The organism is Pseudomonas sp. FG43 (genome assembly GCF_057809175.1).
On sequence record NZ_JBMDJL010000006.1, the window covers coordinates 228,104 to 285,774 of the forward strand.

At 58.0% G+C, this 57,671-nt stretch carries 48 protein-coding genes and 2 pseudogenes (2 of these 50 running past the window's edge); 18 read left to right on the forward strand and 32 right to left on the reverse strand.

The features are described 5' to 3' along the window. Positions 1–1,853, reverse strand: the 5' portion of a protein-coding gene (locus tag ACODS3_RS09930; RefSeq protein WP_489034064.1) for a type VI secretion system Vgr family protein. 1,132 nt of this gene lie to the left of the window's left edge; the window shows 1,853 of its 2,985 coding nt (coding positions 1–1,853); it begins with the start codon at positions 1,851–1,853; the stop codon falls past the left edge of the window. 812 nt (positions 1,854–2,665) lie between these two features. Between ACODS3_RS09930 and gltP the strand changes: the two genes are divergently transcribed. Continuing rightward, the gene (gene gltP, locus ACODS3_RS09935) at positions 2,666–3,994 is read left to right on the forward strand and encodes a glutamate/aspartate:proton symporter GltP (RefSeq protein WP_201000962.1); all 1,329 of its coding nucleotides are present in this window, start codon (positions 2,666–2,668) and stop codon (positions 3,992–3,994) included. Positions 3,995–4,115: 121 nt separating this feature from the next. Then, complete coding sequence (locus ACODS3_RS09940; protein ID WP_201019507.1) at positions 4,116–5,357, forward strand: nucleoside recognition domain-containing protein; 1,242 nt, start codon at positions 4,116–4,118, stop codon at positions 5,355–5,357. 3 nt (positions 5,358–5,360) lie between these two features. On the opposite strand, the gene ACODS3_RS09945 is transcribed toward ACODS3_RS09940, so the two are convergent. From ACODS3_RS09945 to exbB, 10 genes are all read right to left on the reverse strand, one after another. Beyond that, on the reverse strand, positions 5,361–6,554 hold the full coding sequence (locus ACODS3_RS09945) for a DUF5924 family protein (RefSeq protein WP_489034065.1): 1,194 nt from the start codon (positions 6,552–6,554) through the stop codon (positions 5,361–5,363). A 134-nt stretch (positions 6,555–6,688) separates the two neighbouring features. Beyond that, complete coding sequence (locus tag ACODS3_RS09950; protein ID WP_489034066.1) at positions 6,689–8,068, reverse strand: M16 family metallopeptidase; 1,380 nt, start codon at positions 8,066–8,068, stop codon at positions 6,689–6,691. A 57-nt stretch (positions 8,069–8,125) separates the two neighbouring features. Then, positions 8,126–9,778, reverse strand: coding sequence for a Na/Pi cotransporter family protein (locus ACODS3_RS09955; RefSeq protein ID WP_201019504.1), 1,653 nt, complete (start codon positions 9,776–9,778; stop codon positions 8,126–8,128). A 267-nt stretch (positions 9,779–10,045) separates the two neighbouring features. Continuing rightward, positions 10,046–11,353 carry a CitMHS family transporter gene (locus tag ACODS3_RS09960; protein WP_201000972.1) on the reverse strand — a complete coding sequence of 436 codons (1,308 nt, stop codon included), beginning with the start codon at positions 11,351–11,353 and terminating at the stop codon, positions 10,046–10,048. 315 nt (positions 11,354–11,668) lie between these two features. Further along, positions 11,669–13,066, reverse strand: coding sequence for an aminoacyl-tRNA deacylase and HDOD domain-containing protein (locus ACODS3_RS09965; RefSeq protein ID WP_201019503.1), 1,398 nt, complete (start codon positions 13,064–13,066; stop codon positions 11,669–11,671). Positions 13,067–13,152: 86 nt separating this feature from the next. Beyond that, a complete protein-coding gene (gene recG / locus ACODS3_RS09970; protein ID WP_201000976.1) occupies positions 13,153–15,228 on the reverse strand; it encodes an ATP-dependent DNA helicase RecG in 2,076 nt (691 codons plus the stop codon). Between the two features lie 10 nt (positions 15,229–15,238). Continuing rightward, positions 15,239–16,162 (reverse strand): hydrogen peroxide-inducible genes activator, encoded by a 924-nt coding sequence (locus ACODS3_RS09975; protein WP_122314833.1) that lies wholly within the window; start codon positions 16,160–16,162, stop codon positions 15,239–15,241. Positions 16,163–16,254: 92 nt separating this feature from the next. Further along, complete coding sequence (locus ACODS3_RS09980; protein ID WP_489034067.1) at positions 16,255–17,001, reverse strand: energy transducer TonB; 747 nt, start codon at positions 16,999–17,001, stop codon at positions 16,255–16,257. After that, on the reverse strand, positions 16,998–17,423 hold the full coding sequence (gene exbD, locus ACODS3_RS09985; RefSeq protein WP_003377967.1) for a TonB system transport protein ExbD: 426 nt from the start codon (positions 17,421–17,423) through the stop codon (positions 16,998–17,000). The genes ACODS3_RS09980 and exbD overlap by 4 nt, the downstream gene beginning before the upstream one ends. A gap of 3 nt (positions 17,424–17,426) precedes the next feature. Then, entirely contained in the window at positions 17,427–18,386 is a 960-nt protein-coding gene (exbB, locus tag ACODS3_RS09990) for a tonB-system energizer ExbB (protein ID WP_201019502.1), read from the reverse strand. A 207-nt stretch (positions 18,387–18,593) separates the two neighbouring features. Between exbB and ACODS3_RS09995 the strand changes: the two genes are divergently transcribed. After that, complete coding sequence (locus ACODS3_RS09995) at positions 18,594–19,442, forward strand: SDR family oxidoreductase (protein ID WP_201019501.1); 849 nt, start codon at positions 18,594–18,596, stop codon at positions 19,440–19,442. Between the two features lie 48 nt (positions 19,443–19,490). On the opposite strand, the gene ACODS3_RS10000 is transcribed toward ACODS3_RS09995, so the two are convergent. The 6 genes from ACODS3_RS10000 to ACODS3_RS10025 all read right to left on the reverse strand — a co-directional run bounded on the left by ACODS3_RS10000 (position 19,491) and on the right by ACODS3_RS10025 (position 24,767). Then, a complete protein-coding gene (locus tag ACODS3_RS10000; RefSeq protein WP_201019500.1) occupies positions 19,491–20,228 on the reverse strand; it encodes a hypothetical protein in 738 nt (245 codons plus the stop codon). A 56-nt stretch (positions 20,229–20,284) separates the two neighbouring features. Then, positions 20,285–20,665, reverse strand: a complete 381-nt coding sequence (locus ACODS3_RS10005; RefSeq protein WP_201000981.1) for a RidA family protein — start codon at positions 20,663–20,665, stop codon at positions 20,285–20,287. A gap of 24 nt (positions 20,666–20,689) precedes the next feature. After that, entirely contained in the window at positions 20,690–22,795 is a 2,106-nt protein-coding gene (gene spoT, locus ACODS3_RS10010) for a bifunctional GTP diphosphokinase/guanosine-3',5'-bis pyrophosphate 3'-pyrophosphohydrolase (protein ID WP_201000982.1), read from the reverse strand. Positions 22,796–22,855: 60 nt separating this feature from the next. Then, positions 22,856–23,119, reverse strand: coding sequence for a DNA-directed RNA polymerase subunit omega (gene rpoZ, locus ACODS3_RS10015; RefSeq protein ID WP_117163837.1), 264 nt, complete (start codon positions 23,117–23,119; stop codon positions 22,856–22,858). A 147-nt stretch (positions 23,120–23,266) separates the two neighbouring features. Beyond that, positions 23,267–23,890, reverse strand: coding sequence for a guanylate kinase (gene gmk, locus ACODS3_RS10020; protein ID WP_201019499.1), 624 nt, complete (start codon positions 23,888–23,890; stop codon positions 23,267–23,269). A 13-nt stretch (positions 23,891–23,903) separates the two neighbouring features. Beyond that, positions 23,904–24,767 (reverse strand): YicC/YloC family endoribonuclease, encoded by an 864-nt coding sequence (locus tag ACODS3_RS10025; protein ID WP_489034068.1) that lies wholly within the window; start codon positions 24,765–24,767, stop codon positions 23,904–23,906. Between the two features lie 282 nt (positions 24,768–25,049). Here ACODS3_RS10025 and rph point away from each other — a divergent pair, with 282 nt between their 5' ends. Next, entirely contained in the window at positions 25,050–25,772 is a 723-nt protein-coding gene (gene rph, locus ACODS3_RS10030; RefSeq protein WP_201019497.1) for a ribonuclease PH, read from the forward strand. A gap of 22 nt (positions 25,773–25,794) precedes the next feature. Continuing rightward, positions 25,795–26,157 (forward strand): DUF4870 domain-containing protein, encoded by a 363-nt coding sequence (locus tag ACODS3_RS10035; protein WP_201000990.1) that lies wholly within the window; start codon positions 25,795–25,797, stop codon positions 26,155–26,157. 63 nt (positions 26,158–26,220) lie between these two features. On the opposite strand, the gene ACODS3_RS10040 is transcribed toward ACODS3_RS10035, so the two are convergent. Continuing rightward, positions 26,221–28,101, reverse strand: a complete 1,881-nt coding sequence (locus ACODS3_RS10040) for a methyl-accepting chemotaxis protein (protein ID WP_201000991.1) — start codon at positions 28,099–28,101, stop codon at positions 26,221–26,223. A 516-nt stretch (positions 28,102–28,617) separates the two neighbouring features. On the opposite strand from ACODS3_RS10040, the pseudogene ACODS3_RS10045 reads away from it, so the two are divergent. The 3 genes and pseudogenes from ACODS3_RS10045 to ACODS3_RS10055 form a co-directional block, all read left to right on the forward strand. Beyond that, a pseudogene (locus ACODS3_RS10045) lies at positions 28,618–29,502 on the forward strand (methyl-accepting chemotaxis protein); the annotation flags it as partial. A gap of 198 nt (positions 29,503–29,700) precedes the next feature. Beyond that, positions 29,701–30,405 (forward strand): methyl-accepting chemotaxis protein, encoded by a 705-nt coding sequence (locus tag ACODS3_RS10050; protein ID WP_489034097.1) that lies wholly within the window; start codon positions 29,701–29,703, stop codon positions 30,403–30,405. Positions 30,406–30,656: 251 nt separating this feature from the next. Next, a complete protein-coding gene (locus ACODS3_RS10055; RefSeq protein ID WP_201019495.1) occupies positions 30,657–32,579 on the forward strand; it encodes a HAMP domain-containing methyl-accepting chemotaxis protein in 1,923 nt (640 codons plus the stop codon). 39 nt (positions 32,580–32,618) lie between these two features. On the opposite strand, the gene ACODS3_RS10060 is transcribed toward ACODS3_RS10055, so the two are convergent. The 7 genes from ACODS3_RS10060 to ACODS3_RS10090 all read right to left on the reverse strand — a co-directional run bounded on the left by ACODS3_RS10060 (position 32,619) and on the right by ACODS3_RS10090 (position 42,847). Further along, a complete protein-coding gene (locus ACODS3_RS10060) occupies positions 32,619–33,260 on the reverse strand; it encodes a hypothetical protein (RefSeq protein WP_489034069.1) in 642 nt (213 codons plus the stop codon). Positions 33,261–33,545: 285 nt separating this feature from the next. Then, complete coding sequence (locus tag ACODS3_RS10065; protein ID WP_489034070.1) at positions 33,546–34,178, reverse strand: hypothetical protein; 633 nt, start codon at positions 34,176–34,178, stop codon at positions 33,546–33,548. A 36-nt stretch (positions 34,179–34,214) separates the two neighbouring features. Then, positions 34,215–38,588 (reverse strand): glycosyltransferase, encoded by a 4,374-nt coding sequence (locus ACODS3_RS10070; protein WP_489034071.1) that lies wholly within the window; start codon positions 38,586–38,588, stop codon positions 34,215–34,217. Then, complete coding sequence (locus ACODS3_RS10075; protein ID WP_489034072.1) at positions 38,585–39,934, reverse strand: ABC transporter ATP-binding protein; 1,350 nt, start codon at positions 39,932–39,934, stop codon at positions 38,585–38,587. Before ACODS3_RS10075 ends, ACODS3_RS10070 begins: the two co-directional genes overlap by 4 nt. Further along, positions 39,924–40,754: an ABC transporter permease gene (locus tag ACODS3_RS10080; protein WP_201001003.1), complete on the reverse strand. Its 831-nt coding sequence runs from the start codon at positions 40,752–40,754 to the stop codon at positions 39,924–39,926. The genes ACODS3_RS10075 and ACODS3_RS10080 overlap by 11 nt, the downstream gene beginning before the upstream one ends. Positions 40,755–40,825: 71 nt before the next feature. Continuing rightward, the gene (locus ACODS3_RS10085; protein ID WP_489034073.1) at positions 40,826–41,953 is read right to left on the reverse strand and encodes a glycosyltransferase family 2 protein; all 1,128 of its coding nucleotides are present in this window, start codon (positions 41,951–41,953) and stop codon (positions 40,826–40,828) included. Positions 41,954–42,151: 198 nt separating this feature from the next. Beyond that, complete coding sequence (locus tag ACODS3_RS10090; protein ID WP_489034075.1) at positions 42,152–42,847, reverse strand: metallophosphoesterase; 696 nt, start codon at positions 42,845–42,847, stop codon at positions 42,152–42,154. A gap of 176 nt (positions 42,848–43,023) precedes the next feature. Between ACODS3_RS10090 and ACODS3_RS10095 the strand changes: the two genes are divergently transcribed. From ACODS3_RS10095 to ACODS3_RS10115, 5 genes are read left to right on the forward strand one after another with little or no spacing between them, the layout of a single operon-like run. Then, positions 43,024–43,851 (forward strand): NAD-dependent epimerase/dehydratase family protein, encoded by an 828-nt coding sequence (locus ACODS3_RS10095; RefSeq protein WP_201001009.1) that lies wholly within the window; start codon positions 43,024–43,026, stop codon positions 43,849–43,851. A 24-nt stretch (positions 43,852–43,875) separates the two neighbouring features. Continuing rightward, complete coding sequence (locus tag ACODS3_RS10100) at positions 43,876–44,760, forward strand: glucurono-1,5-lactonase (RefSeq protein ID WP_489034077.1); 885 nt, start codon at positions 43,876–43,878, stop codon at positions 44,758–44,760. 59 nt (positions 44,761–44,819) lie between these two features. Beyond that, positions 44,820–45,830, forward strand: coding sequence for a TRAP transporter substrate-binding protein (locus ACODS3_RS10105; RefSeq protein ID WP_201019487.1), 1,011 nt, complete (start codon positions 44,820–44,822; stop codon positions 45,828–45,830). A 58-nt stretch (positions 45,831–45,888) separates the two neighbouring features. Beyond that, complete coding sequence (locus ACODS3_RS10110; protein ID WP_201019486.1) at positions 45,889–46,416, forward strand: TRAP transporter small permease; 528 nt, start codon at positions 45,889–45,891, stop codon at positions 46,414–46,416. Continuing rightward, positions 46,417–47,697 carry a TRAP transporter large permease gene (locus tag ACODS3_RS10115; RefSeq protein WP_025257899.1) on the forward strand — a complete coding sequence of 427 codons (1,281 nt, stop codon included), beginning with the start codon at positions 46,417–46,419 and terminating at the stop codon, positions 47,695–47,697. A gap of 67 nt (positions 47,698–47,764) precedes the next feature. Here the strand turns inward: ACODS3_RS10115 and ACODS3_RS10120 are convergent, their stop codons facing one another. Beyond that, complete coding sequence (locus tag ACODS3_RS10120) at positions 47,765–48,328, reverse strand: hypothetical protein (RefSeq protein ID WP_489034080.1); 564 nt, start codon at positions 48,326–48,328, stop codon at positions 47,765–47,767. Positions 48,329–48,737: 409 nt separating this feature from the next. On the opposite strand from ACODS3_RS10120, the gene ACODS3_RS10125 reads away from it, so the two are divergent. Both ACODS3_RS10125 and ACODS3_RS10130 read left to right on the forward strand, forming a co-directional pair. Then, entirely contained in the window at positions 48,738–49,250 is a 513-nt protein-coding gene (locus ACODS3_RS10125; protein WP_201019530.1) for a sigma-70 family RNA polymerase sigma factor, read from the forward strand. After that, positions 49,250–49,909 (forward strand): ChrR family anti-sigma-E factor, encoded by a 660-nt coding sequence (locus ACODS3_RS10130; protein ID WP_201019485.1) that lies wholly within the window; start codon positions 49,250–49,252, stop codon positions 49,907–49,909. Before ACODS3_RS10125 ends, ACODS3_RS10130 begins: the two co-directional genes overlap by 1 nt. Positions 49,910–49,971: 62 nt before the next feature. On the opposite strand, the gene ACODS3_RS10135 is transcribed toward ACODS3_RS10130, so the two are convergent. The 3 genes from ACODS3_RS10135 to ACODS3_RS10145 all read right to left on the reverse strand — a co-directional run bounded on the left by ACODS3_RS10135 (position 49,972) and on the right by ACODS3_RS10145 (position 52,798). Beyond that, complete coding sequence (locus ACODS3_RS10135) at positions 49,972–51,228, reverse strand: 3-phosphoshikimate 1-carboxyvinyltransferase (protein ID WP_201019484.1); 1,257 nt, start codon at positions 51,226–51,228, stop codon at positions 49,972–49,974. Positions 51,229–51,318: 90 nt separating this feature from the next. Further along, complete coding sequence (locus ACODS3_RS10140; RefSeq protein ID WP_122320436.1) at positions 51,319–51,795, reverse strand: PAS domain-containing protein; 477 nt, start codon at positions 51,793–51,795, stop codon at positions 51,319–51,321. A 4-nt stretch (positions 51,796–51,799) separates the two neighbouring features. Continuing rightward, positions 51,800–52,798 carry a response regulator gene (locus tag ACODS3_RS10145; protein ID WP_201019483.1) on the reverse strand — a complete coding sequence of 333 codons (999 nt, stop codon included), beginning with the start codon at positions 52,796–52,798 and terminating at the stop codon, positions 51,800–51,802. Positions 52,799–53,250: 452 nt separating this feature from the next. Between ACODS3_RS10145 and parS the strand changes: the two genes are divergently transcribed. Then, on the forward strand, positions 53,251–53,700 hold the full coding sequence (parS, locus tag ACODS3_RS10150; protein ID WP_304574155.1) for a type II RES/Xre toxin-antitoxin system antitoxin: 450 nt from the start codon (positions 53,251–53,253) through the stop codon (positions 53,698–53,700). Next, positions 53,697–54,158: an RES family NAD+ phosphorylase gene (locus tag ACODS3_RS10155; protein ID WP_201019481.1), complete on the forward strand. Its 462-nt coding sequence runs from the start codon at positions 53,697–53,699 to the stop codon at positions 54,156–54,158. The genes parS and ACODS3_RS10155 overlap by 4 nt, the downstream gene beginning before the upstream one ends. 27 nt (positions 54,159–54,185) lie before the next feature. On the opposite strand, the gene mltA is transcribed toward ACODS3_RS10155, so the two are convergent. The 3 genes and pseudogenes from mltA to ACODS3_RS10170 all read right to left on the reverse strand — a co-directional run. Next, positions 54,186–55,361 (reverse strand): murein transglycosylase A, encoded by a 1,176-nt coding sequence (gene mltA / locus ACODS3_RS10160; RefSeq protein ID WP_489034081.1) that lies wholly within the window; start codon positions 55,359–55,361, stop codon positions 54,186–54,188. 116 nt (positions 55,362–55,477) lie between these two features. Further along, the gene (locus ACODS3_RS10165; RefSeq protein WP_374004994.1) at positions 55,478–56,035 is read right to left on the reverse strand and encodes a methyl-accepting chemotaxis protein; all 558 of its coding nucleotides are present in this window, start codon (positions 56,033–56,035) and stop codon (positions 55,478–55,480) included. Beyond that, a pseudogene (locus ACODS3_RS10170) lies at positions 56,015–56,944 on the reverse strand (PAS domain-containing protein); the annotation flags it as partial. The pseudogene ACODS3_RS10170 and the gene ACODS3_RS10165, both read right to left, overlap by 21 nt. A 97-nt stretch (positions 56,945–57,041) precedes the next feature. Here ACODS3_RS10170 and ACODS3_RS10175 point away from each other — a divergent pair. Further along, positions 57,042–57,671, forward strand: the 5' portion of a protein-coding gene (locus ACODS3_RS10175; protein WP_489034083.1) for a GDP-mannose 4,6-dehydratase. Its footprint extends 330 nt past the window's final position; the window shows 630 of its 960 coding nt (coding positions 1–630); the start codon lies at positions 57,042–57,044; the stop codon falls past the right edge of the window.

The following is a 57,671-nucleotide window of genomic DNA, read 5'->3' on the forward strand; positions in this document are numbered from 1 at the left end:
TCATTGGCGCTCATGTTCGCCGGGCCGCTGCCCAGAATGCCTTGGTGCTGAGCATGCAGCGCTTTGGCCACATCGTCCTGATCGCCAGTTTCCTGAGCCTGCACTTCGCGGGCCTGGGCGCCCAGGCCGTCCTGCTGCTCGCTGGCGGTGGCCAGTCGTTCGGCCGTTTCGGGCAGATCCTTGTGGTGTTTCGATTCGTTGGGGCGTGGTTCGGTTGTGATCAGCAACCCTGCCGCCGCCCGCACCGCGCCATGGCGGTCGGTACGCAGCTCGAAGCCTTCGCCGCGTGGCTTGCCGCCAGACGGGCGTGGATGGGTCAGGTAGCCGAGGTTGATCGCACTGGCACCATGGTCGCTGCGCAGTGCAATGCTGATCTCGCTGGTGGTGTCGTCGATACGCAGTTCGTTGGCGCGGCTGCCCTTGTATTCCTTGCTCTTGACCGTGGCCAGAGTCTTGAAATCGGGCAGCTTGTAGGGCGGCAGGTTGACGCCGTGGTACAGGCAGCCGGTGAGCAGCGGCTGGTCGGGGTCGCCTTCCAGAAAGGTGATCAGTACTTCCATGCCGATGCGCGGCAGATTGATCGAGCCGAAGTTCTGGCTGGCCCAGTTTGACGCCACGCGCATCCAGCAACTGGTCTTGTCGTCGTGCTCGCCTTCGCGGTCCCAGAAGAACTGCACCTTCACCCGACCATACTGGTCGCAGAAGATTTCCTCGCCCTCCGGGCCTGTGACTACCGCCCGCTGGGTGCCCAGCACCTGCGGCTTGGGGTGATCCAGTGGCGGGCGGTATGGCACGTCCCATGGGGTGGCCGTGAAGCGGTTGCGATAGCCCTGGTGAAAATCGTCCTTGAGGTGGGTGGTGTCGCTGGTCACCGACTCTTCCAGGACCTGCGGCTGTTTGCCCTCGTGGACAATCTCGGTGAGCAGCCACAGATCGTTCCAGGCCGCGTTGGTATGTTCGGTCAACGACAGGAAGTGCCCGCTGACCAGCAGCGGCTGGTCGCTGCGGCCCTCGGCCATGCGGTAATCGCTGCGATGGCGCTCCAGCGCCCGGTTGGCCAGATGCTTGCCGCGCTGGCGATCGGTGAAGCGGCCTGGGTAGTCGTAATCCTCCAGATCTGGCTGGGCTTCGCTTTTGGCATCGCTTTCCAGCTCGATACGCGGCTTGGTGAAGTCGTAGTCACGCCGGGTGGTGCGACTGGTGCGGGTCGTCAGGCGCAGCTCGAAGCGCTTGATGACCGGGGTATCGGCCACCAGGCCGCTGTCCTGCTGGTAGGCCACCGGGGCCAGCTTGGGGAACACCGTCTGGTCGTCGCCGAACACCAGTGTGTGGGCACTGCTGCTGTGCTGGAAGTGGTAGTGAATCCCCTCTTCCTCACACAAGCGCTGGATGAATTGCAGGTCGGACTCGTCGTATTGCACGCAGTACACCCGCTCGGGGTATTCCGTACTCAGATGAAACTGGTGATCGCTGGCCAGAATGCCGTGCTCTTCCAGTACCTGGGTGATGATCTGTGGCACCGTCATTTGCTGGAAGATGCGCTGATTGATGCGGTGCTCCAGGTAAGCCAGCTTCGGGCGCAGGCTGATCCGGTAGCGAGTCAGGCGCTTGCCGGCCTCGCCTTGGGCGATGCTGTACACCAGGCCGTGAATGCCGGTGCCCGAAGGCGACAGTTGCAGGAAGGCGAGTTTGTGCAGCAGCCCTTCGAGGTCCAGCGAGGCTTTTTCGCTGACCAGTTCCAGTTCAAATGCGAAGGGTGTGTTGAGCGCTTCACGGCCTTCAAAGGCCAGAACCTGAAAGTCTGCACCTTCGAGGGTCAGCGTGAAATGGGGCTGGTTGGCCGATGAGAACATCCCTTGTTCCTCGTGCTGGGCTGCAACGAGCACGGATCGTTTTTCTGGCTATCCATGCCTGAAAACTGTGAGTGAATCTCCTCCTCCCGAAAGGGCAAAAAGGCCTGTCGGGGTGCCTTTTCCCATCAAAAGACATGCCAGTTTTGGTAAGGCTCTTATGTATCAAGTGGTTAGGAAATTTCAGCGCTACCCATGCCCGATTTTCTTTAAAAAACAGGGATAAAGTGCGCAAGAAGTTGCGCACTACTGCGCAACTTTTTGCGCAATCGTCTGTAAGTCTTGAATTAAAAGCCCTGCATAAAGGTATGCACAGGGTTATCCACAGTTCAGTGCGCAACTTCTTGCGCACTCACCCAGTCGCCAAATATGTTGCTGAATGTATGTCCTCAGGCGGTGGATTCATGGGACGGATCAGCGTCTTTCAGTGAGCCGGGACGACCGTCGATCCAATATTTCTTGTAAGGATACGGCCCCGTTTTCCCTCGGCCATGCAGTCGCTGCCAATTTTCCTTGCCAGGCTGGAGGCGACGTTCTAGCCACTTGTGGGGGCAATAGGGACAACTTTTTTGTGTCGTTATTAGATACGAATGGTCGTTTTTGTATGCCGATTCGGCATGAGGTAGTCGTTTATGGCATTAGACGTACCCCCGTGCCATGGGAATAGTTGCGCCTTTTTTCGCCTGCTATAGAGCTTTGATGCTCGTTTGCGGTGACCTTCTCTGGACGTTTCGGCTTCGGCATTGCTGTGGAAAAAGCAGTTTCAGCATGTCGGTTACGGGTATGTCCAAGCCACTAAAAACAAGGGTAATTGAATGAAGAAGGCAAAGCTGAGTCTGGCATGGCAGATTCTGATTGGACTGGTACTGGGGATTGCCCTCGGTGCGTTGCTCAACCACTTCAGTGCCGAGAAGGCCTGGTGGATCAGTAATATCCTGCAACCAGCAGGCGATATCTTCATTCGTCTTATCAAAATGATCGTGATCCCGATCGTGATTGCATCGCTGATCGTCGGTATTGCCGGTGTGGGCGACGCGAAGAAGCTGGGTCGCATTGGTCTCAAGACCATCATTTACTTCGAAGTCGTCACCACCATTGCGATTCTTGTCGGCCTGGTTCTGGCCAACATGTTCCAGCCGGGCGCTGGTATCGACATGAGCACCCTGGGCACGGTCGATATCTCGAAGTATCAGCAGACCACTGCCGAGGTTCAGCACGATCACGCATTCATCGCGACGATCCTCAACCTGATCCCTTCCAACATCTTTGCTGCCATGGCGCGTGGCGAAATGTTGCCGATCATCTTCTTCTCGGTTCTGTTCGGCCTGGGTCTTTCCAGCCTGCAAGCCGAGGTGCGTGAGCCGCTGGTGAAGATGTTCCAGGGCGTCTCGGAAACCATGTTCAAAGTCACTCACATGATCATGAACTACGCCCCGATTGGCGTATTCGCTCTGATCTCGGTGACAGTCGCCAACTTCGGTTTCGCTTCCCTGCTGCCGCTGGCCAAGCTGGTGATCCTGGTTTACGTGGCCATCGCCTTCTTCGCTTTCGTGGTCCTGGGCCTGATCGCCCGCATGTTCGGCTTCTCGATCATGAAGCTGATCCGCATCTTCAAGGACGAGCTGATCCTGGCTTACTCCACCGCCAGTTCCGAAACGGTCCTGCCGCGTGTGATCCAGAAGATGGAAGCCTACGGCGCGCCGAAAGCCATTTGCAGCTTCGTGGTACCGACCGGTTACTCGTTCAACCTCGACGGTTCGACCCTGTACCAGAGCATCGCGGCAATCTTCATTGCCCAGCTGTACGGCATCGACCTGTCGGTTGGCGCACAGATGATGCTGGTACTGACTCTGATGGTCACCTCCAAAGGCATCGCTGGCGTGCCGGGCGTATCGTTCGTGGTGCTGCTGGCCACTCTGGGCAGCGCGGGCATTCCGCTGGAAGGTCTGGCGTTCATCGCCGGTGTCGACCGCATCATGGACATGGCGCGTACCGCACTGAACGTGATCGGTAATGCCCTGGCGGTACTGGTTATTGCTCGTTGGGAAGGCATGTACGACGAAGCCAAGGGCCAGCGCTACTGGAACTCCCTGCCGCACTGGCGCAGCAAGGACCCGGTTCCTGCTGCTCAGCTCGCTGACTGATCGCTGATCGGTTACACCGACAAACCCCGGGCTTTCCGGGGTTTGTCGTATCTGCGGCTCCCGATTTCCCTCCAGCTCGCCCCGCCGCTATCATCGCCGCATCTTGTGAGGGACATATCCGATGCTCAATGGCCTGTGGCTTGGTTTTTTTATCGTTGCGTGCGTATCCGCCATGGGGCAATGGCTGATTGGAGGCAACGCCGGTATTTTTGCCGCGATGGTCGAAAGCATTTTTGCGATGGCCAAGCTCTCGGTCGAGGTGATGGTTCTGCTGTTCGGCACCCTCACGCTCTGGCTGGGCTTTCTGCGCATTGCCGAGAAGGCCGGGATTGTCGACTGGCTGGCCAAGGTGCTTGGCCCGCTGTTTCTGCGCCTGATGCCCGAAGTGCCGCCGGGCCACCCCGCGCTGGGCCTGATTACCCTCAACTTCGCCGCCAATGCTCTGGGCCTGGATAACGCCGCTACGCCTATCGGGCTCAAGGCGATGCGTTCTCTACAGGAGTTGAACCCCAGCCAGACGGCTGCCAGCAACGCGCAGATCCTGTTTCTGGTGCTCAACGCTTCGTCCCTGACTTTGCTGCCCGTAACCATTTTCATGTACCGCGCCCAGCAAGGCGCGCCGGACCCGACGCTGGTATTCCTGCCGATTCTGCTGGCGACCAGCGTGTCGACTATCGTGGGTCTGCTGTCGGTGGCGTTCATGCAACGTCTGCGTCTGTGGGACCCGGTGGTGCTTGCCTATCTGATTCCGGGCGCCTTGCTGCTCGGTGGTTTCATGGCTTTCCTGGGCACGCTGTCGGCGGCGGCGCTGGCCGGTCTGTCCTCCATTCTCGGCAACCTGACGCTGTTCGGCCTGATCATGTTGTTCATGATCATTGGTGCGCTGCGCAAGGTGCAGGTCTATGAGGCGTTTGTCGAGGGTGCCAAGGAAGGGTTCGATGTTGCCAAAAACCTGCTGCCTTATCTGGTGGCGATGCTGTGTGCGGTAGGTGTGCTGCGCGCTTCGGGTGCGCTGGACTTCGGTCTGGAAGGCATCCGCCATCTGGTGGAGTGGCTGGGCTGGGATACGCGCTTTGTCGATGCCCTGCCGACCGCCATGGTCAAACCCTTTTCCGGCAGTGCTGCGCGGGCCTTGTTGATCGAAACCATGCAGACCCAGGGCGTGGACAGCTTCGCTGCGCTGGCTGCCGCCACGATTCAGGGCAGCACGGAAACCACGTTCTATGTATTGGCGGTGTATTTCGGCGCGGTCGGTATCCAGCGAGTGCGCCATGCGGTGGGTTGCGCACTGCTGGCCGAGTTCTCGGGTGTCGTCGCGGCCATTTTCGTCTGCTACTGGTTCTTTGGTGCGACCGCTACCTGACCGTCATTGTGCAGCCGGCTTCTCGGGCGCGGGCTCTGAAGCAGGCTGCTCCGGTTCCGGCGCGGGCTTGGGCTCTTCCTTCTGAGCGGGGGGCTGTTCCGCTTGCGGAGCGCTTTCTTCCTGGTCGCCGCCCGGCTTGAGCTTGATCAGCCTGCCTGTCGGTTTGGTGACTGCCGGTTGATCGGTATCGGTCACTTCAAAGCGCAGCACGCCGATCATTTGCCCGTCTTCGGTCAACACCCGGACCTGCCAACGCCCGACAACGTCCTGAGGGAAGTTCTGTTTGTGGGTCCAGGCACGATAGCCTTCCTTGCGTCCGCCATGAATATCCAGCGCGATACGATCCACTTCTTCGCCATTACGTCGCCATACATGGTAAATGCGCTCCTCAAGGCCGCGAGGTGCGTTGATGGCGGTGTAGGCATACAAACCATCGCGGCGTAGCTGCGCGGCGCTTATCTGGCTGATGCTCTCGCCCGGTGTGCGGTTCTTGTTATCGAAGTTGGTGCTCACGGCGACTTCGGTCAGCCACAAGGTTGCGGGCGGAACCCAGGAGCGTAACAGCCAGCCTGCACTGCCGACGGCCAGGATCAGAGCGACCACCGCCACACCGCGTCGCCAGGTATTGATCGGGAAGCTTGAGGCCAGGCTGGGGAATGACAGCAGCATGGCCGTGCCCAGCGCCAGTTTGTAGCTTTCTGCAGTGGTCAGGTTAAGGATGATGGGCAATGCCGTGAGCAGTGCCGCGAACAGCGTCAGCGTGTGCAGCGCCATGAACAGCCAGCGGCGCGGTGCCAGCCATTTGTAGTAAAGCGGATCGATGATCGAGATAAGCCCCGCGGCCCCCAGCAAGGCGGTGAACACCAGTTGTCCGCTGTTCCAGGTGGTGGTGATGAAGAAGAACGGCAGCACGAAGAACAGGCTTTCCTGATGGATCAACTGCGTGCCGTAACGCAGCAGGCCCTGGGGTATTTCCCGACCGAAAGTCTTGCTGAACAGCTGCACCATGCTGTTTTCGATCATCAGCCATAGCCAACTGATCAGCATGACCACCGCAATCCAGGTCGCCAGCCCGGCCTGACGGTCCACCAGAATGAAACTGGCGATCCCGGAGATGAAACCACCTGCCGCAATCACCCCCGGATAGCGCCGTATCAGACCGAGCGTGCGCGTTACGTAGGAGTTCCAGTCAGGCATTTGGGCAGTTCACTTTCATTGGCTTCAAAAACCCCGGCAGCATATCAATGCCAAGGTGCGTGTAAATACCGTCCCTTACAGATTGTGGGAGGGGCCTTGGCCGCGACGGGGGATATGAAGGGGTCGAAGCGAACTCACTTGCGAATACGCTTGCGTACCCGCCAGAACACCAACAACCCGATCATCCCGGCAACCACCGCAGCCAACCCATACAAATCGTCATAACTGAGCAATGACTTTTCGACCCGCCAATAACCGGGCTTGGCCAACAGTTGGCGCAGGGCCTGATTGGCGGTGTCCAGGCTCACGCTCTTGATGCGTTTGGCCGGGTCTGCAAAGCGTCCGTCTTCGTAATCATTGAGTGCGCTCCAGTAGTAATCGGCCAGCGCACTGTTGCCCTGGACGGCCCATGCCTGTCTGGCGATGGCGGCTTGTTGCAGACGGGCGAAGGTGGAAGGTTGCATGCCTTCTTTTTTCAGGCGCGCAAGCAGGGTGCGAATGCTTTGCTCGGCTTCATGGATGTCCTCGCGCTCAAGGTCGGCATTCAGGCTCATGAAGCCGACTTCCCCAAAGACCTCACGATCAACCGATGGGCCATAGGACAAGCCGTGCTTGAGGCGCAGTTCTGTATAGAGCGCCCAGTCCAGATAGGCCTCGACCAGTTCCCAGGTTTCGTCGTGTTGCTTTTCGAGCTGCGGTTCGGTGAAGGTCAGGTGCAGGCGTGCGCCCTCGCCCAGCAAGCCCCGGATCAGAGTGCGCGAAGCCTGGGCTGTGCCATTGCTTTCGGCCAGCGGCGGGTGCTCGATGGGGTCAGTCGGGTTGAGCTGCCCGTAAGTGCGTTCCAGATAGCTGGGCAGCAGCCTGTCGAGATCGCCGACAACGATCAGCGTCATGTTGTTGGGGGCGTACCAGCTCGCGAAGACATCTTCGACCTGCTTGAGGGTAATGTCATTGACCTCTGGACGCTCGGCGCATTTGAGCCCCAGCTCTATCGCCAACTGGTTGCTGGCACCGGTGCCCGATTCGCGGCGATCAAGCAGGCGCTGCAGGTGGGAAAAGTGACCGCCATCTTCGCGCTCGACGATGCGTTTGACCTCATCGAAACGGCTTTGCAGCAGTTCGGTGTTGGTCAGAACCTCCAGCAAGAGATCCAGAATCTTGCGCTGATTGCGGGCCGGTGCTTCGATCACGAACGTGGTGTCGGTGTTGCTGGTGAACGCATTCCACTCGCCACCCAGCGCCTGCATACGCTCTTCAAGCCCGCCTTCGCCGCTGTCGTCTGTGCCGCTGAACAGCAAATGCTCCAGCAGATGCGGCAGTTCCTTGTCCTGACAGGCGAAGTCATCGAAGCCGATGCCGACCACCAGCCGAATCGCCACATGGCCCTTTTCATAGCCCGGCTTGAGCAGCACTTGCAGGCCGTTGGGTAACAGGTAGCCCTCGACCTGAAGACGATCAAGGGCCAGCGAAGGGAGAGAACTCAGAAGCAGACAAGCAAACAGCAGGCAACGCATAAAGCAGCTTTCCTTGCGGGCCGGTATGTTTAACAGACTTCGCTCTGCCTGGTACGTTCACACCGATTGCTCTTGAATGCTCTCGCTCGACAAGGCTCCAGTATCGGCTGTTCCCAGCACGGCATAGGCACTGCTGCAGAATAGCGAGTTAAGGCGTTTCATGTCAGCGATGAGTTCAAGATGCAGCGAACTGGTTTCGATGCTTTGTACGACCTTGCGTTGCAGGCGGCTGACATGGGCATGCGCCAGACGCCGCTCCAGCGCTCTGAAACGGCGCTTTTCCCTGAGCAACTGGCGGGCGCTCTCTTCATCCGAACTGAGAAAGACCGACAGGCCAAGACGCAGGTTGGATTGCAGCTGGATATGCAGATCGGCCAGTTCTTCCAGCCCGACTTCCGAGAACGAGCGCCGCTGTGAGGTCTTCTGCTGCTGGATCTTGCGAAGCATGCGCTCGATGAGGTCGCTGGCCAGTTCCAGATTGATGGTCAGCTCGATGATCTCTGCCCAGCGACGATTATCGTGCTCGCCCAGTTCTTCGCGAGGCATCTGGGCCAGATACAGCTTGATCGCGCTATAGAGTGCTTCCACATCATCGTTCAGGCGGCGCATTTCCTGAGTGACGGCCGTTTGCGTGCCGCGCAGCACCGCGAGCATCGAGCCCAGCATGCTTTCGATCAGGTCTCCCATGCGCAAGGTTTCACGCACGGCATTGGCCAATGCCAGGCTGGGTGTCGACAACGCGGCAAGGTCCAGATGCTTTGCCTTGGCCGGGCCGTTGGTTTCTGCCTGATAGGGCAGCAGTGCGGCGCACAGGCGCGCCATCGGGCCAACCGTGGGCAACATCAGCAGGCAACGCGCGGTGTTGTAGATCAGGTGAAAACCGATGACCAGTTCCTGAGGGCTGAAGCCCAGAGAAGAGAGCCAGTGTACCAGCGGGTCGAGCACCGGAATGATCAGCAAAAGGCCCAGCAACTTGTAAAGCAGGCTGCCCAGGGCGACTTGCCGACCGGCGACGTTTTGCATGCTGGTACTGAGGAAAGCCAGCAGCCCGCTGCCGATATTGGCACCGATCACCAGGCCGATAGCGACCGGCAAGCCAATGACATCGGCACCTGCCAACGTGGCAGTCAGCAATACTGCCGCAAGGCTGGAGTAGGAGATCAGCGCGAACAGGGCGCCGACCAGTGCATCGAGCATCAGGTCGCCGGTCAGTGAGGCGAACAGCACTTTTACCCCGGAGGCCTGGGTGATGGGCGTGGTCGCGCTGACGATCAGTTGCAATGCCAGTACGATCAGACCCAGCCCGATGGCGACCCGGCCCAATTGCCCTGCTCGTGTCTGTTTGCGCGACAGAAAGAAAATCACCCCGAGGAAAATCAGCAGCGGCGAAAGCCAGGAGAGGTCCAGGGTCAGCACGCGGGACATCAGTGCCGTTCCCACATCGGCCCCGAGCATGATCGCCAGCGCGGGAGTCAGCGTCATCAGGCCCTGGCCCACGAACGAAGTCACCAGCATGGCGGTGGCGTTGCTGCTCTGCACCAATGCGGTGACCAGAATGCCCGCGATAAACGCGAGAGGTCGTTTGGACATGTTCTGGCTGAGGACGCGGCGCAACTGAGCGCCGTACACGCGAAGAATACCGGTGCGCACGATATGCGTGCCCCAGATCAGCAGGGCGACGGCGGATAACAAATCGAGCAGGGTCAGCATACTGAAAGCCCCCTGAGACGTGCCCCATTCAGGGCAAAGGATTGAAGGTGCAGCGTGTAGCGAGCGGAAATTTTTTATGACGCTCTACTAAAGCTTTTAGTCGGCCTTTGGCCTTGGCGCCAGCATCGCATAGGCACTGATCTATTGAAATAAAACTGTCATAAATCAGTGTATTGACGTCGCTATCAGGACAGCGACAAGGAATATGTCTTTTCTGACTGATGCCCGCCGCCAACGGTCAGGTTGGCGGCGGGGAGCACGGCTTGATTAAACGCTGCTGACCAGCGGGAAAATACCCATCAGCAGTGCAGCGATCAGGATGCAGATGCAGACCAGGATCGCCCATTTCAGGGTGAAGCGCTGGTGATCGCCAAAGTCGATACCGGCCAGTGCAACCAGCAGATAGGTCGATGGAACCAGTGGGCTGAGCAGGTGAACCGGTTGGCCGACGATCGAGGCGCGAGCCATTTCCACCGGGGTGATGCCGTAGTGGGCTGCTGCTTCAGAGAGCACCGGCAGTACGCCGAAGTAGAACGCATCGTTGGACATGAAGAAGGTGAACGGCATGCTCGCCAGTGCAGTGATGACCGCCAGGTAAGGCCCCATCGCTTCCGGGATCACAGCCAGCAGGCTTTTCGACATGGCGTCGACCATGCCGGTGCCGGTCAGGATGCCGGTGAAGATACCGGCGGCGAAGATCAGGCCGACGACGGACAGAACACTGCCAGCGTGGGCTGCAACGCGGTCCTTCTGGTCCTGAAGTTTCGGGTAGTTGATGATCATCGCGATACTGAACGCGATCATGAACAGCACTGGCAGAGGCAGCAGGCTCATCATCAGGGCGACCATCAGCGCCAGCGTCAGGGCACCGTTGAACCAGATCATTTTCGGACGACGGGCATCCGGGAACTGCGAAACACTGATTTCGCTGTGATCGATTTCATCGCCTTGCAGATGCAGTTCACCCAGACGGGCACGTTCACGTTTGCCGTAGAAGTAGGCAATGACCAGGATCGCGACCACACCGGCCAGCATGGCAGGGATCATCGGTACGAAAATATCCGAGGCATCGACATGCAGGGCGCTGGCTGCGCGAGCGGTAGGGCCGCCCCATGGCGTCATGTTCATCACGCCGCCAGCCAGAATGATCAGGCCAGCCATGATGCGCGGGCTCATGCCGACACGGCTGTAGAGCGGCAGCATGGCTGCGACGCAGATCATGTAAGTGGTCGCGCCGTCACCGTCCAGGGAAACCACCAGCGCCAGTACGGCAGTGCCGACCGAAATGCGCATCGGGTCGCCTTTCACCATTTTCAGGATCTTGCGCACGGCCGGGTCGAACAGGCCCGAGTCGATCATCAGGGCGAAGTAGAGAATTGCGAACATCAGCATGACGCCGGTTGGCGCCAGCTTGGTGATGCCAGCCAGCATCATCGGGCCAATCTGCGGGCCGAAGCCGCCAAACAGGGCAAAAATGATCGGTACGATAATCAGGGCAATCAGCGCAGTCATGCGTTTGCTCATGATCAGGTACATGAACGCAATAACCATGGCGAAGCCAAGGAAAGTCAACATAGGAATTCTCCAGACGTAATACGGCTACGGAACGATGAATCGAACGAAATCAGCTCAGCAGGGGCAATACGTGGAGAGGAGGCGCAAGGAGGGTGTAGATCGGGGTCGGAGCAAACATCGGAATCACCATTTATTTTTGTTAATTGGGCCTGAAAGTGCGTTGAGCACGTTTCCTGGCTAGCCGGTCTTTTGCCGGTGGTGAGGTGATCCTAATTGCAGAAGCTTTCACTTACCTTTCAATGTTGAACAGGATTCGCGAATAAATTTGCTCCCGCACAGTCTGCACAGGAGCAAATTCATTCGCGAAAAGGCCGATCACTGGGCGAACTGAGACGCCAGCTCACGCAGCATGACTTCGGCTTCCAGAACCTTTCTGACAGATTCGTTGGCCTTTTCCCGGGTCAGGCCCAGGCGCTCGAACAACTCGTCCGGGATTTCCTGCTGTGGGCCTGAGCCGATGCCGTTGGTGCGCAACAAGCGCACAGCCAGATAAATCAGGTTGGCATATTCACAATGCTTGCCCGCGTAGTAAGGGTCATGCTGGAAGCGCAATGCGGTGGACAATTCGTCCGGCATGTCCCAGTAACGCATCAGCCAGGCACCGATCTGCTCGCGGCTGATGCCCAGCAAATGATGCTCTACATAGCTGTGATGCAGGTGCGGGTTTACCTCAAGCTGACGGCAGATCAGCGAGAAGTGAGGCGGGAACACGTGGGCCAGCAGCAGGTAGCCGAAGTTGTGCAGCAAGCCGGCCAGATAGGTCAGGCCGCCTTCTGGGCGTTTGGCGCGCGGGATGGCGCGGGTCAGGCCCTCGATGACAGCGGCTGTATAGATCGACTGCTGCCAGTAAGGCGTTGTCTGCTGCGGATGATCCTTGGGCAGGCTCAGGGTCTTGCCCAGCGCCAGGCCCAACGCGAGGTTGATGACCAGATCGAAACCCAGCACGCGGACGATGGCGTCTTCGACCGAGCGGATCTTGCCTGTCGATGCGTAGTAAGGCGAAGCAGCCCAGCTCACGACCTGTGCGGCCAGTGCCGGGTCGGTTTCAACCACGCCGGTAATGTCATCGATAGTTGCATCGGGGTCGACACGCAGCTTGATGATCTTCTGCGCCGTGCCAGCCAGAGGCGGAATTTCCAGGGTTGCTTCCAGACGTTGCTGGATGCGCCGTGCCGTGAAGGCATGCATGGCCTGGGTGATTTCCTCGCGATCGTCATCGGGACGATCAAGGTTGGGGTGGATGCCGCTCAGCAGTTCGCCAAAATGCGCCGCACTGGCCTTGCTCAGCATGCCTTTGAAGTCTTCGCTGTTGATTTCGAGCAGCACGCCCGGTTCGCCTGAGCCAATCAGTAGCGCGGGCTCTTGCAGGAGACGGTCGTCATAAAGGCAAGGAGAACTGGTCAGGGCTGGAAGACCTGGCAGGGCATGCAGATTGTGTTTGGCGAGCATGCGCAGGAGGCGATCATGCGGGACGGCTGTCAATTGGCGGCCCGTCAGCTCGGTGATCCGGTTGAGGTCCAGCAACTGGCTTTGCGGGAACAGAATCAGCAGTGCGCCAACAGCGTCTTCGACCAACGCGGCCTGGACTTTGCGCGATGCTGGCAGGCTCGCGTCATCCACGACTTCGTTATAGCGGATGGCCAGTTTTTCAAGCAGTTGCCGGATTACCGACGGGGCTTGGTGAGAGTCATCGACGTGGGCAACTTCTGTCATGGTCTTTGTCCGTATTCCTACATTGCCGGCAGTATAACTACCTTATTTGTTTTGGGCCGCATGGGCTTCCCAAAGCGTTGCCTGCGTCACACCTGACCGTACTGCTGACCATGCCTCAACCAGCGTTCGAGCAAGGGGCTGACATGCTGTGGCCAACGCTCCAAAAGCGCGTGGGCCGCATCTCGCACGGCAGGTAGCAAATCGGCATCACGCATTAGATCAGCCACCTTGAACTGCAGGAGGCCCGTTTGTCGGGTTCCTAGCATTTCTCCCGGACCACGCAATTCCAGATCCTTTTCGGCGATGACGAAACCGTCATTTGTTTCACGCATGATGCCCAGGCGTTGACGGCCGACTTGTGAAAGCGGCGGATGGTAGAGCAGTACACAATGGCTGACGGCGCTGCCGCGTCCGACACGCCCGCGCAACTGGTGCAGTTGAGCGAGCCCGAGGCGTTCTGGGTTTTCGATGATCATCAGGCTGGCATTGGGAACATCGACGCCCACTTCAATGACCGTCGTCGCCACCAGCAATTGCAGAGCGCCCTGTTTGAACTCGGCCATGATGGCGGCTTTTTCCGCAGGCTTCATGCGCCCGTGGATCAGCCCGACACGAAGCTCGCCCAATGCGCTGCTCAGCTCCTCGAATGACGTCTCGGCGGCCTTGCAGGTCAGCTCTTCGGACTCTTCGATCAGCGTACAGACCCAGTAGGCCTGGCGACCTTCTGCACAGGCTGCGCGTACTCGTTCGATGACTTCGATGCGACGGCTGTCGGCCACCAGCACGGTGTTGACCGGTGTACGGCCCGGAGGCAGTTCGTCAAGGATCGAGGTATCCAGATCCGCGTAGGCGCTCATGGCCAGGGTGCGCGGAATGGGAGTCGCGGTCATGATCAATTGATGTGGGCACATCATGCCGCCAACGCCTTTCTTGCGCAGGGCCAGACGCTGCTGGACGCCGAAACGGTGTTGTTCGTCGATGATGACCAGCGCCAGATTCTTGAACTGCACTTCGTCCTGGAACAGTGCATGAGTGCCCACCACCATGGGTGTGCCGCTGGCGATCTGTTCCAGCGAGGTGGCGCGTGCCTTGCCCTTGAGCTTGCCGGCCAGCCACGCGACTCCGACGCCCAGAGGTTCAAGCCAGCGCTGAAAGTTGATGTAGTGCTGCTCTGCGAGGATTTCGGTGGGCGCCATCAAGGCCACCTGATAACCGGCTTCCAGCGCTTGCAGGGCCGCCAGTGCGGCGACCACGGTCTTGCCCGCGCCCACATCGCCCTGAATCAGGCGCAGCATGGGTTCCGGCTGGCTGAGGTCGTAGGCGACTTCCTTGCCCACGCGCTGCTGTGCGCCGGTGGGCGGAAAGCCGAGGTTGGCCAGAAACTGTTTCGGCAGCTTTTTCGCCAGCGGCAGAGCCGGTGCATGTTGCGCGCGCAGGCTTTCACGCAGGCGTTGCTGGGAAAGCTGATGGGTCAGCAACTCTTCAAAGGCCAGGCGGTGTTGCGCCCAGTGATGGCCCAGCGAGAGTTCTTCGATATCGGCATCGGCGGGCGGGTGGTGCAGATAGCGAATCGCATCGTCCAGCGGAGCCAGTTGATAGTCGCGGGCCAGCTCTTCGGGCAGCCAGTCCGGCAGGCTTTTGGGGCCGAGCATTGCCAGGCTTTGCTGGCAGAGTTGGCGCAGGCGTTGCTGGGTCAGGCCTTCGGTGGTCGGATAGATCGGGGTGAGCGTCTGCTCCACGGGAGCGGGTTCATCACCGGTCAGTGCCCGGTATTCCGGGTGATAGATTTCCAGGCCTGAGGCGCCGGGTCTGGCTTCGCCAAAGCAGCGCAGGTGAGTCCCGCGCTTCATGCCTTCCTTCTGGGCGTTGCTGAAGTGATAGAAGCGCAGGCTGACAACGCCTGTTCCGTCACCCAGCCGCACCAGCAGGCTGCGGCGTTTGCCCATGACCACATCGGCGCCGCTGACCACGCCTTCGATCACCGCATCCTGGCCGGGGCGTAGCGCGCCGATAGGGACAACACGGGTCCGGTCCTGATAACGCAGCGGCAGGTGAAACAACACATCCTGCAGGTTTTCCAGGCCCACCTTTGCCAGCTTTTCAGCCATGGCCTCGCCGACACCCTTGAGCGCCGTGACCGAGACTTTGGAAAGCTCGCTCATTTTTCTCTGCCTAGCTTGCTTCTGTTTTTGGACGAGCCACGGAACACAGGCGTACAGAGTCAGCAAGAATCTCGATTGCCTTGGGCCTCGGGAAACTGGCGCGCCATGCGATAGCGACCGTACGGAAAGGTACAGGTGCTGTCAGTGGGCGAACCTCGATCACGCCAGGTGCATAGTGATGGCTGTCCACGGCCGACAGCGGCAGGATCGAGATCCCGAGACCGGAAGCGACCATATGGCGAATGGTTTCCAGAGAGCTGGATTCCACCGTCGTGTGCTTGGCACCTTCGCCGCCTTTGGTCAGCGTCGGGCAGGCTTCCAGGACCTGATCGCGGAAGCAGTGACCTTCACCTAGCAACAGCAGGCTCTTGTCGTTCAATGCCGAGGCATCGATGGACTCTTTCTGGGTCCATGGATGGTTGGCTGGCATCAGAACCGAGAAGGGTTCGTCGTAGAGTGGCAGGGTCAACACATCGGCTTCGTTGAATGGCAAGGCGATGATGACCGCGTCCAGCTCACCGTTGCGCAGTTTGTCGCGCAGCACGTGAGTGAAGTTCTCTTCGATGTACAACGGCATTTGCGGGGCGACCCGGTGCAGTTGCGGAATCAGATGCGGAAACAGGTAGGGGCCAACGGTGTAGATCGCGCCGACCTTGAGTGGTGCTGTCAGCTGATTCTTGCCCGCCTGTGCCAGCTCGCGGATGCCTTGTGCCTGTTCCAGTACCTTCTGGGCCTGGGCAACGATGCCCTCACCGACAGGCGTTAGACGTACAGCACTCTTGCTGCGCTCGAAAATCAGCACACCAAGTTCATCTTCAAGCTTTTTCACGCCCACCGAGAGCGTGGGCTGGCTGACGTGACAGCGTTCGGCAGCGTGGCCGAAGTGCTGTTCCTGAGCAAGCGTAACGATATAGCGCAATTCTGTAAGGGTCATAACGTGCGTCCATGAAGTTGCGGACCCAGCATAGCGGGTGCAATCGATAGACGCACGTTATCAGAAGCACTCATGAGTAACAAAAGTGTTATTCAGCGTTTATCCAGGGAATAAACGAAAGGTGCCAGGATTTCGATCGTGCCGTTGTTCAGTGTTTCCGCTGGCGGTTTAGGCAACGGTTGAGCACGACGGATCATCTCCATGGTGGCTCGGTCCAGTGCCGGACTGCCTGAAGTGCTGGCAATCGAGTAGGAAAGGACGTTGCCTTCCGCATCGACCACGAAGCGCAGACGGGCGACCCCTTGCATGCCGCGACGGCGAGCATCTTCAGGGTACTTCTTGTACTTGCTCAAGTGCCTCAGCAGGTCGCTCTGCCAGCTTGGCAATGCCGTGCTGGGTGGAGACGGCGGGCTAGGCGGCGTCGGTGCAGCCGATTTTGCAGGAGGGGCCGTTGTTGGCGGCGTGTCCACCGGCTTTTCATCGGCAGGCTTTTCCTGCGGTGGCTCAGGCTTCTTCTGCGGCTTTGGCGGCTGCGGTTTTGGCTTGGGCTTTTCCACTTTCTTGGGAACCGCGATTTCCGGCTTTGGCGCCTCGAGCAGTTCAGGCAGAGGAATTTCCTCTTCCGGCGCTGGAGGTTGCGGCGGCTGAACGACCTTGGGCGGTGGTGGCGGTGCGGGCTCGGGCAACGGTGCCAGTTCGACCATCATGGCGGCCGGTGGCAACTCGATAGCCTGTGATGCCGGCCACCGGAGTGCGACGATGACCGCGATGGCATGCACAGCCAGCACCAACAACAGACTACCGCTATAGCGCGTCAGTTTTTGGCGCGTAGTGATCATTTTTTACCAACCGTCTCAAGGCCAACCAAACCGACTTTCAGGTAGCCAGCACCGCGCAGGGTATTCATGACTTCCATCAGATCGCCGTAATCCACGCCTTTGTCGGCCTGGAAGAAGATGGTGGTGTCTTTCTTGCCCTTGGTTCTGGCATCCAGCACCTGACCAATCTGCTCGCGAGCGACTTTCTCTTCGCCCAGATACAGGCTCTTGTCAGTCTTGACGCTGAGGAAGATCGGCTTCTCGGGCCTTGGTTGCGGTGTTGCGGTAGAGGCTGGCAGGTCGACCTTGATGTCTACCGTTGCCAGCGGTGCCGCGACCATGAAGATGATCAGCAGCACCAGCATGACGTCGATGAACGGCGTCACGTTGATTTCATGGTTCTCGGCGAGATCATCGCCGCCTTCGTTAAGATGCAGGCCCACGTCTTAGCCCACCTTTACCATGTGCGGTTGCTGTTGGTTGCGATCGCTTTCCGGCAGGTGATCCAGGTCGCGGCTGACCAGCAGCAGAACCTGGGCGGAAGCGTCCGAAACCTGAGCCTTGTAGCCAGCGATGGAGCGGGCGAAGACGTTGTAGATAACGACTGCCGGAATCGCTGCAACCAGACCGAGTGCTGTTGCCAGCAGGGCTTCGGCGATGCCGGGTGCAACCACTGCCAGGTTGGTGGTCTGGGTCTTGGCGATGCCGATGAAGCTGTTCATGATGCCCCACACGGTACCGAACAGGCCGACGAAGGGAGCCGTCGAACCGATGGTGGCGAGCATGCCGGTGCCGTTGCTCATGTTGCGGCCACAGGCAGCAACCAGACGCTCCAGACGGAAGCTGACACGCTCCTTGATACCTTCGCGCTCGCGGCTGTTGGCAGAGAGGCGCATTTCTTCCAGTGCGTCATGGACCAGCAGGTGAGCCAGGGTGCCCTCCTTGTTGGCGCTCTGGCTGGCGTCGCTCAGGGAGCGGGCCTTTTTCAGGCCAGCGATTTCAACGCGCAGACGACGCTTGGCGCCCAGCAGCTCGAAACCCTTGGCGATCCAGATGGTCCAGGTAATGATCGAAGCGATGACCAGACCGATCATGACCGCTTTGACGACGATGTCGGCGTTCTGGTACATGCCCCATGGCGACAGATCGTGAGCCATGCCCAGGCCGGCTTCTTCAACGACAGGCTCCAGGGTGTCGACAGGTGCAACGGCTTCTGGCTGGGTTGCAGGCGCGGTGGCGGCTGGAGCAGCGGCAGCGGCTTGAGGTGCCTGAGCGGCCGGTGCCGATTGGTCAGCGAGAGCGACAGGTGCGAGCATCAGGCTCAACACAAGGGCAGCCACACCACGCCATGCACGCGGCAGGCGAGGTAGCTTGGTTGGCGAAGCGGGTGATTGAATGCGTGTCATGCTGGCCTGACCTGAAATGGAAATAATGGTTGTTCCGGGACGTCGCGTTATAGGCTCGACGGGAGTGCGGGAACAAATGGACGGGTATTATTGCAAATCGTTCTTGTTAGCAGAAGTAATAATGTATCTTTTTTTCAATAAATAACATCAGGCTGCTTTATTCCTGATTATTTTTTGGCCTTATTCGTTGTCATGTGGAGGTATCAGGTGTCTGCACCATCCCTTTTGATCGCCGGTTGCGGCGATATAGGCGCTCGTCTGGCCACTCGATTGCTGCCTCTCGAATGGCGCGTCCATGGCTTGCGGCGTGATACATCACAGTTGCCTGAAGGCGTGATTCCGGTAAAGGGCGATCTGTTCGACTGGCTGGAGCCGCAGGACTGGCCGACGGATACTATCGATTATCTGGTTTATTGCGCCACACCCACGCAAAGGGACGAATACGGCTACCGACGCGCCTATGTCGAGGGCTTGTCTCATGTGTTGCACTGGATGAAGCAGCACGGTCAGCAGCCCAGGCGGGTTGTGTTTGTCTCCAGCAGCGGTGTTTACGGGCAGCAGCATGGCGAATGGGTCGATGAGGCCTCGGCAACCGAGCCCTCGGGTTTTTCCGGCACGGTGATGCTGGAAGCCGAACAGGTCGCCCTCAACAGCGGCTGGCCTGCCACGGTCGTGCGTTTGACGGGGATCTACGGCCCCGGTCGCAACGATCTCTCCAATCGTGTTCGTCAGGGCCATAGTGTGCGGGTCGACCCGCCGGTCTATGCCAATCGCATTCATGCTGACGACGCAGCGGGTTTGCTGGCTTTTCTGCTTCAGGCCGATGCGCGCGGGGTGGCGCTTGAGGATTGCTATCTTGGCGTCGATGACGATCCGGCGGCGCTGGCCGATGTAGTGGCCTGGATTCGCGAATATCTGGGTGTGACCGAATGGTCCGAAGATGTCAGCGTTCAGCGCGTGGGCAGCAAGCGATGCAGCAATGCCAGAGCGCGGGCGCTGGGTTGGGCGCCGAAGTATACGGATTATCGTGCGGGATATGCGGCGTTGCTCGGGTAATGCGAGGCGGGCCCGGTCATCTTGATGAGCGGGCCCGTCTTCACTGCATCACTGCTGTTCGAGCAGCCAGTGACGCTGGCCTGGGCGCAGTTGAGGCATCTCGCCAGCGCCAGCCGTGTTGAGTGCCTGGAATATTTCCAGTTGCTTGCCTTTGCGGGCAAAGATCCACGGGTTGCCTTGTTCGTTCTTTTCCAGCCACATGCTGTCGAATTCGCCGCTCATGGCTGCGCAATCGCCCGCCAGACACAGGGCGTAGCGGTCATTTTCGGGAAGACCCTGCACGCTGCCGTCCGGCAGGAACTGCACGGTGCTGCCTTGGCCATCGCCACTGACGATGGTCCATTTGCCGCCCATGTAAGCGCCGTACAGGGCTTTTTCAAAGCTGCTGCCAGAAGGTGCGCCTTCCGGGGCCGGGTTTTCGGGCTTCTCGAAATGCTGCTCCGGACCTGATTCGCTGGCAGCCTGGATCAACTGGTCGCCCTTGACGGTCAGGTCTTCAGAGAAGTTGCCGTAGAAGTCGATGTGCAGCTTGCCGTCGGCAGCGCTGGCAATCTTGCCTTCGCCCAGCTCGAAACCATTGGAATAGATGGCCTGATTGGCCTTGGTGTTCACCTGCCATTCCAGGTTCGGGCCGTTGGCAAGCAGTGCTTCGCGCAGGTTGCCGCCTTTGACGGCAGCGTCGATGGCGTTCTGATTGATCCAGGTACCGTCAGGGTTGCGGTCGGCGTGGCTGGCGCAGCCAGTCAGGATGGCAGCCAGCAGTGAGATGGCGAGCGCGGAGCGCATAGCGGAGTCCTTCCTTTGCAGGGGAAGCGGAGCGGCTGGCGCCCCGCTGGAATGATTTATTCGATGACGAGAATCGCGTCCATTTCGACCTGAGCGCCACGTGGCAGTGCGGCAACGCCGATGGCTGCACGGGCCGGGTAAGGCTGCTCGAAGTATTTGCCCATGATCTCGTTGACCTTGGCGAAGTGGCCCAGATCGGTCAGGAAGATGTTCAGCTTGACGATGTCCTTGAAGGAGCCACCGGCGGCTTCAGCGACAGACTTGAGGTTCTCGAAGACCTGAACGATCTGGGCTTCGATGCCTTCGACCAGCTCCATGCTTTTCGGGTCCAGCGGGATCTGTCCGGACATGTAGACGGTATTGCCAGCCTTGATCGCCTGGGAGTAAGTGCCGATGGCCGCAGGTGCCTTGTCGCTGGTGATGACAGTCTTGGTCATGAAGAACTCCTGATGATGGGTTGGCTATGCGCGCATGCGGGTGATACGTGTCACCCCGGTCAGGGCGCGTAGTTTCTTGATCACGCGAGCCAGGTGCACGCGGTCGTGAACGCTGACGACCAGTTGGACCACGCTGATACGGCCATCGCGTTCGTCCATGCTGATCTTTTCGATGTTGCCGTCGGCGGCGTTGACGCTGCTGGCCAGCAGGGCAATCAGGCCGCGCTGGTGTTCCAGCTCCACACGCAACTCGACATTGAATTCGCCAGTGACGTCCTTGGCCCAGGACAGCTGGATGCATTTTTCCGCGTTGTGGCGGATTTCACTGATATTGCGGCAGTTGTCCAGGTGTACAACCATGCCCTTGCCTGCGGACAGGTGCCCGACAATCGGGTCGCCAGGGATCGGCGTGCAGCACTTGGCATAACTGAGCACCAGGCCTTCGGTCCCGCGAATCGCCAGCGGGCCTTCCGGGCTTGGCAGTTGTTCGCCTTCACCCAGCAGGCGGCGGGCGACCACATAGGCCATGCGATTGCCCAGGCCGATGTCTTCGAGCAGGTCTTCCAGGACTTCGACGCGGTATTCGGTCAGAACCAGCTGGATGCGCTCGGGCGCGATCTTGTCCAGCGTACACTCGAAGCCGTTGAGCACCTTGTTCAGCAGGCGTTCGCCCAGGCTGATGGACTCGGAGCGGCGTTGCAGCTTCAGGGCGTGACGAATATGGGTGCGGGCCTTGCCGGTGACGACGAAGTTGAGCCATGCAGGGTTCGGGCGTGCGCCCGGTGCGCTGACGATTTCGACGGTCGAGCCGCTTTGCAGCGGTTCGGAAAGCGGTGCCAGCCTGCGGTTGATCCGGCAGGCTATACAGCTGTTGCCGACGTCGGTGTGGACTGCGTAGGCGAAGTCCACTGCCGTGGAGCCTTTGGGCAGCTCCATGATCCGGCCTTTTGGCGTGAAGACGTAGACCTCGTCCGGGAACAGGTCGATCTTCACGCTTTCGATGAATTCCAGGGAGTTGCCAGCACGTTGCTGCATCTCCAGTACACCTTTGACCCACTGACGGGCGCGGGCGTGGGTGCCCTTGGGCTGCTCGTCGTCGGTGGATTTGTACAGCCAGTGTGCGGCAATGCCGTTATTGGCCATCTCTTCCATTTCGCGGGTGCGGATCTGGATTTCGATGGGTACGCCATGCATGCCGAACAGGGTGGTGTGCAACGACTGATAGCCGTTGGCTTTGGGAATTGCGATGTAATCCTTGAAGCGACCGGGCAGTGGCTTGTACAGATTGTGTACAGCGCCTAGCACGCGATAGCAGGTGTCGACCTTGTCGACGATGATGCGGAATGCGTAGACATCCATGATCTCGTTGAAGGCGCGACGCTTGCCGCGCATCTTCTTGTAGATGCCATAGAGGTGTTTCTGGCGTCCGCTGACTTCGCCTTCGATCCCGTCCACTGCAAGGCAATGGCTCAGGGACTCTTCGATCTTGTTGACCAGCTCCTTGCGATTGCCCCGGGCGCGCTTGACCGCTTGGTTGATGCGCGAAGAGCGCATGGGATACATGGCCTTGAAACCCAGGTCCTCGAACTCGATACGAACGCTATGCATGCCCAGCCGGTTGGCGATCGGGGCATAGATTTCGAGGGTTTCCTTGGCGATGCGACGGCGCTTCTCGCCGGACAGGACTTCCAGCGTACGCATGTTGTGCAGACGGTCGGCGAGCTTGACCAGGATCACGCGAATGTCGCGTGCCATGGCCATGGCCATCTTCTGGAAGTTTTCAGCCTGGGCTTCGGCTTTGGTCTCGAAGTTCATCTGGGTCAGCTTGCTGACCCCGTCGACGAGCTCGGCCACGGTTTCGCCAAACTGCAAGCAGAGTGCTTCCTTGGCGATACCGGTGTCTTCGATCACGTCATGCAGCATCGCGGCCATCAGGCTCTGATGGTCCATGTGCATGTCGGCAAGGATGCTCGCAACCGCAAGCGGGTGCGTCACATAAGCTTCGCCGCTACGACGGCGTTGGCCGTCGTGGGCTTGTTCGGCGTAGTAATACGCTCGGCGGACCAGATTGACCTGGTCCTTGCCAAGATAGGCCGAAAGGCGGTCGGCGAGTGCGTCTATGCTCGGCAAGGCGTTACTCCTTGCTCGTGGCTTTTACACTGCGTCGTACCACATCGCCCCGGCATAGGCTTAGACGGCCTCGCTGGACTCGTCCTCGAACGCTGCGAACAATGGTTCATCTTCAACGATTTCAGCTTCTGCGATGACAGAGTAGTCCATCAGGCCAGCTGCGATTTCACGCAGAGCGACGACGGTAGGCTTGTCGTTTTCCCAAGCCAGCTTGGGCTCCTTGCCGCCAGTAGCGAGCTGACGCGAACGCTTGGTAGCGAGCATGACCAGCTCGAAGCGGTTATCGACGTGTTCCAGGCAGTCTTCAACAGTCACGCGGGCCATGGGTATTCCTCGTAGCAAATGCGTATGCGCGGTGCCCGGATGGGCGAGCGGACTCGGTAGTTTACAAGCGGTTAGCCACAAGCTTCAAGCGGCACGCCGAAGGGTGAGCGTTGCGGGCAGGCGTCAGCGCTTGCCCGCAAGGTCGGTTCAGGCCAGTAACTCTTTGAATAACTGGCTGTATTTCTCTTCCTGATGCTGCAGGCTGAGCCGGTTGGCGCGGAAAATCGCTTTCAGGTCTTCCAGTGCATGGGCGAAGTCATCGTTGACCACGATGGCCTCATATTCCTTGTAGTGACTCATTTCGCTGACCGCTTCGCGCATGCGTGCGTCGATGATCTCGTCGCTGTCCTGGCCACGGTTGGTCAGGCGCTGGCGCAGTGCCTGCTGGGTTGGCGGCAGGATGAAGATCGAGCGTGCATGGGGCATCTGCTTGCGAACCTGCTGGGCGCCTTGCCAGTCGATTTCCAGAATCAGGTCATGGCCTTCGTCCAGTGTCTGCTGCAGATGGCTCTGCGACGTGCCGTAGAGGTTGCCGAACACTTCGGCCTGCTCCAGGAAATCACCGTGGTCGATCATGCGCTGGAATTCGGCGCGATCAACGAAGTGATAATTCACGCCATCGACTTCACCGGGGCGCATGGCGCGGGTGGTGTGCGAAACCGAAACGCGGATCTGCTGCTCCGAGTCGTCGATCAGAGCCTTGACCAGACTGGTCTTGCCTGCGCCGGACGGAGCGGAAATGATGTACAGGGTACCGGTACTGTGGGTCATGTCAGGTTCAGCCTTACTCAATATTCTGCACTTGTTCACGCATCTGCTCGATCAACACCTTTAGGTTGACGGCAGCCTGTGTGCTGCGTGGGTCGAAGGCCTTGGAGCCTAGTGTGTTGGCTTCGCGGTTGAGCTCCTGCATCAGGAAGTCCAGGCGACGACCCGCCTGTCCGCCGGTCTTGAGCACGCGGCGCACTTCCGTGACGTGCGTGCTCAGGCGATCGAGCTCTTCCGCGACATCGCTTTTCTGCGCCAGCAGGACCATTTCCTGCTCCAGGCGCTGAGGATCAAGCTCTGCCTTCATGTCGGCAAAGCGATCCAGGACTTTCTGCCGCTGAGCGGCCAGCATCTGTGGCACCAGAGTGCGCAGGGTGGCGACTTCCTGGGTGATGGACGTCAGGCGCTCATCGAGCAGCCTGGCCAGATCCGCACCTTCGCGGCCGCGACCGTTCTTCAGTTCGGTCAGGGCTTCGTTGAAGAGATTCAGGGCTTCGTTGTTGAGGGCTTGCGGGTCCGAGGCGTCGGCCACCAGAACGCCAGGCCAGGCCAGGACCTCAAGAGGGTTGAGGGCCGCAGGCTGCTTGATCAGGCCGGCGACGACTTCGGCAGCAGCAATCAGTTGTCCGGCGCGCTCGCGGTCCACTTGCAGCGGTTTGCCCGCGTTTTCCTCAACGAAGCGCAAGGTGCATTCGACCTTGCCACGTGACAAACCCTGGCGCAGGGCCTCGCGGATTGCGCCCTCCAGGTCGCGGAAGGATTCCGGCAGACGCAGGTGAGGTTCAAGGTAGCGATGATTGACCGAGCGTAGTTCCCAACTCAATGTGCCTTGAGCGCCGGCCTGTTCGACTCGGGCAAAGGCCGTCATGCTATGCACCATAGGAAGTACCTCTTGGTTCGGTCCATGAGCGCGGTCACGGAAGTCGTAAAAGCCGACAGGCTGCAAAGGCGCAGGATTGTAGCGCAGTGCAGCTCAGGCTCCCAATCCGTGAATGTGACAAGCGATGCAAGGCTCCGTTCTTTCCAGTGCTCGAGGCTTGAAAGCCCGGTCCCAGAGCCTTTGAACTATCCGGTATCGGTATTGCGACTTTTAGATATGCCCAGCTTGGGCTGTGACCTCTATAATGCTCGGCAGTTTTCCGTCCCAGTACAGGTATCCCAGATGAAACGTCCAAGTGGTCGCGCTGCCGATCAGCTCCGTCCGATCCGCATCACCCGCAACTACACCAAACACGCCGAAGGTTCTGTGCTGGTGGAGTTCGGTGACACCAAGGTGATCTGCACGGTCAGCGTCGAAAATGGCGTACCACGCTTCCTTAAAGGTCAGGGCCAGGGCTGGTTGACCGCCGAGTACGGCATGCTGCCGCGTGCGACCGGCGAGCGTAACCAGCGCGAAGCCAGCCGTGGCAAGCAAGGCGGGCGTACTCTGGAGATCCAGCGTCTGATCGGCCGCTCGCTGCGTGCTGCGCTGGACATGTCCAAGCTGGGCGACGTGACCCTGTATGTCGACTGCGACGTGATTCAGGCCGATGGCGGTACTCGTACTGCATCCATCACCGGCTCCATGGTTGCCCTGGTCGATGCCCTGAAAGTGATCAAGAAGCGCGGCGGCCTCAAGGGCGGTGACCCGCTCAAGCAGATGATCGCTGCCGTGTCGGTCGGCATGTATCAGGGCGAGCCAGTGCTCGATCTGGACTATCTGGAAGACTCCGCCGCCGAGACCGACCTGAACGTGGTCATGACCAGCGCCGGTGGTTTCATCGAGGTTCAGGGTACTGCCGAAGGCGCGCCATTCCAGCCCGAAGAGCTGAACGCAATGCTGGCGCTGGCCCAGAAAGGCATGACCGAGTTGTTCGAATTGCAGCGTGCCGCACTGGCCGACTGATGCGCAATGAAAGGAGCCGCATATGAGTGACAGCCAGTTTCCAAAACCTGCTCGGGATGTTCGTCAGTGGGCAATGTTCTGTCACCTGGCGGCTTTCGGCGGGTTTATCTTTCCGTTCGGTAATCTGCTTGGGCCGCTGATTGTCTGGCAGCTCAAGAAGGACTCTGATCCGTTTCTGGATTCACAGGGCAAGGAAGCGCTGAACTTCCAGATCACGGTTTCGATTGCCATGGCTGTCAGCATGTTGCTGGTGATCGTGGTTATCGGATTTCCGCTATTGATGCTGATCGGTGTCGGCGCACTGGTGCTGACGATCATTGCTGCGATCAAGGCCAACGAAGGCCAGGAATATCGTTATCCGTTCACCTGGCGTGCGCTGAAGTAACGATCCTGTCTGAAACCCGTCAGCCGCTTCCTGCACAGGAGGCGGCTGACGTGGCTGACCTCATCAGATCTTGAAGCTGTCCACCAGTTGCTTCAAACGCCCGGCCTGTTGTGAAAGCGCCGCGCAATCCTTGAGGGTTTCATTGAGGTTGGACACGCCCTGTTGGTTGAGGGTGTTGATCTGGCTGATGTCCACGTTCAGGGTTTCCACCACGGCGGTCTGTTCTTCAGTAGCCGCTGCAACCGACTGGTTCATGCCGTCGATTTCACCGATGCGCCGGGTTACATCGCGCAGACGGTTACCTGCCTGATTGGCAACCTCCACGCTGTCCTGGCTGGATGTCTGGCTCTCGTTCATGTTCAAGACGGCTTGCTGAGAACCGCTTTGCAGCTCGCCGATCATCTTGTGGATCTCATCGGCGGAAACCTGGGTGCGATGTGCCAGGTTGCGCACTTCATCGGCCACCACGGCAAAACCGCGTCCGGCATCACCGGCACGTGCTGCCTCGATTGCCGCGTTGAGCGCCAGCAGGTTGGTCTGCTGCGAGATGCCTTTGATGACGTCCAGGATGTGTCCGATGTTGTCGGTGCTGGCATTGAGTGTTTCGATCTTGGTGCAGGAGTCGCTGATCTTGCTCGACAGCTCACTCATGGCGTTTATGGTTTTTTCCACCACAATCCGGCCGTCTTCAGCCTGCTCACGTGCTTCGCTGGCCTGGGTCGAGGCATCGGACGCATTGCGTGCAATTTCCTGAGTGGCGGCGCCCAACTGGTTGATCGCTGCGGCCACGCTGTTGGTGCGGGCGCTTTGCTCATCGAAGCCTGTGATCGAGGCGTTGGACGACTCCACCACACGCCGCGACAGGTCATGGACCTGCACGGTTGCGGACGACACTTCAGCAATGGATGCGTGTACGCGCTCGACAAACTGGTTGAAGGAGCCGCCCAGTTCGGCGAACTCATCCTGGCCCTGGATACGCAGACGACGAGTCAGGTCGCCTTCCCCTTGGGCGATGTCCTGCATTGCACGGCCCATGTCGGTCAGTGGGCGCATCAGCGCACGGATCAGCAGGCTCAGCAGCAAGGCAATCACCGCCACCGCAATGAGTACCGCGACCAGTGCAGAGCTACGGAACTGACTCAGGGGCGCATAGGCCTTGTTGCGGTCGATGCTCAGGCCGATATACCAGTCGGCCGATGGCAAGCCGGTGATCGGGGTAAAGGACAGGATGCGATCCTGGCCATTGAGGGTCACTTCACGCAGGCGCTTGTCCAGAGTCAGTGTCTGGCCCGGATAGATGTCCTTGAGGTTCTTCAGCACCTGATCCTTGTCCGGGCTGACGATGACCTGACCGTCACCGCTGACCAGAAAGGCGTAACCGATACCGCCGAACTCGACGGAGTTGATGATCTTGACCAGCGTATCGAGGCTCAGGTCGCCACCGGCCACGCCGGAAACCTGGCCGCCTGATTTGATCGGGCTGGCGATGGTGACCACCAGGCCGCCCACCGACGCCAGATAAGGCGCGCTCAGGATGCTCTTGCCGGCTTCGATGGTCGATTTGTACCAGGGCCGTTGGCGTGGGTCGTAACCCGCCGGCATTTCGACATTGGGTCGCTGGGTGAATGTGCCCTTGCTGTCACCGACATAGGTGAACTGGAAGGTGGATACCAACGAGGATTGGGACACTAGTCCGCTCAGGTCAGTCCCTACACCTTGGAAGGCAACGTTCTGAGCGAGGTTTTCCAGAACGAGAATGCGCCCGCTCAGCCAGTTCTGAACACTGCTGGCGGCCAACTCCCCTGCCTGTCCTACAGACGTCTCAAGATTCTGACGAATGGTCGTACGTTGCAGATAATCGTTATAGAAAGTGAATAGTGCGAATGCCAATACCACGACACCCGATGCGGCTAACAGGATTTTATGACGGAACTTCAAGCTCATTACTATAAATCTCGGCAGAAACAATAGGTTTTGATGTTCGGGTAATTTGTTTTTATAGAGGCGTTCTATTCGCTATGGCTAAAGTACTATATACCCATACGGCAATGCTGGTTTTTTTTGGATCCATTATAGACAGATTTATGGCGTCTTTTTTATGACAGGGTATGACGAATGTCATTCTCTGCATGCCTTTATAACTGTGGGCTGCAGCGAATGAAAGCTTCGTGAAAGCCCAGCGATTTTTTTTCAACTTTCTCCGTTTTTTATTTCAGGTCAGCTGTGATCTGCCGATAGTGACATTACGTATTGCCTTTGCTGCGGCCTAAAAAAACAACTTTCCAGCGGCCATAATTTGAAACTAGACGATCCTGGAGAAAGTCGATGAATAGCTGGTTTGCAAACATCAGCGTAAATATGAAACTGGCCCTTGGGTTCGGTCTAGTACTTGTTTTTACTGCCATTCTTGCCCTGACTGGCTGGACCAGCCTCAGCGGTCTGATTGATCGCAGTAACTGGATGAGCGACATCACTTCGCTCAACTCCCAGCTGACCAAACTGCGGGTGACGCGCCTGCAATATATGGTCGCCAACGGGGACGAGAAGGTCGCCGAAACCGTTCAGGTGTCGCTTGATGGCTTCAAAGGCTATCAGGAGAAACTGCTCAAGTCCTTCAAGAGCCCTGAAAACGTAAGGCTGCTTGAGAAGCTGGGTGTGGTGATCAGTGATTACCAGAAATCCCTGAACAACATGCGCAATGGCTACAGGACCAGCATTGCCATGCGTGCGGAGATGGGTGTACATGCCGTCAAGGGGGCAGCTCTGATCGAGCAGATCCTGGCCGACGTCAAAAAGCTGGACCCTGCCGATGAAACCCGTTTCAGCCAGTATGAGAGCGTCATCAATACCAAGGAAGACTTGATGCAGGTGCGCTACGAAGTTCGTGGCTATGCCGCTGACCTCACACCTGAAAACGAACAGAAAGCCGTTAACCAACTGGACGACGCCATCAAAGGGCTGACTCCGCTCAAAGCCAGCTTCAGCGACACCCATGGTGATCTCCTCAAGCAACTGGAAGCCTCCCTGGCCAGCTATCGCACCGCGCTTCAGGGTTTCAAGACGGCGAATAACGATATCTCGCAGGCTCGTAAGGAAATGACCGTACAAGGTCAGGACATCGTCAAGATCAGTGAAGACATGTATCAGCTTCAGCTGGATCGTCGTGATATGGAAAGTGCGCAGGCCCGCAACATGCAGATCGGCTGCACCGTGCTGGCGCTGTTCCTGGGCATTCTGGCCGCGGTTCTCATCACCCGTCAGATCACCCGTCCTCTTCAGGAAACCATGGACGTTGTGGACCGCATCGCTTCGGGCGACTTGTCGCAGAACATTGTGGTGACCCGTCGCGACGAGTTGGGTGTGCTGCAACAAGGTATCCAGCGCATGGGTTCCACGCTGCGTGATCTCATTACCGGTATTCGTGATGGCGTGACTCAGATTGCCAGTGCTGCCGAAGAGCTGTCGGCCGTGACCGAGCAGACCAGCGCCGGGGTCAACAGCCAGAAAGTCGAGACCGATCAGGTGGCCACGGCCATGCATGAAATGTCGGCGACTGTTCAGGAAGTTGCCCGCAACGCCGAACAGGCTTCGCACGCCGCTTCCAATGCCGACCGTGAAGCCCGCGATGGTGACAAGGTGGTGGGTGAAGCGATTGCCCAGATCGAAAAACTGGCTGCCGAAGTAGGCCGCTCGGCTGACGCCATGAGCGAGCTGGAACAGGAAAGCGACAAGATCGGCAAGGTCATGGACGTGATCAAGGCCGTTGCCGAACAGACTAACCTGCTGGCCCTCAACGCGGCCATCGAGGCTGCGCGGGCTGGTGAGGCGGGTCGTGGTTTTGCGGTGGTTGCCGACGAAGTTCGTGGCCTGGCGCAGCGTACCCAGCAGTCGACCGAGGAAATCGAAAACCTGGTGGCAGGTCTGCAGAATGGTACTCGTCAGGTGTCGAGCATCATGCTCAGCAGTCGCGAGCTGACCGCCAGCAGTGTTTCACTCAGCCGCAAGGCGGGCGCATCGCTGGGCAACATTACCCAGACTGTGTCCAACATTCAGGCGATGAACCAGCAGATTGCTGCCGCCGCCGAAGAGCAAAGCGCCGTGGCCGAGGAAATCAGCCGCAGCATTATCAATGTGCGTGACGTTTCCGAGCAGACCGCTTCGGCCAGTGAAGAAACCGCAGCGTCCAGCGTCGAACTGGCTCGCCTGGGCGGCCAGTTGCAGATGATGGTCAGCCACTTCCGCGTCTGATTCATCCCGCGGCACCTTTGAGCCCGGCCTTTGCCGGGCTCAGTTTTTTCTGAGCCAAAGTGCTCTATCTCAAGCCTTTTCGCGCGCCAGCGTGAATAAATCTCATGCACTAATGAATGGCCATGAGCCATTCTTTCTGTTATTCATGTAATCATCTGTATCAATTTATTAGTTCGATCCAGCCCACTTACTGGACAACTGGTCGCGGTTTAAATCGCCCTGGCGAGCGTTCAGGAAATCGAAGGAATGTCATGAATACATGGTTTGCGAACATCAGTGTCAAATTGAAACTCGCCCTGGGTTTTGGCGCAGTACTCATTCTGACTTGCCTCCTGGCGCTGACTGGCTGGGGTGGTTTGGGCAGCCTGATCGAGCGTAGCGAGCGCGTCGCCGACATCATGAATCTCAATGCAGAAATGAGTGAGCTGCGCCTCAGACGCTTGCAGTACGTCACTGAGGACGGCGATGAAAAGATGGGTGATGTCGCTCAGGGCCTTTTGAACCGCCTCAAGGAAAAGCACAACTCGCTGCTGGCGCTTTTTACCTATCCGGGTAACCAGGAAAAGCTCCAGGAAATGGGCAAGCTCACTGCTGAGTATCAGCAGTCGTATGACCGGATGCGTGAGGCTTACCGTGCCGATGCTGCCCTGCGTAAAACCATGGGTGTCCACGCTGTCAAAGGCGCAGAAATCATCGGCAGGATCATCGACGATGTTGTCAGCATGCCGCCGGATGACGAGCGCCGTTTCGGGCGCTACCAGGCGATTCTGAAAGCCAAGGAAAATCTGGCCCTGATTCGCTATGAAGTGCGTGGTTACACCGGCAAACCTAACGAAACCACTGAAAAGAATGCATACCGTCAGCTCGATACTGCCCTGCAGGGTATGGAGCCGCTCAGGGCTGCGTTCAATGGCAGCTATGTTGAAGAGTTCAAGCAACTGGAAAGCGCCATTGTCAGCTACCGTCAGGCTGTGGATAACTTCAAGGCGGCCAATGCGGCTATCGGCGCGGCGCGCAAGGAAAACACCGAGCAAGGCGTAGCGATGGCCAAGGTCAGCGAAGCGCTGTATCAACTTCAGGCCGTTCGGGGTGCTGAAGACAGTGACCATGCACGCAACATGCAGATCGGCGGCACCGTGCTGGCTCTGGTTCTGGGCATTCTGGCGGCACTGATTATCACCCGCCAGATCACAGCTCCTTTGCAGGACACGCTGGCCGAAGTAGAGCGCATCGCGTCGGGTGATCTGTCGCGCAACATTGCAGTCACACGCCGCGATGAGCTGGGCGTGTTGCAACAGGGTGTACAGCGCATGAGCGCTACCCTGCGCGACCTGATTGTCGGTATCCGCGATGGCGTGACCCAGATTGCCAGTGCTGCTGAAGAGCTGTCGGCCGTGACCGAGCAGACCAGCGCCGGGGTCAACAATCAGAAAGTCGAGACCGATCAAGTGGCCACGGCCATGAATGAAATGTCGGCTACCGTTCAGGAAGTTGCCCACAACGCCGAACAGGCTTCGCAAGCGGCATCCAGTGCAGACCGTGAAGCCCGCGATGGCGACAGGGTGGTGGGTGAGGCGATTGCGCAGATCGAACGTCTGGCCTCAGAAGTGGGACGCTCGGCTGAAGCGATGAACGAACTGGAGCAGGAAAGCGACAAGATCGGTAAGGTCATGGATGTGATCAAGGCCGTTGCCGAACAGACTAACCTGCTGGCTCTCAATGCGGCCATCGAGGCGGCACGGGCCGGTGAAGCGGGTCGCGGGTTCGCAGTGGTGGCTGATGAAGTACGTGGTCTGGCGCAGCGCACCCAGCAGTCGACCGAAGAGATCGAGACGTTGGTGGCCGGTCTGCAAAACGGTACCCGCCAGGTGTCGAGCATCATGCTCAGCAGCCGTGAGCTGACGGCCAACAGTGTCACCCTCAGTCGTAAGGCGGGTGCATCGCTGGGCAGCATCACCCAGACCGTCTCCAGCATCCAGTCCATGAACCAGCAGATTGCGGCTGCCGCCGAGCAACAGAGTGCCGTGGCCGAGGAAATCACTCGCAGCATTATCAACGTGCGCGATGTTTCCGAGCAGACCGCTTCGGCCAGTGAAGAAACGGCTGCTTCCAGCGTCGAGCTGGCTCGCCTGGGCGTTCAGTTGCAGACAATGGTCAGCCGCTTCCGGGTCTGACAGAGCGTGCCCCAAGGCCTGAGGGTCTTGGGGCGCTCCTTATGCGTGCCAGCTGATTGCCTCTACGTATTGATTGACTGCGATTTGATCGGCCTTGCGTTTCCCTGCATCGAGAAACGTCTGGAAGCGGTCGCTGCGCAACAGCGTGTCGACATCAAGATGCAATTCTTGCCGGACCGCCTCGGGCAAGGGCGAAACCTCATGCTCGGTTTCATAAGAGCACGTCCGGGTTTCGATCAGTTTGGCGCGTAGCTTTTCCATGCCCCTGCCGCTCTCGACCCGTTTGTAGGTCGAGATGAAAAAGGTTTCCCCACGGCCTGGCTTGTTGCTCATCACGTAAGCGACCGCGCACAGCCCGACGCCACTCCTCTTGCGCCAATGCACGGTGGCGCGCTCGTCCAGTTGCAGGACGTCACTCGCCTGCCAGGCATGACCGCTGTGCGTCAGGTGGATGATGGCGCTTTCCAGTGCCTTGCGCGTCCCACCGAAAGACGCATCGGTAAAGCGCGCCAGCAATACATTCTGTTTGTTCTTGATGACTTTCACGACCCAGGCGTTGCCGCGTACTTCACGGCTGATCCCTCGTGGCACGCTATGGGTGATGCCATCAACGACCCTGTTGTAGCAGCGCAATTGCGCAGATTCCAGGTCGGTACTGGCCTTGCAGGTCAGTTTTAACATAATCAACTTTCCTGTTTATTTCGGGTATCGATAACGGGTGCAGCGCCTGTAATCAATCCAACGGGATGATGTAACGAATACGATGAATCGCGGCATCAGGATTAATAACGAAGAATGATTGATGTGAGAGGGCATCAATGCCGACTGATTATCTTCGCCCTGATACAGGTGGCTCAATATGATGAATGTAAACAAAAGGTAAAATAGAGAATTGATGGTCGGGATTTCAACAAATAGATACAAGCAGGATACAAAGTCTTCAGGCGTCATGAACTGAATCAGAGCCTAGGGCTCCGGGTCCCTGGACAGCTTCTCGATATATTCAGTGACGGCAATATGGTCCGCCTTTCTTTTCCCGGCCTCAAGAAAGGCCCGAAACTGCTCGCTGTCGAACAACAGGTCAACCTCCTGACGAATCTTCTTTTGAGTGGAATAAGGTATTGTCGAAATGCCTTCTTCCATTTCATGGGCGTTTTCCAGGACTTCGACCAGTTTGGAACGAAGTTTCCCCAGGCCCCGACCACTGGCGACCCGTTTGTAGGTGGACAGGAAAAAGGTTTCCCCGCGCCCCGGCCCCTTTTTCGGGACATACGCGACCGCACACAGGCCAGCGCCACTCCTTTTGCGCCAGTGTGCAGTGGCATGTTCGGTCAATTGCAGGACATCGTCACGTCGCCAGGCATGGCCACTGTGGATCAAGTGAATGATTGCAGCTTCCAGAGCGCGGCGGGTTCCACCGAAGCGCAGATCGGTGAAGCGCGCCGAGACCAGTACATGTTTGTTTTTCAGGACACGAACGATCCAGACCCGACCTCGTGTTTCACGAGTGATACCGCGTGGAACGCTATAGGTCACATCATCGACAATCTTGTCGTAACACCTTAGTCCTGAAATATCGATTTCAGTGGGTGTGTTCATGGGGGGATGAGTGTCAGTCTAATAGGTGGAACAACGTTAAGTTCTAGTTGCCGGAGGCCAGGCCAAACCGAAATCTATTTGCTCTAAGGTCAGGTTCGGGTTGTAGGCATAATCAGCTTTTATATTCGGCCAGCGAGTCATCATGTAATCGACTTCCTGGGTAAACCGTTCCTGTTTTTCCGGTGAGTCTTCAAAGCCACGGGTTGCCGATTCATGGTGGTATAACTCGGCAAAAGGTGTCCATACGTTGACGTATCCGGCCTCTTTGACCCGCAGGCAGAAATCGACGTCGTTAAAGGCAACTTTCAGATTCACGTCATTGAGTCCGTTGACTTGTTCAAATATGGATTTGCGGATAACCAGGCAGGCTGCGGTCACGGCCGAGAACTCCTGAATCAATACCGCCCGCCCGAAATAACCGTATTCGCCCTTGGGCAGGAATTTATGCGAGTGGTTGGCTATACCGCCAATACCGAGAATGACGCCGCCATGCTGCAGCCGGTTATCAGGGAACCACAGGCGCGCGCCGACGGCACCGACTTCCGGCTGTATGGCCAGTGCGACCATTTCATCCAGCCACTCGGGGGTGATGACTTCAATATCGTTATTGATCAAACCGACCAGCTCGCCGCGAGCCATTTTGACGGCCTTGTTGTTCAGGGCTGAATAGTTGAAAGGGCCGTCATCCCTGAGCACCGTCATGTTCGGTTGTTCGCTGATCTGCTCAAAATAAGCCAGAGATTCGAGATCGTCGGAGCCGTTATCGACCACGACGATTTCATACGGGCTGTAGGTGGTCAGGTTCTGAATACTATCGATGCATTGTTTGAGCAGTGCTCCTGCGTTGCGGGTTGGAATGATCAGGCTGACCAGAGGTTTGTGCAGCGGCAGTTGATAATGGACACGGTACATGCCCATGGGCAGCAACTCTGTCCAGCCTTTGTGCCCGGTACGTTCCAGATGTTCATCGAGGGCTTTCACGCCGGCACGGACTGCATAGGGTTTTTCATCGGCAGCCATGGCGGTGCTTCCGGCGTGAATTCGCCAGTGGTACAGCACACGACTGATATGAATGATCTGCTCGCGGGACAGTTTTTCGCTACACCGCAAGGCCAGGTCGTAATCCTGCGAACCCTCGAAGCTCACCCGGAATCGACCCACCTGCTCGACTAGATCGCGCCGATAGACCCCCAGGTGGGACAGCATGTTCTGCGAGCGAAACAGAAACTCGTTCCAGTCGGGTTTGAAGTAAGGCGCGCTGCGGTGCCCCTGTCGGTCAATCTTGTCTTCGTCCGAATAAATGAGGCCGGCGTCCGGGTGTTCGATGATCTTGCGTGCCACCCAATACAGCGCGTGTTCGGGAAGCAGGTCGTCATTGTCCATCAGGGCGATGTATTGCCCCTGCGCGATATCGAGGGCCGAATTGCTGGCCTCTGAAATATGCCCGTTCGCACTGCGGAATATGACGTTGATCTTCGGGCTCTGTTGCTCGGCCTGCTTCAGAAACTCCTGCACCGCGGGATTGCTGGAAGCATCGTCGGCGATGCACAGTTCCCAGTGGGGATATAACTGGTTTCTTACGCTATCGAGGGCTTCGCGCAGCAGGTCCAGCGGCGGATCGAAGACCGGCATGATGACCGAAATCAGCGGCGGATTTTCCCAGGTGCTGATGTGTCGGGCGATTTCCTGGCGATCATCGTCATCGAGTGTGTCGTACTGCCTGATCCAGGCTGCATAGTCATGCCGGTCTGGCGCCTGTTCGATCTCGACCTTTTCAGGTTCCGCGCCCGGTTCACTCAGGAACCAGCGCATCCGCGCCAGTAACCCCCGCACGCCATGCTCCTGCAATACATTGGCAGCCCGTCTGGCGGTTTTCTTTAAACCGCCTCCCCGGCGAACAAGTGACGGCAGGCGCTTCGAGATATGCGCCAGGCGATGCACCGCGATGGCCGAGTGGCGCAGCGGAGTTGCCAGCCTGCGGCTATAGGAACCTTCCAGTTCGCGGATGCGCAGGTTCAGTGCGTGGATGTGGGTGTCCTTTTCAATCTGCTGATTGAGCAGAGCACTTTCCAGGCTGGCTATAAGTGCCTCACGGCCATTGGTCAGGTGCGCGTGGTCATTGAGCAGGCGCTCTACGGTCTGGGCTGTATGTTGTTTGCCGTCGACGACATTCTGCTGGATCAGGTAAGTGGTGCTTTCCAGTTCATTGATGCGCAGGGCCAGCGTCTGCATCTGTTCATGCAGCGGCTCAACGGCGGTTCGTAGCGAAGACTCATTCTGGTTGGCCCAGTTGCGATTCTGGTTGATGCGCCGGGCGATCACTTCGTCGGTGTACAGCACCAGGTCCAGCCTCAAGACGATTGAATGCAGGTCGTTCAGTTGCGACAGGTCTACCGGCAGTTCCAGGTAAGGGTCATCGTCGAGGCAGACAAACAGCACGGACAAGCCGGACCTCTCGACTTCCATCAGGCCCGACACCGACGGCAGGGACGCAACCTCGCCATCCCAGGTCCAGATTTCGGCCCGTGGCGTGAGGATGCGCAAGTTATCCACAGAGAAGGAAATATGACGGTCTACAGGGTCGAGCCTGAGTCTTTTGGGGCGTGCCTTGAGGTTTTGCAGGGGAAACTGCAACTGTTGATGACCGGGCAGGACTTCGATGCTCAGCGCGTAATCTTCTTTGAAGTTGCCAGCCTCGTCGCTGTAATACAGCTTGGCCAGGACTTTGGATTCAACGGGAGCTGCCCGTGAATTGATGATCTGCTCGGGCTCCCAGTTCAGGAAGTAGCTGGCGTTGATACCGCTGACGAATGCCTGGAACTGCGCCTCCTTTTCGATAAAGGCTTCCAGCTCCGGCAGGGTCATTTCCAGGCCCGCATGGCGCAGGCTATGAATGATGAACTGACGGCGGGTCAGCGGCATGACGCCGGGGCAGAACGGCTGGGCGCTGGCAATCAGCAGCAATAGGGCACGGATCAGTAAATGCCCGAGCTGTACGCCCTCCTGAACATCCCATTCGATATCGATCAGGGCCGGGCGGCCTTGTGAGTCGAGCAGAATATTGTGAGGCACGGCATCGATAAACAGCCCTGGCAGTTGTGCATCAAGGGTGTTCGAGTGCCTTGAATGGCCTTGCTCTTCAAGCAACGTTTCGAGTACTGCCATATAAAGCGAGATGAACGCCCCGAAGTCTTTGAGGGTCCAGTCGGGCGCGCTGGCGATATTGAGGAATTGCTGACTCAATGCCTGCCCGCGTCGGTACCTGTCGACGTGCGAAAGCACATGTCGATAAGCGCTTTCTTCACCCGTTGCCGTTTCTGCTCGCAAGGACTCATGCCGAACCTCGATGCCGCTATCGGTTTCAATGAATAGCGTTTGCTTGCAGTAGCCAGGTTTCCTGCTGACGTTGTAATGACCCGCCAGCATGTCGGGTGGCACAACACTGGACTGCAAGGATGAGGCCGCGATCATAAAGGAGTTGGCCAGTTCCATGCCCAGGCCATTGCTGACCACCACCGGCCATGCCCGCTCCAGATTGAACAAGGGCGCGCCGGGCAGTTGAGGGTCTTTTCTGGCGTTCTGCCAGGCCAGGGCTGCTGCATCGAAACTGTCCAGTTCAAAGCCGCGCTGGGTGACGATGGAGTTGGGCAGTTTGTAATCGGGCATCGGAAACAGGAACTCCGAGCGGCTGAAGCCTGCTTCCTCAAGCAACGCCATCAAGCGCTTACGGCCGAACGTCTCAGGGTCGTGGTCGCGGTAGCGCCCTTCAATCCCGTACATCGGGCTATTGAGATGATCTTCCGGTGCGCCGGCGAAGTACTTGAGGCCCAACTGGTTTTCAATGGCGAGCAGCAGCACCCCATCGGGTTTCAGCAAGCTTTTGACTCGCTTGAGCATGCTCAGGGCTGCATCGGTTTCCTGACCGAACATGCTGGCGTATTCCAGGACTCCGATCAGAGTAATGACATCGAAACGAGTCGGTGGATTGAACTGGTCGAAGCGCTCGGCAACGATTGTGACGTTGTTCAGATCCCGTGTGCGGCTCGCGGCTATCCTGGCCCGGCGCGCACTGCCTTCCAGGCTCAGCACGCTGGCGCCGCACTCCCCCAGGTATCGGCTGATGGCGCCGCAACCAGCACCTATTTCCAGTATCTGGCCTGACAGAATGTGTTCAAAAGGGCGCAGGATGTTTCCACGCGCACGGCCCAGGTGGTACAGCGATGCCCAGTCCGTGCAATGCCTGCCCAACTCACCGGACAACACGGACAAATCCTGTGCGTCTCGTATGATCTGTGCCAGGCGCTCTTCGCTTTCGTCACCGTCATTGTAAGCAAGCCCCTGATAATCGGGCCGTGCCCATACTCCGGTGTCTGTGTCCTGGCGGTAACCGCTTTTCTCAAGCTCGATCATGGGTGGTTTACCTGGTCGAAATCCATCGTAACGGCAAGATCGACCAGGCCGAACAGCGTGGTGGTCGCAGCGACAACAAAGTGAATGGAGTCATAGCGGCGGTCATGGGGAATGATGTCTTCCCCTTCACGGGAGGCGATGCCTATCGAGATGAAGTAGTCGCCACTGGCCAGTCGGTTTGTGAATTTCATACAGGCCTTGAGCCGTGATCCGGCGCTGTATATGTCCTGGCTGGAAGCGCTGCCCAGCAGGTAAGAGTTGGTGCCATAGACGGTGACTCCTTCCTTGGTCTTTATTGTGAAACCCAGCACGGGGTTGCTGATCGTGTGGTTGAAACAGATGGCCAGGTACAGCACGACCTCGTCGCCCGGCCCGATGCTGGTGGGGAACTCAAGGCCGTTTGCCGCAAGGTGAAAATCCTGAAGGCTGGCGGCACCATCGCCCCAGCGATATTCATGCTGGTTGAAGCCTGTGCGTGAGCTGTAGGCGTCGTGATCAAAGTGCAAGAGCGGCCCGTGGTCGCTCTTGCGGTCATTGACTGGAACCTGTTGTCTCTGCACAGCCTGCTCGACGCGCCTGTCGCGGCCGAACAGCAGGTCCATGTAGCGGTTGATGACCGGGCGTGATGCTCCGATCATTTCCACATGGCCCCGGTCGAGCAGGATCGCCCGGTTGCAGTGGGTCACGACCTGTTCGCTGGCATGGGTGACCAACAGAATGCTGGTACCGTTCTGCTTCAGTTGCCGTAGCCGCTCGAAGCATTTGGCCTGAAATTTCGCATCCCCGACCGACAGCGCTTCATCGACAATCAACACCTGTGGATCGACCTGGGCCTGGACCGCAAACGCCAGGCGTACGGCCATCCCGCTGGAGTAGGTCTTGACCTGTTGATCCATGAAGTCGCCGATGTCGGCAAAGTCGGCAATGGCACTGAAGCGCTGATCGACTTCTTCGCGCGCCAGGCCCAGTACCGAGGCGTTCAGGTAGACGTTTTCCCGGCCTGTGAACTCGGGATTGAAACCGGAGCCCAGTTCCAGCAGGGCTGCAACCCGACCCTGTGTTTCGACTGCCCCGCCCGTGGGAATCAAGGTGCCGCAGATGATCTGCAACAGGGTCGATTTTCCAGAGCCGTTGCGCCCGACCACGGCGACCGTTTCGCCTCTTGCGACTTCAAAGTCGATATTTCGCAGCGCCCAGAACTCGCGGCCATAGGTCCTGGCAGGCAGGCCCAGCATGGACTGCATCCTTGGGATCAGCGAGTGCAGCAAGCGGTCCACAGGCTTGTCGTAGGTGTAAAAACACTTGGAGACATCGCGTACGCTGATGGCTATTTCATCAGAGGACATCGGCAAACCCTTTTCGAGTTTTCTGAAAGAACCCAAAGCCCAGCGCCGCGAAGCCGAAGCCGATCAGCATCGCCAGCGCAAGGCTGTCCCACTGCGGCCAGAGCCCGAACAGCAGGACATTGCGGCTTTCTTCGATGATGTAGGTCAGCGGGTTGAGCTTCAGCCAGGGTTGATAAGCCTCCGGCAAGGCCGCCACCGGATAAAGCACGGGAGACAGGAACAGCAGAACGGTGGTCAGCACGCCAATGAATTGCCCCACATCCCTCAGGTAAACGCCCAGCGCAGCCAAGAGCCAACTGAACCCCAGCGTCGCAATCAACAACGGCAGCAGGACCAGCGGAAAGGTAATGGCTGTTGCGTACAGCGTATGAGTGAGGAGGAGTTGCGCGAGCAACAGGACGACCAGGCTGATCAGCGTATGAAAGATTGCTGAGCCCAATGTCACCACGGGCAGGATTTCCAGCGGGAACAGCACCTTCTTTACATAGTTGTTGTTGGAAATAATCAGCGAGGTGGATCGGTTGGCACACTCGGCAAACAAACCATGAACAATCATTCCCACGAACAACAGAATGGCAAAGGTTCCCTTGCCTGTTTCCTGACCTGTCCAGCGTGCCTGGAATATTTCGGAGAATACGAAGGTGTATACCGCCAACATGAGCACGGGGTTAAAAAAAGACCATGCAATGCCCATGACCGAACCTCGGTAACGACCAATCACATCGCGCCGCGTCATCGTGAGAATGAGCTGGCGGTGATGCCAGAGGCTGCGAACGAGTGCCACAGGACTTGCTGCGGGGACCAGATGGGGGTTGAGCATTCGGGCTCCATTGCGCCCTTTCGCGAATGAATTCGCTCCTGTAAACCGGGATTCATTCGCGAAGAGACAATTCACATCACATTAATGAGGACCGCCATCAGCAATCCCAGATTGCCCAGCCTTGTCTGGCGGTAGAGATCGGTACGTCTGAGACTTGCCAGGCGTACGGCAAGAGAGGGAGAGCGCAACGCCTTGAGTTGTTCCAGCAAGTCGCGGCTATCGTTGGGCAGATACAGGATGACCGCTTCCAGCGCAGCAATATTGGTGGTGTTCCAGTCCCGGAAACGCCCTTTCAGCAGCAGGCGAATACGTACTATCCGGGCTCTCCAGCCCGCGTTGGAACCCACCAGATTACCGTCATGCTGGCGATAGCGAACGTAGGGCTTGGGGTCGTAGCGCACGTGCCCGCCTACTCCGGTGACCAACAGGTAGGCCCACCAGTCATGGGACACGATATCCAGCGACAATAACGCCAGATGTTCGGATGTATCCTGAATCAGACAGCGGGCTGCATGGTTGAACACCATGGTGTTGCCGCCGCCGATGTTCTGCACCAGAGCATTGGCGAAGGATGGCGGCCTTGTGAACAGCGGCGAGTAGCCAAGTACCTCGCCTTGTTCGCTGATCAGTTCGGTGCGTCCCAGATAAATTGCCGGTTCGTTCTGAGGCACGCTTTGCAGCCAGCTGACTGCCACCTGCAACTTGTTTTCGTCCCAGATATCGTCCTGATCGCACCAGGCATAAAAGTCTGCTGGCGGAGTGTTGCGGGTAATGGACATGAAGTTTCGTGCGAACCCACGGCCTGGACCGCGCCACACATTGATCTTTTCTTTACCCCACAAGGCTTGATAATGGCTCGCTATATCCAGCGTGTTATCGCTGGAACCATCATCCGATAAAGCAATGAACCAGGATGGCCTGCACTGGTTCTTTATGGAATCCAGTTGTTGCGGCAAAAAGCGCTGGCCATTGAAAGTGCACAGCAGAATGGCAACTTCTGGGCAATCCTGTTGGCGTGGCGCACGGGGTTCTTCACCCGCCGTGCCGGATATCGGTGTGCCTGAGCTTTCTTCAAAGATGGCTACCGCCTCTGAAATCGCTTCAGAAGCATTCAGTGTTGCGGGAGGCGTCAAACCTTCATTTACACGCGAACTACCATGAATATGACTTGAGCGTCCTTTTGCAGGATCGTCGATCATTTTCAGGGCCTGGGGAGCGGGTGGCCGTTTACTGCTGCAAAAGCAGTGTGGCAGGCCCTTGGGTGTCGGGCCTTTTTAGGCGATGGGTGGTTAATATTTTTATTATTTAATCAATAAACACCGTCTTGTTGTTTCATGGGTGAAACATGAACTTCCTGTCTGCACTAAGTCTTCATGAGAAATATTGGAGGCGCTGCCTTATTTCCCGCCATGCATGTAGAACGTATCGAGATCCATGATGGTGAAGTGACCGATGCTATCGATCTGCCATCCACCGGTGTCGATATGAAAGACATTGCCCATGATTTCGGCTTGAGGCACCAGGGTGTGCCCCACGATCAGTGCTCGCAGGTCGGGGATGCCGTTCTTGCCTCCCGAGCGCAGATGCGACCACTGACATGATCTGCGCAGTTGCAACAGCCCTGGAAGTTCTTCGCGCAGGACCGAACGCAGCAGATCCCAGGTGGGAAGCGGGCAACAGGCATGCACTATTCCTATCAGGCCGTTCAGGGTGTCGACTTCCAGCGCGAGTGGCATTTGGGCGAAACGCTCGGCGAAACGCAGCTGGTTTTCATCGGACAGCTCCAGAAACCAGCTCGCGCCATTGGCGACATACTTGTGATAGTCCAGCATCTCGCCTTCCACATGCTCGATGGCCAATGCTTCGTGGCTGCCCTGGACGGCAAAGAACCATGGTTTGTCCAGCCACTCCAGAGACAGATAGCTCTGCGGGCCGCGATCAATCAGGTTGCCCACGCAGAACAGACGGTCGACGACCGTATCAAAGCCGATCTCATCAAGAACCCCCTGCAGGCGTGCGAAATGTCCGTGGATATCGCCGACTGCAAAATCGCGTCCGACAACGTTGGTATCGAGATGCTGGAAAGTGTTCATTACAGGCCTGTGCATGAGTGATGCAGCGGAGTCACTGGTTCTGACATGAATTGACTGATTTGCGTCCTCCATCGGTCCGGCTATTGGTTGCCGATGCGTTGACAAAGCGTCCTCTGGTGTAAATACTCGTTCACGTTGTACGACAACATATAACAATAACAAACAAGGAATTTCTCATGACCATAGCTCGTCACACTCAAAATCCCTTCAATCGCCTCCTGCTTACAGGTGCGGCAGGAGGCCTGGGCAAGGTGCTGCGCAAGACCCTGCGCCCTTATGCGAAAACGCTCCGACTCTCGGATATCGCAGAGCTGGCACCTGCCATTGATAGTAGTGAAGAAATCCAGAGATGTGATCTCTCCGACAAACAGGCCGTACACCAACTGGTGGAAGGCGTCGATGCGATCCTGCATTTCGGTGGCGTTTCAGTCGAACGTCCTTTCGAGGAAATCCTCGGCGCCAATATCGCCGGCGTGTTTCATATCTACGAAGCCGCCCGTCGCCATGGCGTAAAACGGGTGATCTTCGCCAGCTCCAACCATGTCATCGGTTTTTACAAACAAGACCAGGTCATCGATGCCCATGCCCCTCGTCGCCCGGACGGCTACTACGGCCTGTCCAAGTCCTATGGCGAAGACATGGCCAGTTTCTATTTCGATCGCTACGGCATTGAAACTGTGAGTATCCGCATCGGCTCTTCGTTCGATGAACCGCAAAACCGTCGGATGATGAGCACCTGGCTCAGCTATGACGACCTGACCCAACTCCTGGAACGCGCCCTGTATACGCCGAATGTCGGGCATACCGTGGTGTACGGGATGTCGGACAACAAGACCGTGTGGTGGGACAACCGGCTGGCCAGCCATCTGGAATATTCCCCCAAGGACAGCTCCGAAGTCTTCCGTGCCAAGGTCGAGGCGCAGCCGATGCCGGCGGCCGACGATCCGGCCATGGTCTATCAGGGCGGCGCCTTTGTTGCAGCAGGGCCTTTCGGCGACGAGTAACTATCTATAGAGATCTGCACTGCCATGGATGCTGAACTGATCTTCGATGCCCGCAACGCTACGGGTGAAAACCCGGTCTGGAGTGTTCGCGAGCAAGCGCTTTACTGGGTCGACATTCCAGCCGGACGCCTGTACCGCTGGAATGCTGCCGATAACCTCACCCAAAGCTGGAAAACCCCGCAAATGCTGGCCTGCATTGCTGCCCACAGCAAGGGAGGCTGGATCGCCGGGATGGAAAGTGGCCTGTTTCACTTGCAGCCCGGTGAAGGCGAGAGCCTGACCAGTACCCTCTTGGCAGGCGTTGAGCATGGCCAGCCCGGCATGCGTTTCAACGATGGTCGCTGCGACCGTCAAGGCCGTTTCTGGGCAGGCACCATGCTGCTCGATATGGCCGCGGGCGTGTCTGCTGGGGCTTTGTATCGCTACAGCGCGGGGCAACAGCAACTGAATTCGCAATTGCAGGGCTATATCGTTCCCAATGGTCTAGGGTTCAGCCCTGACGGTAAAACGATGTACCTGTCCGACTCTCACCCCAACGTGCAGAAAATCTGGACGTTCGATTACGACACGGACAGCGGCACGCCCTACGACCGCCGTCTGTTTGTGGACATGAACGACTATCCGGGCCGCCCCGATGGTGCGGCAGTCGATAGCGATGGCTGTTACTGGATCTGCGCCAACGATGCCGGTCTGATCCACCGGTTCACGCCGCAGGGCAAGCTCGACCGCTCCGTGACCGTGCCGGTGAAAAAACCAACCATGTGCGCCTTCGGCGGTTCAGGGCTGGATACCCTGTTCATCACTTCCATTCGTCCTGGCGGCGACCTCAGCGACCAACCTCTGGCTGGCGGCGTCTTTGCCTTCAGGCCCGGCGTTACGGGACTTGAGGAGCCGATATTCCAAGGCTGATCTGCTGACACTGAAAATCCCCGTAGCACCGACCAAAAACAACAAAATCGGAGAACTCCATGGATTTCAAACGCAAGCTCCTCCTCACCGTATTACCGTTGGCTTTCTGTTTCTCGAACGCCGCCCTGGCGGAGATAAAGATCAAATTCGCCGAAGTACATCCTTCCGGTTACCCGCCCGTGGTGGCCGAACAGAACATGGGCAAGAAACTTCAGGAACAAAGCAACGGCGATATCAGCTTCAAGATGTTCGCCGGCGGCGTGCTGGGTTCGGAGAAAGAAGTGATCGAGCAGGTTCAGGCCAATGCCATACAAATGGCCAGGGTCAGCCTGGGCATCGTTGGCCCGGTGGTACCGGACGTCAACGTGTTCAACCTGCCGTTTGTCTTCCGCGACCATGAACACATGCGCGCCATCATCGACGGTGAAATCGGTCAGGAAATCCTCGACAAGATCACCAACTCGAACTTCAACCTGGTGGCCCTGGCCTGGATGGATGGCGGTACTCGCAACCTGTACACCAAGAAGCCGGTGCGTCAGATCTCCGACCTCAAGGGCATGAAGATCCGGGTGCAAGGCAATCCGGTATTCATCGACACCATCAATGGCATGGGCGGCAACGGTATTGCCATGGCCACGGGCGAAATCTTCAGTGCCTTGCAGACCGGCGTAATCGACGGCGCTGAGAACAATCCGCCAACCTTGCTGGAGCACAACCATTATCAGAACGCCAAGTTCTACACCCTGACCGAGCACCTGATCCTGCCCGAGCCTGTGGTGATCTCCAAGGCGACCTGGGAAAAGCTCAACCCCGATCAGCAGGCGCTGGTGAAAAAACTGGCCCGTGAAGCCCAGATGGAAGAGCGTGTGCTGTGGGACAAGAAGTCGTCCGAAGCCGAGGCAAAACTCAAGGCGAGCGGTGTGGAGTTCATCACTCTCACGCCTGAGCAGAAGAAGGCTTTCTACGATGCCACGCAACCTGTACGCGACAAATATGGTGCGCCGTACAAAGACCTGATCAGCCGTATCGAAGCCGTCAAGTCAGACGCACCCAAGGTCGGCGCCAACTAAGCCCATTCGATAATGCCGCGCAGCGGGCGAAAGCCCGCTTGCTGCTGTGGTGAGCCCAATGAAAAATACGCTACTGCGCATTAACGACGTGCTTTACCGGATCTGCATCGCAATTGCCGGTCTGTCGGTGCTGACGATGAGCCTGATCATCCCCTGGGGCATTTTCGCCCGTTACGTACTGGGCAGTGGTTCCAGTTGGCCGGAGCCCACCGCGATCCTGCTGATGGTGGTGTTCACCTTCTTCGGCGCAGCCGCCAGTTACCGTGCCGGTGCGCACATGGCGGTAGCGATGGCGACTGAACGCATGTCGCCGCAACTGCGCAAGGCCGCTGCGGTCCTGGTGCAAATCCTCATGGCGGTGGTGTGTGTGTTCATGACCACCAAGGGGTTCAAGCTCTGCGCGACGACCTGGAATCAATTTCTCGGTGATATGCCTTTCCTGCGCGTGGGGATTTCCTACCTGCCGATTCCCATTGGCGGAATTCTGACCCTGATCTTCGTGCTGGAAAAACTGTTTCTGGGCGATCAAAGCCACCGCCGTGCCGTGCGCTTCGATCTGTTGGAAGAAAGCGAAGAGGCTGCATGAATGGACGCTTTTATATTGCTGGGAAGCTTCATCGCGCTGATTCTCCTGGGCATGCCGGTCGCTTATGCACTGGGCCTTTCGGCGCTTATTGGAGCCTGGTGGATCGAGATTCCTTTCGATGCACTGATGATTCAGGTGGCAGGCGGCGTGAACAAGTTTTCGCTGCTGGCGATTCCGTTCTTCGTGCTGGCTGGTGCAATCATGGCCGAAGGCGGAATGTCCCGACGACTGGTCGCGTTTGCCGGCGTACTGGTCGGTTTCGTGCGGGGTGGTCTGTCGCTGGTGAACATCGTCGCCTCGACTTTCTTTGGTGCCATCTCGGGCTCCTCAGTGGCTGACACCGCTTCGGTCGGTTCGGTGCTGATTCCGGAAATGGAGCGCAAAGGCTACCCGCGGGACTTCTCCACCGCCGTGACGGTCAGTGGTTCGGTGCAAGCCTTGCTGACGCCGCCCAGCCATAACTCGGTGCTGTATTCGCTGGCGGCTGGCGGCACGGTGTCCATCGCTTCGCTGTTCATGGCTGGGATCATGCCCGGGCTGTTGCTCAGCGCGGTGCTGATGGTTCTGTGCATGATCTTTGCGCGCAAACGCAATTACCCCAAGGGCGAAGTCATTCCACTGCGCCAGGCACTGAAAATTGCCGCCGATGCGCTCTGGGGCCTGATGGCCATGGTCATCATCCTGGGCGGGATCCTCACCGGGGTGTTCACGGCGACCGAGTCGGCGGCTGTTGCCGTGGTCTGGTCGTTCTTCGTCACCATGTTCATCTACCGCGACTACAAGTGGCGCGACTTGCCCAAGCTGATGCACCGGGCGGTGCGGACCATTTCCATCGTCATGATCCTGATCGGTTTTGCTGCCAGCTTCGGTTACATCCTGACGCTGATGGAAATCCCCATGAAGATCACCACGGCCTTCCTGACCCTGTCGGATAACCGTTACGTGATCCTGATGTGCATCAATGTCATGTTGCTGTTGCTGGGTACGGTGATGGACATGGCACCGTTGATCCTGATTCTGACTCCTATCCTGCTGCCCGTGATTACCGGCATCGGCGTCGATCCGGTTCACTTCGGCATGATCATGCTGGTCAATCTGGGAATCGGCCTGATTACACCGCCCGTTGGCGCGGTGCTGTTTGTCGGGGCGGCGGTGGGCAAGGTCTCCATCGAAGCCACCGTCAAGGCACTGCTGCCGTTCTATCTGGCGCTGTTCATGGTGCTGATGATGGTGACCTACATTCCTGCCATTTCGCTGTGGTTGCCCAGCGTGGTGCTTTAAGGCGGGGAAGTGATGCAGGGAAGGTTGTGCGGGATCGGCCACACAACCTTCTTGTGCATGGGTTCACTTATAAAGGTGAAATGACAAGTTTTGAAATACCGCTCACCTTGGTAACGCCCGAAGGCTGGTTGCAGTCGTTGTTCAAGATGGACTTAAGGTTCACAAGCGTGAAAAGGGTTTGAGCTTTGGCCCCCTTGTAACGCCCGTCGGTGATCGTGCCATCTCCGATGATCGTAGTATTCAAGTTGCCGGAGTTTTCTATCTGTGCGGTGAATGCGTAGGTGCTGGTGGTTCCATCGCTCCAGTTGATGACCCATGTGATAGTGGGTGTTTTCAGAAAAAACGACTGGCAGGAAAAGGTCGCCTGAAAGCTCTGCGCAGATGCTGCGCTGACGCCTAATGGAAGTACACAGACGGTCCAGTTGCTGTTCGTCGAAACATTGATGGTTTGTGACGTGTTGGTCAGGCCAGGCGACCACTCTGCCGTGTGGGTGCCTGTGCATTCGGCCAGATTGATAGCTTCTGCACGGCCAGGCGTGATCAGCAGCCCTGCACCGACGATAAACATCAGCAGCAGGCTTAGCCGTAACAGAAGGTTTTTCATTGAGTGGTGTGGAAGGTTGGTGTCCATGAGAACCCCCTCAAGGGGATGAGTTGAAGTAACGTCCTTGCCTTCTAGGGTAATGAATAGGGCGTTCTCGGCCACTGTCAGAAATCATAGTGGCTTAGACGGCTTTGAAATAAACTTCCCGCCTTTGAGCCGATTCGGTCTCCCGATGCTTTTCTACACCGCAGGTTCCACCAGCCTGTGGCAGACAGCTATCATGGTCGCCAGTTAAAAAATATTTTTCGCAGCAGTTCACCTTGTGATCCGTTCTGGCCCAGGTTGCGTAACACACAGGCAGCCCGACCAATACCAGACAACGGCGACCAGAAGGTGGATCATGAGCAGTATTGCCAGCATCAGGACCTTCCGTCACGTGTCACCCTCGCACAGCGACTCGCCCATAACCCGACTTTGGACAGATGAAGTCACCGCCGTGGCCCGCAGTCAGGACCGCGACAGCTTCATGCGCATCTACGATCACTTCGCCCCTCGCCTGTTGCGCTATCTGACGGGGTTGAAGGTGCCTGACGGGCAGGCCGAAGAGTTGGTGCAGGAAGTACTGCTCAAGCTGTGGCACAAGGCCGAGTCCTTTGATCCGGCCAAGGCCAGCCTCGGAACCTGGCTGTTCAGGATTGCGCGTAACCTCTATATCGACAGCGTGCGCAAGGACAGCGGCTGGGTCGTGGTGCAGAACTCGCTGGAGCAACTCGAACTTCTGGAGGCACCCGCCGACAGATCGCTCGATTACAGCCAGCGTCAGGAACAACAACTGAACATGGCCATCCAGAACCTGCCTGCCGATCAGGCCAGGGTTCTACGGATGTCCTACTTTGAAGCGCTCAGCCATCGAGAGATCGCCCAACGCCTCGGCATGCCTCTGGGGACAGTGAAGTCGTGTCTGCGTCTGGCCTTTCAGAAGTTGCGCTCCAGAGTCGAGGAGTCATGATGAGCCCAGTCCATCACCCCGATGAGGCCACCCTGGTCAGTTACGCCTCGGGTGCGCTTTCACAGGCTATTTCTCTGGTCACCGCTGCTCACCTTGAGCTGTGCGCCGAATGCCGGACACGGTTGCGCCATGCAGAACGCATCGGTGGTTTGCTGATTCAGCAGCACAGTGGCGTTGCGGAGCCACTGAAGGGGCGTGCAGCCATGCTTGCTCGTCTGGATGAACTGCCCGCTGTCCTGCCACAGCGCGAGTCTGTTGTATCGCCAGAGCGGAGCGCGGATTTACTGCCTGTTTCTCTGCACGCTCATTTTGGCCGGTATTTGAGCGAGCAACCCTGGAAAACCCTGCTCCCCGGCGTGCAGCGGGTTCGTGCCCAGGGGCTTGAGCAAGGCAAGCTCATGCTGCTGAGAATCGCCCCCGGCGTCAGCATGCCGTTGCATGGCCACGAGAGTAATGAAATGACCCTTGTGCTCCAGGGCTCGTATCACGATGAACTGGGCGAATACCGATCCGGAGACCTCGCCGATCTGGACAGCGACACCCAGCATCAGCCCACGGCCAATAAAGATGAATATTGCATCTGCGTACTGGCTGCGGACTCGCCGCTCCGTTTCCAGGGTCTGATTGCCCGGATGTTGCAGCCAATCTTCGGGATCTGAAGCGAAATATCGTTTTCGCGAATGAATTCCCCACGGTGTAGCGAATTCATTCGCGAAGGGCTTTAGCGTTCGATCTGCACGCCCAGCGACTCAAGCGCTGCCCAGTAACCGGGATAGGTCTTGCCTACACAGTCTGGATCGAGAATACGGATACCCGCGATTTTCAGGCCCGCCAGAGCGAAGCACATGGCGATGCGATGGTCGGAGTGGGTGTCGATCAGCGCATCGACGGTCTGGCCGCTCAATGCCGGGTTGGCATGCACCAGCAGGTCATCACCCTCTTCTACCGCCAGCCCCGGTGCGATGGCGCACAGCCCGTGGGACAGCGCGCAAATACGGTCGCATTCCTTGACCCGCAGGTTCGCCAGGCCCACGAAGCGCACAGGATGGTTGTTGAACGCTGCCAGCACCGCCAGCGTCGGGATTGCGTCCTGCATCTGCGAACCGTCGATCACGGCCGGCATGTTCGGGAAGCTGTCGATGATCTGGCTGGCCAGTGCATCGGGCTGGGTGAACTCTTCAGTGGCGACACCCAGGTCGATCTTGCCTTCGGTCAGCACTTGGGCCGCCCACAGGTAAGTGGCCGCCGAAGCGTCAGGCTCGATATGGAAATCCGTGGCTTGATAACCGGTGGCCGAGACTTTCCAGGCCGCATCGCCAATTGCCTCGACTTCCGCGCCGAAGGCTTTCATCGCCGCCAGGGTCAGGTCCACATAGCCGCGTGCGCCGATTTCGCTGCCGGTCAGGGCCACTTCAATCGGGCCTTGTCCGCAGGCGCCAGCCATCAGCAAGGCCGAGACGTACTGGCTGGAAAGGTTGCCGTCGATTTCGATACGCCCGGCGGACAGGCCGCCCAGGCCCTTGATCGTGACTGGCGGGCAACCGGTCGGTGCGCTGACCTGCACGCCCATGCGCTGCAAGGCATCGACCAGCGGACCAATCGGGCGCTTGCGCATGTACTCATCGCCATCGACGATGAATTCACCTTCGAAGTTGGCCAGTGCAGCCGTCAGAAAACGGGTCGCGGTGCCGGCATTGCCCAGGAACAGCGCTTGTTGCGGGGCCTGCCAGTGGCCGGAGCTGGTGACCACGAAGGTGCTGTCATCCGGCTCGTCGACCTGCACGCCCATCAGGCGCAGGGCTTCGGACATGACGCGCGTATCGTCACTCTTCAAGGCGCCGGTCAGGCGACTCGTCCCTTTTGCCAGGCCAGCCAGCAGCAACGCACGGTTGGTGATCGATTTGGAGCCCGGCGGGCTGACGCGCCCGACCAGAGGGTGCTCGACAGGCAAAACAGTGAGTGTGGATTGAGGTCGCATGATGTCCCTGAACGTCACCGGAAAAATCGCGATCCTAGCACGAGCAGGAGGCGGGCCGCAGCCTGATGGCGGCCCTTGTCCTTGTGATGCTTACCCGTTTGCAGGCTTGCTGTCGGAGAGTTGCTTGAGCGCCGCCTGCAACTGATGCCGGTTGGTGGCCACATCCGTCACGTCGTAGATCACCAGACAGATCTGGTTGATTTCGTTGTTGGTCGCACGCAGCGGAAACATCGTCGTGTTCTGGTACATGAACTCTTCCTGCCCGGTAATGGGCTGATAGTTCTTGAAACGCACCAGATAAGGCCGCTGCTCCCAGATCGTGAAGGCGGGCGTGCCGAGGGTCACGACATTCTCGACCTTCTTGCTGAACCACTGTTGGTTGACCTCGGGGAACAGCTCGAAGAAGGTCTTGCTGGTCGCTTCGTACGGTGTCACGCCGGAGCGGTTCTCCATGAAGGTATTCCAGACCATCACCCGGAAATCCCGATCCAGAACCACGATGCCGACATCGATGTTCTGTGTAACGGCCAATAGCCAATGCAGCTCGTTGATATCGATATGGCTCATGGGGTCAGCTCATCATGTAGGCAAGTTTGCGCGTAAGCAGTTCGACCGAGTCTTCGGTGAACAGCATCAACAGATCGAAATGGATGTTATGGCCTTCGACGCTGTAACTGATTTCCACCGCGAGGGTTTTCTTCCAGCGCTTGCTGTTGACGCGAATCAGGTCATCGATCCCGCCCTGAGCTCCGAGAATCTGTGGATGGCCCTGAGAAAAGGCGATATCGATCTGCTCGGCAATCCCGCTCAGACAGGCACCGATCAGGACGGTGGACAGGTCCAGCAGCATCTCCATGTCCGAATAATCGGGCGAGCTGCGCTGCATGAGCTGAGACATGTCGGAGAGTTCGGAGTCATGGAAAATCAGCAGCGCTTCGCCGGAAATACCGCCGCCGATATAGCCTTGGCACACCGCCGTCAGGCGTTGATCGCGGTGGGCGTCGGCCAGCGCCATATGCAGCTCACCGACTTCGAGCATGTTGACGTTGGGGACCGGCAACTGCACGAACACACCCAGCACCTTGGCAAGCAAAGCTGCCGCTCGGCCCATGGCGACGTTGATGGTTTCCCGGAAGGCATCCTGGAAACTGATGACGCCATCCTTGAGTGGAGGAACGACGGTCGGCACCTTTGTCGGTTCGCCCATCAGGCCCAGTCGTACAAGGGTCTGCTTGAGTTCGTCGGGGTCGGCGGGCTTTTTCAGGAAGGCCAGCGCGCCCAGCTCCATGACGCGCCGAACGGCTTCATCCTGAACGTCGCCGGAGACGACAATGACCTTGGCTTCAAGGTTTTCTGCACGGATGGCAGCCAACGCCTGATAGCCATCCATCACAGGCATCGTCAGGTCCAGCAATACAACCTGACCCAATCCATTGCGAACGGCACCCAGCCCTTCAAGTCCATTGGTTGCCATCGTGACCGATACACCCCAGTCCTCAGGCAAGGCTCGCAACAGTTGCTTGCGAGCCATGTTGGAGTCATCGCAAATCAGCAGCGGAATCATGGACATTCATTGTTTCTCACTACAAAAGTTTCAGGCTGACGGCAGCAGAGTATCAACACGTCCGATTGCCTTCACGAAAACGAGCCGGATCGGAGCCAATAAAAAAACCTTTTGATACCTCGACACACATCCTTGAACCCAATAGTTCCCTTTCCGGTTTTCATGCAATAACTGTGCTCGTGAAAGCCTGATGAATCAATGATGCTTTATTGCACCAAGCCTTGCCGCACATGGGATTACGCTACAGCACAGGTTCAATATAGCAGGGCAACGAAACTGATATATACCTCAATGACATAATGATTTATTGACGCTTTTTCCTGAATATTGCGCCAATAAAAAGAGCATGAACTTCCTGTTGATTCGGGTGTTTTTCAACCGTCTGTCCGTGGTGTGAATGACAGATCAATGATCAAGTGATATAGCTAGTCACTATCAGTAGATGGAAGGATTCTGTCATGCCACTCGCTATTCGCGACTATTACCCTGCCCCGGTTCAGGACGAGGATTTCTGGCAAAAGCTGGGCGTTCCTGCTCGTGGCGCTCAGTTGTATACCTCCCTGCGTGCCGGGTTGCCCTACGAAGTATTCGAGCGGTTGGCCAACTACACCGACCTGAATCGCTCGACTCTGGCCGAACACCTGGGGATCGCCCCTGCAACCTTGCAACGGCGCCTTAAAGTGCGTCAGTTCAATGCAGAGGAAAGCGACCGACTGTTTCGGCTGGCGGCCATTTACAAGGCTGCGCTGGATTTGTTTGAAGACGACATTGAAGCCACCCGCCGCTGGCTGACCAAGCCGGTCTATGGACTGGGCCAGCGTCGGCCCCTGGAAATGCTCACGACTTCGGCCGAAGCCCAGGCCGTACTGGACCTGATCGGCCGCCTTGAGCACGGGGTTGTGGCGTGATCCATGTCTACCGTCTGGTAAAACGCAAATGGCTGGCCCAGGCTTTCGATGGCGAAGGCGCAAAGCTCTACGGTGGACGCTGGAACAGCAAGGGCCGGGCTTGCGTGTACTGCGCTGGCAGTGAGTCACTGGCATTGCTGGAAGTGCTGGTCCATCTGGATAACTCCAGCATGGTTCAGCACTACGTCATGCTTGAACTACAGATTCCCAAGGATCGCATCCTCAAGGCGCGCCCCGACATTCTTCCCCCGGACTGGCGCGAGGAGCCTGCTCCGCCTTCGACCGCATCCTTCGGCGATGCGTGGCTGGACTCCGGCCAAAGCCTGGCACTGGCAGTGCCCAGCGTGATCGTGCCGCGTGAATCCAACTATCTGCTCAATGTGCAGCATTCGTCCTTCAAGACCCTTGTGGCCAAGGCGAAGGAGCTGGATTTCACGGTGGATAACCGCCTCGGATAGCCCGAGGCGGTTGAGCTGCGCAGAGCCTTACTTCTGCGCTGGCTCAGGATCCTGAGGCAGGGCTTTGTCCTTGGGCCACAAGAGCCAGATGTTGCCTTTCTGCTTCATGTCCCCGGCCAGATGCCCGGCTTCGTCTCCTGTGCCCCAGAACAGATCGGCGCGTACTTCCCCGGCAATTGCACCACCGGTGTCCTGAGCCGCGACTGGTCGAACCAGACTGCTGCCGTCAGGACGTGTGGTCGACAGCCAGAGCAGGCTGCCCAGCGGGATCACCTTGCGGTCGATGGCCACGCTGTAACCTGCAGTCAGCGGCACGTTCAGTGAACCTCGCGGCCCTTCGTTGCTGTCCGGATTGCGAGTGAAGAACACATAACTGGGGTTACTGGCCAGCAGTTCCGGGATGCGCTGCGGATTGGCCTTGGCCCAGGCTGCGATGGTGCCCATGGTCACGTCTTCTTTCTTCAACTCGCCCTGCTCCACCAGCCAGCGGCCAATGGCGCGATAAGGACGACCGTTCTGATCGGCGTATGCCAGGCGCGCTTGCGTACCGTCTGGCAGGCTCACTCGTCCGGAACCCTGAATCTGCAGGAATTGCAGATCCATCGGGTCGGTCAGCCAGGCGATCACGGGCGCATTCAGCCCTTGCTCGTTGATGGTTGCTGCGTCGTCATAAGGCTTGAGCACTCGCCCTTCAAGCCGCCCACGCAGACGCTTGCCCTTGAGTTCTGGATAGATGCTGTCCAGATTGACCACGATCAGATCTTCGGGGATGCCATAGACCGGGACCGTAGCCTGTGCGGTCTGTGTCAGGCTGCCGGGGTATATGGGTTCGTAGTAGCCGGTAATCAGGCCGTCGGCGCTGCCGCCATCATTGCGCAGGCTGTAGACCTGCAGATTGGCTTGCAGGAAACCGCGGATATCTGTCGCGCTGGCATTTGCGGCCAGACTGGCTGCCGCACTACAGGTGCCGCCCCAGACCGGATCGGCCTTGAGCCGGGTACACGCGCTGCGCCATGAGCCGAAACCGGCCTGCAAGTCACTGTCGGAAACAGCCGGCAAGGCTTCCCATGTGGCCTTGTTGTACGAGGTATGAGGTGGTGTGGTCTTGGCGGGCTTCTCGGTAACATCACATGCAGTGAGTAACAGGGCCAGCGGTGCCGCTAGCGCCAGACCTTTGCGCCATTTTCCGGAAAACAGAGTCATCGGTGGACTTTCCTTCGACAGGCTGCCCGATGCGTCGGCATGCGGGCAGCGTCATGAACTAAAGGGCGCCATTGTGGCTCAAGTCCGTTTCTGTATCGAGTTACTCTGTTACTACCTTATTTCAGTTGATTGGCAAACTGCCCGACTGCTCCGACTACCTGTTTGGCGCCCTCCTGGATTTCGACAATCACCGAGCCCGCCTCGTTGGCCAGCGCCAACCCCTGCTCTGCCTGCCCTCTGCTGTTGGCCATACCGCGCACGGCTTCATCAGCCAGTGTCTGGTTCTGCTGCACGACGCTGACAATCTCTTCGGTGGCCGCACTGGTTCGGCCTGCCAGTTGGCGGACCTCATCGGCCACGACCGCAAACCCGCGGCCCTGCTCTCCAGCCCTTGCGGCTTCGATGGCGGCGTTGAGTGCCAGCAGGTTGGTTTGTTGAGCGATACCGCCGATGGTCTGCACGATGGAGCTGATCAGCAGTGATTGCTTGCCCAGCGCCTCAATGCCCGAGGAGGCAGATTGCAGTTCATCGGAGATCCGGTGCATGGTCTGAACGGTGTTCTGGACCACTGTTGCCCCTCGCTGGGCGCTGACGTCGGTTTGTTGAGAGATTTCAAAGGCGATACTGGCTGCCTTGCTGACCTCTTCTTCACGCAGGACCTGATCCGTCACCACCGTGGCGAATTTCACGACCTTGTAGAGCTTGCCCTGGGCATCGTGGACCGGGTTATAGGTCGCTTCCAGCCATACCACCCGGCCATTGCTGTCGATACGCTTGAAGCGGTTGGCAACAAACTCGCCACGGTTCAGGGTTGCCCAGAACTCCTTGTACTGGTTCGACGAACTCTCTTGCGGGTCGCAAAACATGCTGTGGTGTTTGCCCTTGATCTGTCCAAGGTTGTAACCCATGCCTCGCATGAACTGATCATTGGCGACCAGCACGTGACCACCCAGATCGAACTCGATCACGGCAGTGGAGCGCAGCAATGCCTGGATGAAGGCCGAGTTCTCGGCTGCGGTTTCGACAGTCTGGGTGATGTCCGAGCCATAGCACTTGATCTCCAGGAGTTTGCCGCTGTCATCCAGAATCGGCTGCCACATGGCGCGAATCCACGCCAGGCTGCCGTCAGCCCTGATAAAACGGTAACTGTCGAAGGCCGACTCGCCCTTTTGCACCGCCGCCACAAGGTTGCGGTAGCAGTCGAGCTGTTTGACATAAGGCGGAATGAGCTGGTCCATGTTGCGCCCCACCAATTGCTCGCCGGAATAACCCAGCATCTTGAGAAAGTTGGTGTTGGCGTGAGTAATGCGATAGTTGGCATCCACCGTGATGGACACCATTCGGGCGTCCATGCCCCTTTGCATCTGTCGGTACATCGATAACTCGGCTTGTTGCGCCTGTAATTCCTTTTTCAAGCTGGTATTGAACATGGGCGACACCAGAGTAGTGGATTTCAGTGCTATCGAATCCAAGCGTAGAAGGCTTAATGCCCTTCGTCTAATGAGCGGACGGCGGTATGGGAAAAATGCATGTGCTGAACTTAGATAGCCAAAAAACCTCTGATACTGACCCGCGAAGCCCATTGCAGGACAAAGCTGGATACTCGGGCTAGCCTGCTTGCAGCAAAGTCTGCCTTTCACACTCCATTACTTGCCAGAAGTCACTGAGGAAGCCCCCAAGATGCAGCGCATCCTGATTACCGGCGCCAACGGTTTCGTTGGGAAGATTTTATGCGAGACCCTGCAAGACGCCGGGCATCATGTCATTGCCCTGGTGGGAAGCACCTCGCCGGCACCCTCCCATGCCGACCATCTCCTGCAATGCGATATTCGCAATGCCGAGGCTCTGGAACAGGCAATTGCCGAAGCCGATCCTACCCATGTGGTGCATCTGGCGGCCATTACGCATGTGCCGACCAGCTTCAAGGAGCCTTTGCTGACCTGGGAAACCAACGTCATGGGCAGCGTCAACCTGTTGCAGGCCTTACAGAACAAGGCGCCCAAGGCATTTGTATTGTTCGTCAGCTCTTCGGAGGTCTACGGCGGCAGCTTCAAGCAGGCGATTCCCCTGAATGAAAGCAGCCCGTGTCAGCCACTCAACCCTTACGCCGCCAGCAAGCTGGCCGCCGAAGCGGCAGTCAACGAATACTTCCGGCAAGGCCAGCCGGGCATTATCGTGCGCCCTTTCAATCATATCGGCGCACAGCAATCGCCCGACTTTGCCACGGCATCCTTTGCCCGGCAGATCGCACTTGTCGAGGCTGGCGAACAGCCGCCGTTATTGAAGGTGGGAAATCTGCAGGCCGAGCGC

Coding starts and splice junctions, on each gene's coding strand:
- gltP (WP_201000962.1), top strand. CDS start 2,666: ATGAAGAAGGCAAAGCTGAGTCTGGCATGGCAGATTCTGATTGGACTG.
- ACODS3_RS09940 (WP_201019507.1), top strand. CDS start 4,116: ATGCTCAATGGCCTGTGGCTTGGTTTTTTTATCGTTGCGTGCGTATCC.
- ACODS3_RS09945 (WP_489034065.1), bottom strand. CDS start 6,554: ATGCCTGACTGGAACTCCTACGTAACGCGCACGCTCGGTCTGATACGG.
- ACODS3_RS09950 (WP_489034066.1), bottom strand. CDS start 8,068: ATGCGTTGCCTGCTGTTTGCTTGTCTGCTTCTGAGTTCTCTCCCTTCG.
- ACODS3_RS09955 (WP_201019504.1), bottom strand. CDS start 9,778: ATGCTGACCCTGCTCGATTTGTTATCCGCCGTCGCCCTGCTGATCTGG.
- ACODS3_RS09960 (WP_201000972.1), bottom strand. CDS start 11,353: ATGTTGACTTTCCTTGGCTTCGCCATGGTTATTGCGTTCATGTACCTG.
- ACODS3_RS09965 (WP_201019503.1), bottom strand. CDS start 13,066: ATGACAGAAGTTGCCCACGTCGATGACTCTCACCAAGCCCCGTCGGTA.
- recG (WP_201000976.1), bottom strand. CDS start 15,228: ATGAGCGAGCTTTCCAAAGTCTCGGTCACGGCGCTCAAGGGTGTCGGC.
- ACODS3_RS09975 (WP_122314833.1), bottom strand. CDS start 16,162: ATGACCCTTACAGAATTGCGCTATATCGTTACGCTTGCTCAGGAACAG.
- ACODS3_RS09980 (WP_489034067.1), bottom strand. CDS start 17,001: ATGATCACTACGCGCCAAAAACTGACGCGCTATAGCGGTAGTCTGTTG.
- exbB (WP_201019502.1), bottom strand. CDS start 18,386: ATGACACGCATTCAATCACCCGCTTCGCCAACCAAGCTACCTCGCCTG.
- ACODS3_RS10000 (WP_201019500.1), bottom strand. CDS start 20,228: ATGCGCTCCGCGCTCGCCATCTCACTGCTGGCTGCCATCCTGACTGGC.
- ACODS3_RS10005 (WP_201000981.1), bottom strand. CDS start 20,665: ATGACCAAGACTGTCATCACCAGCGACAAGGCACCTGCGGCCATCGGC.
- rpoZ (WP_117163837.1), bottom strand. CDS start 23,119: ATGGCCCGCGTGACTGTTGAAGACTGCCTGGAACACGTCGATAACCGC.
- gmk (WP_201019499.1), bottom strand. CDS start 23,890: ATGACCCACAGTACCGGTACCCTGTACATCATTTCCGCTCCGTCCGGC.
- ACODS3_RS10025 (WP_489034068.1), bottom strand. CDS start 24,767: ATGGTGCATAGCATGACGGCCTTTGCCCGAGTCGAACAGGCCGGCGCT.
- rph (WP_201019497.1), top strand. CDS start 25,050: ATGAAACGTCCAAGTGGTCGCGCTGCCGATCAGCTCCGTCCGATCCGC.
- ACODS3_RS10035 (WP_201000990.1), top strand. CDS start 25,795: ATGAGTGACAGCCAGTTTCCAAAACCTGCTCGGGATGTTCGTCAGTGG.
- ACODS3_RS10040 (WP_201000991.1), bottom strand. CDS start 28,101: ATGAGCTTGAAGTTCCGTCATAAAATCCTGTTAGCCGCATCGGGTGTC.
- ACODS3_RS10050 (WP_489034097.1), top strand. CDS start 29,701: ATGTCGGCGACTGTTCAGGAAGTTGCCCGCAACGCCGAACAGGCTTCG.
- ACODS3_RS10055 (WP_201019495.1), top strand. CDS start 30,657: ATGAATACATGGTTTGCGAACATCAGTGTCAAATTGAAACTCGCCCTG.
- ACODS3_RS10060 (WP_489034069.1), bottom strand. CDS start 33,260: ATGTTAAAACTGACCTGCAAGGCCAGTACCGACCTGGAATCTGCGCAA.
- ACODS3_RS10065 (WP_489034070.1), bottom strand. CDS start 34,178: ATGAACACACCCACTGAAATCGATATTTCAGGACTAAGGTGTTACGAC.
- ACODS3_RS10070 (WP_489034071.1), bottom strand. CDS start 38,588: ATGATCGAGCTTGAGAAAAGCGGTTACCGCCAGGACACAGACACCGGA.
- ACODS3_RS10075 (WP_489034072.1), bottom strand. CDS start 39,934: ATGTCCTCTGATGAAATAGCCATCAGCGTACGCGATGTCTCCAAGTGT.
- ACODS3_RS10080 (WP_201001003.1), bottom strand. CDS start 40,754: ATGCTCAACCCCCATCTGGTCCCCGCAGCAAGTCCTGTGGCACTCGTT.
- ACODS3_RS10085 (WP_489034073.1), bottom strand. CDS start 41,953: ATGATCGACGATCCTGCAAAAGGACGCTCAAGTCATATTCATGGTAGT.
- ACODS3_RS10090 (WP_489034075.1), bottom strand. CDS start 42,847: ATGAACACTTTCCAGCATCTCGATACCAACGTTGTCGGACGCGATTTT.
- ACODS3_RS10095 (WP_201001009.1), top strand. CDS start 43,024: ATGACCATAGCTCGTCACACTCAAAATCCCTTCAATCGCCTCCTGCTT.
- ACODS3_RS10100 (WP_489034077.1), top strand. CDS start 43,876: ATGGATGCTGAACTGATCTTCGATGCCCGCAACGCTACGGGTGAAAAC.
- ACODS3_RS10105 (WP_201019487.1), top strand. CDS start 44,820: ATGGATTTCAAACGCAAGCTCCTCCTCACCGTATTACCGTTGGCTTTC.
- ACODS3_RS10110 (WP_201019486.1), top strand. CDS start 45,889: ATGAAAAATACGCTACTGCGCATTAACGACGTGCTTTACCGGATCTGC.
- ACODS3_RS10115 (WP_025257899.1), top strand. CDS start 46,417: ATGGACGCTTTTATATTGCTGGGAAGCTTCATCGCGCTGATTCTCCTG.
- ACODS3_RS10120 (WP_489034080.1), bottom strand. CDS start 48,328: ATGGACACCAACCTTCCACACCACTCAATGAAAAACCTTCTGTTACGG.
- ACODS3_RS10130 (WP_201019485.1), top strand. CDS start 49,250: ATGAGCCCAGTCCATCACCCCGATGAGGCCACCCTGGTCAGTTACGCC.
- ACODS3_RS10135 (WP_201019484.1), bottom strand. CDS start 51,228: ATGCGACCTCAATCCACACTCACTGTTTTGCCTGTCGAGCACCCTCTG.
- ACODS3_RS10140 (WP_122320436.1), bottom strand. CDS start 51,795: ATGAGCCATATCGATATCAACGAGCTGCATTGGCTATTGGCCGTTACA.
- ACODS3_RS10145 (WP_201019483.1), bottom strand. CDS start 52,798: ATGTCCATGATTCCGCTGCTGATTTGCGATGACTCCAACATGGCTCGC.
- parS (WP_304574155.1), top strand. CDS start 53,251: ATGCCACTCGCTATTCGCGACTATTACCCTGCCCCGGTTCAGGACGAG.
- mltA (WP_489034081.1), bottom strand. CDS start 55,361: ATGACTCTGTTTTCCGGAAAATGGCGCAAAGGTCTGGCGCTAGCGGCA.